Source organism: Actinoplanes sp. NBRC 101535 (assembly GCF_030269225.1).
GTDB classification, from domain to species: domain Bacteria; phylum Actinomycetota; class Actinomycetes; order Mycobacteriales; family Micromonosporaceae; genus Actinoplanes; species Actinoplanes rectilineatus.
The window spans coordinates 1,146,210-1,195,526 of record NZ_BSSY01000001.1; the positions used below are offsets into that span (position 1 = coordinate 1,146,210).

General features: G+C 70.3%; 53 protein-coding genes and 1 pseudogene (1 of these 54 cut by a window edge). 26 read left to right on the forward strand and 28 right to left on the reverse strand.

All coding sequences use genetic code 11. From position 1 onward, the window contains the following. On the reverse strand, positions 1–787 hold the 5' portion of the coding sequence (locus QSK32_RS04935) for a zinc-dependent alcohol dehydrogenase (RefSeq protein ID WP_045748220.1). The gene continues 188 nt to the left of window position 1, outside the view; the window shows 787 of its 975 coding nt (coding positions 1–787); it begins with the start codon at positions 785–787; its stop codon lies off the left edge, out of view. An 83-nt stretch (positions 788–870) separates the two neighbouring features. Between QSK32_RS04935 and QSK32_RS04940 the strand changes: the two genes are divergently transcribed. Then, a complete protein-coding gene (locus QSK32_RS04940) occupies positions 871–1,638 on the forward strand; it encodes a CDP-alcohol phosphatidyltransferase family protein (protein ID WP_211275636.1) in 768 nt (255 codons plus the stop codon). A 53-nt stretch (positions 1,639–1,691) separates the two neighbouring features. Here the strand turns inward: QSK32_RS04940 and QSK32_RS04945 are convergent, their stop codons facing one another. Together QSK32_RS04945 and QSK32_RS04950 are read right to left on the reverse strand one after the other, a co-directional pair. Further along, on the reverse strand, positions 1,692–2,291 hold the full coding sequence (locus tag QSK32_RS04945) for a hypothetical protein (RefSeq protein WP_045748219.1): 600 nt from the start codon (positions 2,289–2,291) through the stop codon (positions 1,692–1,694). Positions 2,292–2,451: 160 nt separating this feature from the next. After that, the gene (locus tag QSK32_RS04950) at positions 2,452–3,336 is read right to left on the reverse strand and encodes an ABC transporter substrate-binding protein (protein ID WP_285471303.1); all 885 of its coding nucleotides are present in this window, start codon (positions 3,334–3,336) and stop codon (positions 2,452–2,454) included. A gap of 266 nt (positions 3,337–3,602) precedes the next feature. Here QSK32_RS04950 and QSK32_RS04955 point away from each other — a divergent pair, with 266 nt between their 5' ends. Continuing rightward, positions 3,603–4,238 (forward strand): HAAS signaling domain-containing protein, encoded by a 636-nt coding sequence (locus QSK32_RS04955; protein ID WP_045748217.1) that lies wholly within the window; start codon positions 3,603–3,605, stop codon positions 4,236–4,238. Between the two features lie 717 nt (positions 4,239–4,955). On the opposite strand, the gene QSK32_RS04960 is transcribed toward QSK32_RS04955, so the two are convergent. The 3 genes from QSK32_RS04960 to QSK32_RS04970 all read right to left on the reverse strand — a co-directional run bounded on the left by QSK32_RS04960 (position 4,956) and on the right by QSK32_RS04970 (position 7,632). Further along, positions 4,956–5,888, reverse strand: a complete 933-nt coding sequence (locus QSK32_RS04960; RefSeq protein WP_285471304.1) for an endonuclease/exonuclease/phosphatase family protein — start codon at positions 5,886–5,888, stop codon at positions 4,956–4,958. A 171-nt stretch (positions 5,889–6,059) separates the two neighbouring features. After that, on the reverse strand, positions 6,060–6,974 hold the full coding sequence (locus tag QSK32_RS04965) for an alpha/beta fold hydrolase (protein WP_245674109.1): 915 nt from the start codon (positions 6,972–6,974) through the stop codon (positions 6,060–6,062). A 286-nt stretch (positions 6,975–7,260) separates the two neighbouring features. Further along, positions 7,261–7,632, reverse strand: a complete 372-nt coding sequence (locus QSK32_RS04970; RefSeq protein WP_045744770.1) for a hypothetical protein — start codon at positions 7,630–7,632, stop codon at positions 7,261–7,263. Positions 7,633–7,876: 244 nt separating this feature from the next. Here QSK32_RS04970 and QSK32_RS04975 point away from each other — a divergent pair, with 244 nt between their 5' ends. The 3 genes from QSK32_RS04975 (at position 7,877) to htpG (ending at position 10,540) form a co-directional block, all read left to right on the forward strand. Continuing rightward, entirely contained in the window at positions 7,877–8,089 is a 213-nt protein-coding gene (locus QSK32_RS04975; protein ID WP_245674110.1) for a hypothetical protein, read from the forward strand. 133 nt (positions 8,090–8,222) lie between these two features. Further along, positions 8,223–8,627, forward strand: a complete 405-nt coding sequence (locus tag QSK32_RS04980) for a PNPOx family protein (RefSeq protein ID WP_052720808.1) — start codon at positions 8,223–8,225, stop codon at positions 8,625–8,627. Positions 8,628–8,704: 77 nt separating this feature from the next. Beyond that, positions 8,705–10,540 (forward strand): molecular chaperone HtpG, encoded by a 1,836-nt coding sequence (htpG, locus tag QSK32_RS04985; RefSeq protein WP_502872504.1) that lies wholly within the window; start codon positions 8,705–8,707, stop codon positions 10,538–10,540. Between the two features lie 53 nt (positions 10,541–10,593). Here htpG and QSK32_RS04990 read toward each other — a convergent pair whose 3' ends face one another. The 9 genes from QSK32_RS04990 to QSK32_RS05030 all read right to left on the reverse strand — a co-directional run bounded on the left by QSK32_RS04990 (position 10,594) and on the right by QSK32_RS05030 (position 17,762). Next, the gene (locus QSK32_RS04990) at positions 10,594–10,812 is read right to left on the reverse strand and encodes a DUF397 domain-containing protein (protein ID WP_045744772.1); all 219 of its coding nucleotides are present in this window, start codon (positions 10,810–10,812) and stop codon (positions 10,594–10,596) included. Between the two features lie 10 nt (positions 10,813–10,822). Further along, a complete protein-coding gene (locus tag QSK32_RS04995) occupies positions 10,823–11,668 on the reverse strand; it encodes a helix-turn-helix domain-containing protein (protein WP_285471306.1) in 846 nt (281 codons plus the stop codon). 211 nt (positions 11,669–11,879) lie between these two features. After that, a complete protein-coding gene (locus QSK32_RS05000; protein ID WP_285471307.1) occupies positions 11,880–12,803 on the reverse strand; it encodes a PfkB family carbohydrate kinase in 924 nt (307 codons plus the stop codon). 1 nt (position 12,804) lies between these two features. Further along, positions 12,805–12,963, reverse strand: a complete 159-nt coding sequence (locus QSK32_RS05005; protein ID WP_169792489.1) for a hypothetical protein — start codon at positions 12,961–12,963, stop codon at positions 12,805–12,807. Between the two features lie 54 nt (positions 12,964–13,017). Next, positions 13,018–13,674 (reverse strand): hypothetical protein, encoded by a 657-nt coding sequence (locus QSK32_RS05010; RefSeq protein WP_285471308.1) that lies wholly within the window; start codon positions 13,672–13,674, stop codon positions 13,018–13,020. Between the two features lie 23 nt (positions 13,675–13,697). After that, positions 13,698–14,351, reverse strand: coding sequence for a hypothetical protein (locus QSK32_RS05015; protein ID WP_285471309.1), 654 nt, complete (start codon positions 14,349–14,351; stop codon positions 13,698–13,700). Positions 14,352–14,374: 23 nt separating this feature from the next. Then, positions 14,375–15,010, reverse strand: a complete 636-nt coding sequence (locus QSK32_RS05020; protein WP_285471310.1) for a hypothetical protein — start codon at positions 15,008–15,010, stop codon at positions 14,375–14,377. Positions 15,011–15,024: 14 nt separating this feature from the next. After that, positions 15,025–17,454 carry a DUF6571 family protein gene (locus QSK32_RS05025; protein WP_285471311.1) on the reverse strand — a complete coding sequence of 810 codons (2,430 nt, stop codon included), beginning with the start codon at positions 17,452–17,454 and terminating at the stop codon, positions 15,025–15,027. After that, positions 17,451–17,762: a type VII secretion target gene (locus QSK32_RS05030; protein ID WP_063775546.1), complete on the reverse strand. Its 312-nt coding sequence runs from the start codon at positions 17,760–17,762 to the stop codon at positions 17,451–17,453. The genes QSK32_RS05025 and QSK32_RS05030 overlap by 4 nt, the downstream gene beginning before the upstream one ends. A 125-nt stretch (positions 17,763–17,887) precedes the next feature. Here QSK32_RS05030 and QSK32_RS05035 point away from each other — a divergent pair, with 125 nt between their 5' ends. Together QSK32_RS05035 and QSK32_RS05040 are read left to right on the forward strand one after the other, a co-directional pair. Then, a complete protein-coding gene (locus QSK32_RS05035; RefSeq protein WP_285471312.1) occupies positions 17,888–19,369 on the forward strand; it encodes an MFS transporter in 1,482 nt (493 codons plus the stop codon). Further along, positions 19,366–19,974, forward strand: a complete 609-nt coding sequence (locus QSK32_RS05040; RefSeq protein ID WP_045744779.1) for an acyl-CoA-like ligand-binding transcription factor — start codon at positions 19,366–19,368, stop codon at positions 19,972–19,974. The genes QSK32_RS05035 and QSK32_RS05040 overlap by 4 nt, the downstream gene beginning before the upstream one ends. A gap of 66 nt (positions 19,975–20,040) precedes the next feature. Here the strand turns inward: QSK32_RS05040 and QSK32_RS05045 are convergent, their stop codons facing one another. Continuing rightward, positions 20,041–20,799, reverse strand: coding sequence for a hypothetical protein (locus tag QSK32_RS05045; protein ID WP_045744780.1), 759 nt, complete (start codon positions 20,797–20,799; stop codon positions 20,041–20,043). Positions 20,800–21,042: 243 nt separating this feature from the next. Here QSK32_RS05045 and QSK32_RS05050 point away from each other — a divergent pair, with 243 nt between their 5' ends. Genes QSK32_RS05050 through QSK32_RS05060 form a run of 3 tightly spaced genes read left to right on the forward strand, consistent with a single transcriptional unit; the run spans position 21,043 to position 24,591 of the window. After that, a complete protein-coding gene (locus QSK32_RS05050) occupies positions 21,043–22,575 on the forward strand; it encodes an alpha/beta hydrolase (RefSeq protein ID WP_285471344.1) in 1,533 nt (510 codons plus the stop codon). 3 nt (positions 22,576–22,578) lie between these two features. Beyond that, entirely contained in the window at positions 22,579–24,021 is a 1,443-nt protein-coding gene (locus QSK32_RS05055) for a GntP family permease (RefSeq protein ID WP_285471313.1), read from the forward strand. A gap of 48 nt (positions 24,022–24,069) precedes the next feature. Beyond that, a complete protein-coding gene (locus QSK32_RS05060; protein WP_285471314.1) occupies positions 24,070–24,591 on the forward strand; it encodes a hypothetical protein in 522 nt (173 codons plus the stop codon). 72 nt (positions 24,592–24,663) lie between these two features. Here QSK32_RS05060 and QSK32_RS05065 read toward each other — a convergent pair whose 3' ends face one another. Next, complete coding sequence (locus QSK32_RS05065; protein ID WP_052720812.1) at positions 24,664–25,038, reverse strand: DUF3618 domain-containing protein; 375 nt, start codon at positions 25,036–25,038, stop codon at positions 24,664–24,666. Between the two features lie 117 nt (positions 25,039–25,155). Between QSK32_RS05065 and QSK32_RS05070 the strand changes: the two genes are divergently transcribed. Genes QSK32_RS05070 through QSK32_RS05080 form a run of 3 tightly spaced genes read left to right on the forward strand, consistent with a single transcriptional unit; the run spans position 25,156 to position 27,645 of the window. Next, the gene (locus QSK32_RS05070) at positions 25,156–26,316 is read left to right on the forward strand and encodes a serine hydrolase domain-containing protein (RefSeq protein WP_285471315.1); all 1,161 of its coding nucleotides are present in this window, start codon (positions 25,156–25,158) and stop codon (positions 26,314–26,316) included. Positions 26,317–26,338: 22 nt separating this feature from the next. Beyond that, positions 26,339–26,968 carry a hypothetical protein gene (locus QSK32_RS05075; RefSeq protein WP_285471316.1) on the forward strand — a complete coding sequence of 210 codons (630 nt, stop codon included), beginning with the start codon at positions 26,339–26,341 and terminating at the stop codon, positions 26,966–26,968. Positions 26,969–26,982: 14 nt separating this feature from the next. Then, complete coding sequence (locus QSK32_RS05080; RefSeq protein ID WP_285471317.1) at positions 26,983–27,645, forward strand: tetratricopeptide repeat protein; 663 nt, start codon at positions 26,983–26,985, stop codon at positions 27,643–27,645. A 739-nt stretch (positions 27,646–28,384) separates the two neighbouring features. Here the strand turns inward: QSK32_RS05080 and QSK32_RS05085 are convergent. From QSK32_RS05085 to QSK32_RS05095, 3 genes are all read right to left on the reverse strand, one after another. Next, positions 28,385–28,729: a hypothetical protein gene (locus QSK32_RS05085; protein ID WP_285471318.1), complete on the reverse strand. Its 345-nt coding sequence runs from the start codon at positions 28,727–28,729 to the stop codon at positions 28,385–28,387. Positions 28,730–28,756: 27 nt separating this feature from the next. After that, positions 28,757–28,975 carry a hypothetical protein gene (locus tag QSK32_RS05090; protein ID WP_285471319.1) on the reverse strand — a complete coding sequence of 73 codons (219 nt, stop codon included), beginning with the start codon at positions 28,973–28,975 and terminating at the stop codon, positions 28,757–28,759. Between the two features lie 103 nt (positions 28,976–29,078). After that, entirely contained in the window at positions 29,079–30,410 is a 1,332-nt protein-coding gene (locus tag QSK32_RS05095) for an RHS repeat-associated core domain-containing protein (RefSeq protein WP_502872505.1), read from the reverse strand. 14 nt (positions 30,411–30,424) lie between these two features. Here QSK32_RS05095 and QSK32_RS05100 point away from each other — a divergent pair, with 14 nt between their 5' ends. Continuing rightward, positions 30,425–30,772 carry an NIDO-like domain-containing protein gene (locus QSK32_RS05100; RefSeq protein WP_502872506.1) on the forward strand — a complete coding sequence of 116 codons (348 nt, stop codon included), beginning with the start codon at positions 30,425–30,427 and terminating at the stop codon, positions 30,770–30,772. A 263-nt stretch (positions 30,773–31,035) separates the two neighbouring features. On the opposite strand, the gene QSK32_RS05105 is transcribed toward QSK32_RS05100, so the two are convergent. Both QSK32_RS05105 and QSK32_RS05110 read right to left on the reverse strand, forming a co-directional pair. After that, a complete protein-coding gene (locus tag QSK32_RS05105) occupies positions 31,036–31,467 on the reverse strand; it encodes a DUF7878 domain-containing protein (RefSeq protein ID WP_285471322.1) in 432 nt (143 codons plus the stop codon). A gap of 47 nt (positions 31,468–31,514) precedes the next feature. Continuing rightward, a complete protein-coding gene (locus QSK32_RS05110) occupies positions 31,515–32,123 on the reverse strand; it encodes a TetR/AcrR family transcriptional regulator (protein WP_285471323.1) in 609 nt (202 codons plus the stop codon). A 59-nt stretch (positions 32,124–32,182) separates the two neighbouring features. On the opposite strand from QSK32_RS05110, the gene QSK32_RS05115 reads away from it, so the two are divergent. Both QSK32_RS05115 and QSK32_RS05120 read left to right on the forward strand, forming a co-directional pair. Further along, the gene (locus tag QSK32_RS05115) at positions 32,183–32,881 is read left to right on the forward strand and encodes an alpha/beta fold hydrolase (protein ID WP_285471324.1); all 699 of its coding nucleotides are present in this window, start codon (positions 32,183–32,185) and stop codon (positions 32,879–32,881) included. A gap of 72 nt (positions 32,882–32,953) precedes the next feature. Beyond that, positions 32,954–33,307 (forward strand): trypsin-like serine protease, encoded by a 354-nt coding sequence (locus tag QSK32_RS05120; RefSeq protein ID WP_045744786.1) that lies wholly within the window; start codon positions 32,954–32,956, stop codon positions 33,305–33,307. A gap of 79 nt (positions 33,308–33,386) precedes the next feature. Here QSK32_RS05120 and QSK32_RS05125 read toward each other — a convergent pair whose 3' ends face one another. Further along, complete coding sequence (locus QSK32_RS05125; RefSeq protein ID WP_045744787.1) at positions 33,387–34,205, reverse strand: helix-turn-helix domain-containing protein; 819 nt, start codon at positions 34,203–34,205, stop codon at positions 33,387–33,389. A 126-nt stretch (positions 34,206–34,331) separates the two neighbouring features. On the opposite strand from QSK32_RS05125, the gene QSK32_RS05130 reads away from it, so the two are divergent. Further along, positions 34,332–34,628, forward strand: coding sequence for a hypothetical protein (locus tag QSK32_RS05130; protein ID WP_157411226.1), 297 nt, complete (start codon positions 34,332–34,334; stop codon positions 34,626–34,628). Positions 34,629–34,805: 177 nt separating this feature from the next. Further along, positions 34,806–35,303 carry a sigma-70 family RNA polymerase sigma factor gene (locus QSK32_RS05135; protein ID WP_045744789.1) on the forward strand — a complete coding sequence of 166 codons (498 nt, stop codon included), beginning with the start codon at positions 34,806–34,808 and terminating at the stop codon, positions 35,301–35,303. Here the strand turns inward: QSK32_RS05135 and QSK32_RS05140 are convergent. Continuing rightward, entirely contained in the window at positions 35,258–37,159 is a 1,902-nt protein-coding gene (locus QSK32_RS05140; RefSeq protein ID WP_052720814.1) for an AfsR/SARP family transcriptional regulator, read from the reverse strand. The genes QSK32_RS05135 and QSK32_RS05140 overlap by 46 nt on opposite strands. A gap of 217 nt (positions 37,160–37,376) precedes the next feature. Here QSK32_RS05140 and QSK32_RS05145 point away from each other — a divergent pair, with 217 nt between their 5' ends. The 4 genes from QSK32_RS05145 (at position 37,377) to QSK32_RS05160 (ending at position 39,993) form a co-directional block, all read left to right on the forward strand. Continuing rightward, positions 37,377–37,673, forward strand: a complete 297-nt coding sequence (locus QSK32_RS05145; protein WP_045744790.1) for a WXG100 family type VII secretion target — start codon at positions 37,377–37,379, stop codon at positions 37,671–37,673. Positions 37,674–37,752: 79 nt separating this feature from the next. After that, complete coding sequence (locus QSK32_RS05150) at positions 37,753–38,037, forward strand: hypothetical protein (protein WP_045744791.1); 285 nt, start codon at positions 37,753–37,755, stop codon at positions 38,035–38,037. Positions 38,038–38,078: 41 nt separating this feature from the next. Further along, positions 38,079–38,717: a hypothetical protein gene (locus QSK32_RS05155; protein ID WP_045744792.1), complete on the forward strand. Its 639-nt coding sequence runs from the start codon at positions 38,079–38,081 to the stop codon at positions 38,715–38,717. Next, complete coding sequence (locus QSK32_RS05160; RefSeq protein WP_045744793.1) at positions 38,710–39,993, forward strand: hypothetical protein; 1,284 nt, start codon at positions 38,710–38,712, stop codon at positions 39,991–39,993. Before QSK32_RS05155 ends, QSK32_RS05160 begins: the two co-directional genes overlap by 8 nt. Positions 39,994–40,000: 7 nt before the next feature. On the opposite strand, the gene QSK32_RS05165 is transcribed toward QSK32_RS05160, so the two are convergent. Then, positions 40,001–44,335 carry an FtsK/SpoIIIE domain-containing protein gene (locus QSK32_RS05165; protein WP_285471325.1) on the reverse strand — a complete coding sequence of 1,445 codons (4,335 nt, stop codon included), beginning with the start codon at positions 44,333–44,335 and terminating at the stop codon, positions 40,001–40,003. A gap of 112 nt (positions 44,336–44,447) precedes the next feature. Here QSK32_RS05165 and QSK32_RS05170 point away from each other — a divergent pair, with 112 nt between their 5' ends. After that, complete coding sequence (locus QSK32_RS05170; protein ID WP_285471326.1) at positions 44,448–45,380, forward strand: hypothetical protein; 933 nt, start codon at positions 44,448–44,450, stop codon at positions 45,378–45,380. After that, complete coding sequence (locus tag QSK32_RS05175; RefSeq protein WP_052720815.1) at positions 45,377–45,997, forward strand: hypothetical protein; 621 nt, start codon at positions 45,377–45,379, stop codon at positions 45,995–45,997. Before QSK32_RS05170 ends, QSK32_RS05175 begins: the two co-directional genes overlap by 4 nt. Before the next feature lie 9 nt (positions 45,998–46,006). On the opposite strand, the gene QSK32_RS05180 is transcribed toward QSK32_RS05175, so the two are convergent. Beyond that, complete coding sequence (locus tag QSK32_RS05180) at positions 46,007–46,504, reverse strand: sigma-70 family RNA polymerase sigma factor (protein WP_045744796.1); 498 nt, start codon at positions 46,502–46,504, stop codon at positions 46,007–46,009. A 227-nt stretch (positions 46,505–46,731) separates the two neighbouring features. On the opposite strand from QSK32_RS05180, the pseudogene QSK32_RS05185 reads away from it, so the two are divergent. Further along, positions 46,732–47,094: pseudogene (locus QSK32_RS05185) on the forward strand (sigma-70 family RNA polymerase sigma factor); the annotation flags it as partial. Positions 47,095–47,609: 515 nt separating this feature from the next. On the opposite strand, the gene QSK32_RS05190 reads toward QSK32_RS05185, so the two are convergent. After that, a complete protein-coding gene (locus QSK32_RS05190) occupies positions 47,610–47,855 on the reverse strand; it encodes an anthrone oxygenase family protein (RefSeq protein WP_285471345.1) in 246 nt (81 codons plus the stop codon). Between QSK32_RS05190 and QSK32_RS05195 the strand changes: the two genes are divergently transcribed. After that, positions 47,850–48,005: a hypothetical protein gene (locus QSK32_RS05195; protein ID WP_285471346.1), complete on the forward strand. Its 156-nt coding sequence runs from the start codon at positions 47,850–47,852 to the stop codon at positions 48,003–48,005. The genes QSK32_RS05190 and QSK32_RS05195 overlap by 6 nt on opposite strands. A 44-nt stretch (positions 48,006–48,049) precedes the next feature. Here QSK32_RS05195 and QSK32_RS05200 read toward each other — a convergent pair whose 3' ends face one another. Beyond that, complete coding sequence (locus QSK32_RS05200) at positions 48,050–48,820, reverse strand: LLM class F420-dependent oxidoreductase (RefSeq protein WP_045744798.1); 771 nt, start codon at positions 48,818–48,820, stop codon at positions 48,050–48,052. Positions 48,821–49,317: the final 497 nt, after the last annotated feature.

Consider the following 49,317-nt stretch of genomic DNA (forward strand, 5'->3'; position numbering starts at 1 on the left):
TGCCGCCGACCTGGCTGCTGCGGATGGTGAGCCGCTTCGAGTGGAAATTCTCGCCCAAAGGAAGACTTATCCGTTTATCGCCGAACCAGCTGAGTTCGACGACGGTGCCTTCGGTGCGCAGGATGTTCAATGCCGTGGTCAGACCCTGTTCGGTGGCGGAGGCGTGGATCACCAGGTCGCGGTCCACGGTCGCGTCCGCCGGCTGCCGGAACCGGATGTCCAGTGACTTGGCGAGATCCGCCCGAGTGGGGTCGATGTCGATCAGCTCGACGTCGGTGGCCGGGAGCCCGGCCAGGACCGCCGCGACCGACGCGCCGACCATGCCACCGCCGACCACGGTGATCCGGTCGCCGATCTGCGGATGCGCGTCCCACACCGCGTTCACCGCCGTCTCCACCGTGCCGGTCAGCACCGCCCGGGCCGCCGGCACACCCGCCGGCACCACCGTCACCGCACTCGCCGGCACCACGAACCGGGTCTGGTGCGGGAACAGGCTGAAAACGGTCCGGCCGACCAGCTCCGGCACCCCGGCCTCGACCACGCCGACGTTCAGGTAGCCGTACTTCACCGGGCCCGGGAAGTCACCCTCCTGGAACGGCGCCCGCATCACCGGCCACTGGCTCTGCGGCACCCGCCCCTGGAAGACGAGCGTCTCGGTGCCCCGGCTCACCCCCGAGTGGAGTGTGCGAACCACCACATCACCGTCACCCGGATCGGGCACGGAAGCCGTGCGTATCTCCCCCGATCCCGGGCAAGCCAACCAGAAGGCACGGGCAGTTTCTGACAACGGTGGACCTTTCTGTGAACCGAAAGCCCCCGCTGAGCGTGTCAATCGGGGACAGCAGCTAGACCCTACGTCCAGGAGGAACGGTGACCATCAGTACCGCCACGACCACGACGGGTCCGTCCCGGGCCCCGCTGGCCGGGTTCGGGGCTCAGCTCCTCCTCCTCGCCGTTCTGGCCGCGACCACCGGGCTCAGCGCGACGGGATGGGTGGCCGGGATGGTCTACGGCGCGGTCCTCTGCGGCCTGCTCGACGCGGCCATGCGCCGCGCCGGGGTCACGTGGATCGGCTGGGCGAACCTGGTCACCCTCAGCCGCGCGATCCTCGCCGGCGGCGTGACCGCCCTGATCTTCTCGTTCACCCACGCCCCCGCACTGCTCGTCGTGAGCATCGCCGCGGTGGCCCTGGCCATGGACGGCGTCGACGGCCAGGTGGCCCGCCGGACCGGCACGACCAGCGCCCTCGGCGCCCGGTTCGACATGGAGGTCGACGCCTTCCTGATCCTGGCCCTCAGCTTCGCCGCCGCCGCCGAATACGGCTGGTGGGCCCTGGCGATCGGCGCGTTCCGGTACGCGTTCGTCGCCGCGTCCTGGGCGATGCCGTGGCTCAACGCCCCGCTGCCGCCCAAGTTCGGCCGCAAGGTGGTCGCCGCCCAGCAGGGTGTGATGCTCGCCGTCGTGGTCAGCGGACTCCTGCCGACCTGGCTCGCCGTCGCCGCCCTGGTCGTCGCACTCGGATCGCTGACCTGGTCGTTCGGCCGCGACATCGGCTGGTTGTACCGCACGTCGCGAGCCCTCGAAGAAGCCCGCAGCCGCTGGTCGGCGCCGCGGGCCCACGCACTCGCCACGCGCTGAGAAGCCGCTCCACCGCATGCCCGGGCCGTCACGATCCGGGCATGCCCCGTCTCTCAGGCCCGGTGGGACAGCCGGTCGTGCCACTCCGCCGCCCGCACCTCACCCAGATCGGCCAGCCGTGCCAGGCTGCCCAGCGCGTTCTGCACCGAACCACGATCCAGCATCACCCGGATCGCCTTCTCCGCGGCGTTCCAGTCGAGCGTCCCCCCGCGCGCCGCCTGACCGATCAGGATCTCGATCGCCTCGTCCTCGTGACCGTTCTCGATCAACTGATCGGCGGCCCGCATCACCGCGAAGAAATCACTGCTGGCCGTACCGCCGAGCAGCCGGTCGGCCAGGCCCCGCCGGTGCAGCACGGTCGCCAGCGCCCCGGCCGTGCGCGGATCACCGGCGTGCTCCTCCAACTGCTGCACGGCGGTGCCGAACTGCGCCGCGGAGAGCTGGTCCAGCAGCAACAACGCGTTCCCGTCGCCGAGCCGGGCGGCCCGGTCGGCGGCCAGCGCCAGATCCCCGAACCGGCCGGTGGCACCGAGCAACCCGGCCAGCTCACCGACCACCGCCGCGTCGCCGTGCCGGTGCAGCCGATCCTGTAGAAACCGGACACGCCCCTCGTCGACGGGGTCGTCGCGCTTCTTCCGCCACTTGCCCAGCACCGGTACATCATCGCCGCGTTGGCGCAGGCGGGAGGCTTTTCCCCGGTCTTGCGCCGCGGCGGGGGCTGCTTTCCTGGGTAACCGCATCCCCGGCGGCTGCTTCCCCCGGCGGCTGCTTCCCCCGGTGGCTGCTTCCCGTGGTGGCTGCTTTCCGTAGTGGTCAGCGCACACGGGCGATCGAACCGGGCGGGGCCGGTGGAACGGCGTCCGGGTGCAGGATCGCGGCGATCGCCTCCACCCCGTCGACCAGACGTGGCCCCGGCCGGACCACCAGACCGTCACCGTCGACCGCCCACACCGCGGCGCCCGGGAAATGCGGCACCACCGCGGCGGCCTGCTCGACCGCGCCGTCCAGGTGGAAACCGCACGGCGTCACCAGCACCACATCCGGCCCGGGCGCGGCCAACTCCGCCCAGGAGGTCGCCGCCGACCGCCGGCCGCCCCGGTGCGCGACCGGCTCCCCACCGGCCGCCCGCACCATGTCCGGCACCCAGTGACCCGCACCGAACGGCGGATCCACCCACTCCACCACCGTCACCCTCGGCCGCGGGCGTCCGGCCACCCGCATGGCCACCGCAGCCAGCCGCCGCTCCAGCCGGGCGGTCAGCCTCCGGCCCTCCTCTGGTACGCCGGAAGCGCGGGCCACCTGCTCGAACGTGGCCAGCACCTCGGCGAGCGTGTAAGGATCCAGTGACAGCACGTCGGCCCGGCACCCCAGATGCGCCAGGGCCTCGTCCACGTGACCGGACGGCAGCGCACACACCCGGCACAGGTCCTGCGTGATGATCAGCTCGGGCGCCAGGGTGGCGAGGGCGTCCGCGTGCAGCGTGTACAGGTCGTCGCCGGCAGCCATCCGGGCCCGCACGTACCCGTCGATCTCGCCGGGCGTCATCCCCCGGGTGTCCCGGCCGCCGACGACCACGGTCTTGGTGGCGCGGGCCTCGGCCGGCTCGTCACACTCGAACGTGACCCCGACCAGGTCGTCACCCAGCCCCAGCGCGTAGACGATCTCGGTGGCCGACGGAAGCAGGGAGACCAGTCGCATCCCTCGATTCTGCTCGTCGCGTCTTCGACTCGTCTCCCGCTGCCCTGCTTCCCCCTCCGTCTCGGCGTCCCTCAGTCTCGGCGTGCCGTCTCCCGCAGCCCTGCTTCCTGTGCCCCGGCGTGCCGTCTCCCGCCGGGTCGTCGGCCGAAAGGTGGAGGCCCAGCCCGGCGATTCCGTCCCCGGTCCGATGTGATCAGGGGGTGGCGGGCGGAAGGCTGTCGGCAGCGCGGAGACACGCGGCCGATCAGCGGGGAGGGCCCACCACCATGCACACCGGAACGCAGGAGCACACCGACACGATCGTCCTGGACTACCTGGCGGCGCTCTGGGCCGCCGGCGAGGACCTGCCGCCGGCCGCCCGGGACGAGTTGATGAACACGGTCGCCCGCTACACGGCCGTCCGTCGCGACCTGTCCGGAGATGCGGGGCAACTACTGGCCCGGCTCGGACCGCCGGAGCAGCTCGTCGAGGCGGTACGGCGCGGAAATCTCCCCACCCACCTGCGGTTGCCGCCGTCCCTCGCCGCCGATGCCGTTGCGGCCGGCCTCACCAGCGGACCGGCGGGCGCGCCCCCGACGCCGGGACCGGTCGCCGGCGGCGAACCGATCGCGCTCACCCTGCTGCTGGCGATCACCTTCGTCCTGCCGGTGGTCAGCCCCACCGCCGCCATGCTGCTCATCGCCGGCTCCCCCCGGTGGACACCCGAGCAGAAGGCGGCCGGGTGGATGCTGACCACCGGCTCCAGCTTCGGCGCGATGCTCTTCGTGCTGTTGGTCGCCGGCGTACCCCTGTTCAGCGGCCTCGGCGTGTTCCTGATCTACCTGGCCGGTTGCGCGGGCTCGGTGGCCGCCGGCCTGATGCTGCTCACGTCGATGCGCCGTTCAGGTGCCCATCCGGCCTGACGAACCACTCGGCTGGTGCCGTCGTTACTGGTGCCGTCGTTACTGCTGCCGCTGTGCCGTGCGCGACGGCTCGCTGTGCCGCAATGCCGCTCAGCTCGAGTGCGTTGGTGGTCGGCCGGTGTCGTTGCTGCTCGCGTTGTCCGGCCCTCGTCGTCAGTCGCGTGGTGTGCAGACGGCTACCGCAGATGACGGCCGCGCCGCTCCTGCCGTCGTCTGCGGTTGAGTTTCGTCCCTTGGGCAGCCGTCGTCGGCGGCTCGATGGGCTCAGCCGTCGTCTGTGGTTGTTGTGGGTTTCTGGTTGAGCCGTGGTGGGCGGCTGGTCTTGTTCGGCCGTCGTCTGTGGTTGTTGTGGATCTCCGGTTGAGCCGTGGTCGACGGCGGGGCGTTCCGCAATGCCGTTCAGTCTCAGTTGATCGTGATTCTGACCAGGAGCTTCGTGTCGGCTGTCATCGCGTCAGCCGAGCGGCGTCTTCGGCCGCCTCGCACGTCAGTGCTTCTCGGCAACTCGTGGCCGCCACGAGCCGTTGCCACGATCGACAGCGGCCGGGTGGGCACTGATTCCGCTCGGCTTATGTTGATCTTGGCGGGGCCTGCTGAGGCCGGGAGTGGCTGGACTGCGCCGATGCGCGGGGTGACCGGAGGCGTTGTTCGGCGGGCACGTTGGTGGCCGTGACGAAGCCCCTGGTCAGGATCGTGATGCGGCGGTTCGTCGGCTGTTCAGGGCAGGGTCAGGGTGGCGGCTACGGGGCGGTGGTCACTACCGGTGGGCGGGAGTGACCACACGCGGGAGACGGACAGGGAACGGGCCATCACCTGGTCGATGCGGGCCATGGGGAGGGCGCCGGGCCAGCTGAAGGCGAAGTCGCGGGCTGTCACACCTACATGGGCGGTGACGGGGGACAGGCCGCGGTCGTCCAGGGTGCTGTTCAGGTCGCCTAACAGGATGATCCGGTCCAGGGGTTCCGCTGCCAGGGCCTGGCCCAGGCGGTGGGCGCTCTCGTCGCGGCGCTGGGAGGCGAAGCCGGTGAGGCCGATGCGTACCGAGGGGAGGTGCGCGACGTAGACGGCGATGTCGCCGTGCGGGGTTCGGGCGACGGCGCGCAGGCCACGGTTCCAGTCGGGGCCCACACCGGACGGGCGGATGTCCAGCAGGCGGGCCTCGGTCAGAGGGAATCGGGACCAGAGGGCGACCGTGCCCTGGACCGTGGAGAACGGATAATTCCTGGCGAAGACCGCCGCATAGGCGGGCAGGGCTTCCGGGACCATCTCCTCCAGCCCGATCAGGTCCGCGCCAGTGGCGGCCAGCTGCTGTGCGGTGCCGGCCGGATCGGGGTTCTCGTCGCTGACGTTGTGCTGTACGACGGTCAGGGCAGTGCCGCTGCCGGCAGGGTCTGACGGCGTCAGGTAGGGGGCGAAGATCCCCAGCCAGGCTGCCAGGGGGAGCAGGGCGGCCAGGAGCGCGGGGCGGGAACGGCCCCACCAGGCGAGCAGCAGCAGCGGGAGGACTCCCAGGGCCAGCCACGGGCGGAAGGCCTCGACCAGGCTGCCGAGCCGGCCGACGCTGTTGGGAACCAGGCTCGGAAACAGCAACACGAGGGTGAGGAGTGCCGCGAGGGGCACACCCAGCAGTAGTCCGGACCGTCGGCGCATCGACTGATCCTGGCACCCGCATGCCAGCGCCCTTCGGGTCGGCTCAGCGGGCGGTGCTGACGGCCGGGCTCAGCAGGTGGTGGCGACCGGGCTCAGCGGGCGGTGCTGACGACCGGACTCAGAGGTGGCGCATGACCAGCCGGGTTCCGGAGGGCGGTGCTGACGGCCGGGTCAGGGGGCGGTTCCCAGGATCTCGGTCAGGACGGTGTTCCACAGGGCCTGCGGGGGGACCTCGTGGCCCACGCCGTCCAGCCAGACCAGGCGGGCGCCGGGGATGGCGCGGGCCAACTCCTCGGGGTGTTGCGCGGGGAATCTGCGATCCAGGGTGCCGTGCAGGACGACGGTCGGCGCGGTGATGGTGCCCAGGCGGTCGCGGACCGGTAGGCAGTGGCCGGCCAGACGGTGGTTGGTGCGGGCGGCGGACAGGTCGGTGGAACGGTCGAAGACGCGTTCGGCCAGGCGGCGCAGGTAGGGCTCGTCGGGGGTGAACGGGCCGCCGCCGGCCCGGATCTCGGCGATCAGCTGGGTCACCGCGGAACGGCGGTCGGACCAGTCGACCTCGAGGTCGGTGGCGGTCGCGGTTCGGGTGGCGACACGAATGGTGCCGGTGCGGACCGGTGGAGCGAGGTCGGCGTCGCCGTCGGAGGAGACGGCGCCGTCGGAGACCGGGCCGTCGTCGGGGGCGGCTGCGGCGGCCGGCCCGGCCGTGGTCGCTATCAAGGACAGGGTGAGCACCCGGGTGGGGTGCTCGACGGCCATGCGCTGGGCCAGGGCACCGCCGAGGGAGAGGCCGACCAGGTGGGCGGCCCGGATGTGCAGGGCGTCGAGTACGCCCAGCGCGTCGTTCATCAGGTCGATGCCGGAGTAGGCCGGCCCGGCCGGGAACGAAGTGGAACGTCCGGTGTCCCGGTGGTCGTAGCGGATGACGAAACGTCCGCCGGCCGCGAGGCGGCGGCAGAACTCGTCGTCCCACCAGTCCATCGAGCTGGCTTCGCCGGCCAGGAGGAGCAGGGCGGGATCGGTAGCTTCGCCGAAGGTCTCCGTGCACAGTTCGATGCCGTTGACGGGCATCATCGTCTCGGTCACCACAGGATCATTGTGGCGAGCCTCACTGACAGCCACGTTAAATGGACATCACATCGGATGACCTGCTGCCTGAGAGAATGCTCGGTTCGGCCTCGCGCGGGGCAGTCCGAAGACAGGCGCGCGGGGCAGTCCGAAGACAGGCGCGCGGGGCCGTCCGAAGGCAGACGCGCGGCTGTCTGGGGACAGACGCGCGGACTTGTCCGGGGACGGGAGACGCGGTGTCCCGGCGGCCGGGGGCCACCGGGACTCGGTGCGGGCGCGGCGGGCAGCGGCCGCCACACGTCGGTCAGTGGCGGGCCTCGGCGGGGACCGCGGCGGCGGCCCGGGCCTGGTTGCGGACCACGCGCAGGGACACGCCGGTCAGGGTGAGCGCGACGGCGAAGAGAGCCAGGTGCAGGGCCGGGTCGATGATCGGCACGAAGGCGATCACCGCGACCGGGATCTGCACCACGGCGATGAGCGCGGCGAGCAGCCGGCGGCGGCCACCGCTCCACAGCATGGCGGTCCACACCGGTGAGGTGACGATCAGGAGCGTCAGTCCGTCCAGCACGGCGTGCAGTGCCGGGTTGTGCACCCGGTTGTGCGCGAAGGCCTGGGCGGGGGTGGCGATCCAGAGGCCGGCGAGGGTCAGGGCGAGTACGAGAGCGGCGCGACGCATGGGGTCCTCCAGCGTGATCAGACCGTTGCTCCGAGTAATCAACGTACCGAGCCCGCCGGGGACGCGTAAAGGGTCACGCCGATTCATTCGCCTCCGTGCCAATGTCACTCAGTGTAAATGAAGCTGGCCGAAAGGATGGTTGGCTACGCCTGGTGACCATCGCTAGCCTGCTGGAGTGCGTTTGTTGGAGAGTGTCATGGCTGCCACGATCACTGTGAGTGCAACAGGAGCTGGTTACGTTGCGTTGAAACCCGAGGAGTTGACCGCCAAGGCGCAGGTTGTCGCGGACCAGGCGACGTGCCGGACCGTGGACACGGCGATCCTCGGGTACCTCGTGCTCAACGACGTCGAGCCGACCTCGGTCGACGACCTGAAAGGCCTGGTCAGCGGGGACATCTCGCGGTACAGCATCGTGAACGGGGTGGCCGCCGGCCCGGGCTGCGCGACACGGGGCTGATAGGGGAAGGGGCGTGACCACTCACGCGGGCCGCGCGGGCCGGGGAGCGTCAGCGACACCGGGCCGCGCCCTCGGCGGGAGCGACGGTCGGCACCCACCACCCCGCTGCGACAGCGGTTTTAAGCTCTTGACCGTGAATCTGTGGTTCGGGCTGCTGAACCGGACTCTGAACCCGGCCGTCCTTCGCCTGATCAACCGGGGGAGAGGGCCGTTTTCACTGGTCAGGCACGTGGGGCGGCGTAGTGGGAAGTCCTACGAGACGCCGTTGTGGCTGATCGCGCTCGATGGTGGGTTCCTGGCGGAGCTGACCTACGGGCCGTCCGCGGACTGGCATCGCAACGTGGTGGCGGCCGGTGGGCGCTGTCAGGTCGTGCACCGGGGCACCACCCACGAGATCGACCGCATCGATCCGTATGATCCGGGTAGGGCCCTGCGGGTATTCGGCCGCCCGGCCGCGCTCGTCCTACGTCTGACCGGGCGCCGGGATTTCCGTTTTCTCCGTGTCACCCGTGTGAAACCGCAGGTGGAGGATGAGTGAACGGCCTCTGGGGCGGATGGCCCGGGCGGACGTCATACCATCGGGGCGACCACCGGACATGACGGAAACGGGTGATGATGGAGACGTTGGAGTTCCAGGCCGAGGCGCGCCAGCTGCTGCAGCTGATGGTCCATTCGATCTACTCGAACAAGGACATCTTCCTGCGCGAGCTGATCTCGAACGCGTCCGACGCCCTGGACAAGCTGCGCCTGGCGAAGCTGCAGGACGGCCTCGAGGCGGACATCTCCGACCTGCACATCGAGATCGAGGCGGATCCCGAGGCGCGAACCCTGACGGTGCGCGACAACGGCATCGGCATGAACCGTGACGAGGTCATCGACCTGATCGGCACGATCGCCAAATCCGGCACCGCGGAGCTGCTGTCCAAGCTCAAGGAGGCCAAGGAGAGCCCGGAGCTGATCGGCCAGTTCGGCGTCGGCTTCTACTCGACGTTCATGGTCGCCGACAAGGTCACACTGGTGACCCACAAGGCGGGCACCGAGGGCCACGGCACGCGCTGGGAGTCGGACGGCGGGGGCACCTACACCATCGAGGATGCCGAGGACGCCCCGGTCGGCACCACGATCACGCTGCACCTGCGGCCGAAGGACGAGGACGACGCGCTCTTCGACTACGCCGAGGACTGGAAGATCCGGGAGATCGTCAAGCGGTACTCGGACTTCATCTCCTTCCCGATCCGCAAGGGCGAGGAGACGCTGAACTCGCAGAAGGCGCTCTGGGCGCGTCCGCGCAGCGAGGTGACCGAGGAGGAGTACCACCAGTTCTACCGGCACATCAGCCACGACTGGTCGGACCCGCTCGAGATCATCAACATGAAGGCGGAGGGCACCTTCGAATACGAGGCCCTGCTCTTCATCCCGTCGCGGGCCCCGCACGACCTGTTCCAGCGGGACGCCCGCCGCGGCCTCCAGCTGTACGTCAAGCGCGTCTTCATCATGGACGACAGCAAGGAGTTGATCCCCGACTACCTGCGCTTCGTCAAGGGTGTCGTGGACGCGGCCGACCTGTCGCTGAACATCTCCCGGGAGATCCTGCAGCAGGACCGGCACATCCAGATGATCCGGCGCCGCCTGGTCAAGAAGGTCCTGTCCACCATCAAGGACCTGATGAGCAGCAACCCGGAGAAGTACGCGACGTTCTGGCGCGAGTTCGGCCGGGCCGTCAAGGAGGGCCTGCTCAGCGAGCCGGACAACCACAAGCCGATCCTGGAGATCTCGTCGTTCTCCTCGACCGCCGGCACCGAGCCGACGACGCTCGCCGCCTACGTGGAGCGGATGAAGGACGGCCAGGACGAGATCTACTACCTGACCGGGGAGACCCGCTCGCAGGTGGAGAACTCGCCGCACATGGAGGCGTTCCAGGCGCAGGGCTACGAGGTGCTGATCCTCACCGATCCGGTCGACGAGATCTGGGCCGACGCTGTACCTGAGTTCGACGGCAAGAAGCTGCGCTCGATCGCCCGCGGCTCGGTCGACCTGAAGAAGGACGACGCGGAGCCGGAGAAGGAGCCGGAGGGTGACTTCGCGCCGCTGCTCGGCTTCCTCAAGGAGAAGCTCGACGAGCAGGTCAAGGAGGTGCGCCTGTCGCACCGTCTGACCACCTCGGCGGCCTGCCTGGTCAGCGACGCCGACGACATCACCCCGGCACTGGAGAAGATGTACCGGGCGATGGGCCAGGACGGCCCGCGGGTCAAGCGGATCCTCGAGCTGAACCCGAACCACCCGCTGGTCAGCGGCCTGCGGTCGGCGCACGAGGGCAACGCCGACGAGGCGTCACTGCCGGACACCGCCGAGCTGTTGTACGGCACGGCGCTGCTGGCCGAGGGCGGCGACCTGGAGGACCCGGCCCGGTTCGCCAAGCTGCTCGCGGACCGGCTGGCGAAGACGGTCTGATCAAAAGAGGCCGGCGCCCCTTTTACAGGGGCGCCGGCCTCTTTTCAAAGATGTCAGCGCAGGAAGTCGTCGAACTCCCCGCGCTTGACACCGTCCACGAAGGCGTCGAACTCGGCCGTCGTGTAGACGACCATGTCACCGTCGGGCCGCCGCGAGTTCCGGACGGCGATGGTGTCCTGGTCCACCTTGGCGATCTCGACACAGTTGAGGCTGGCGCTCTTGGTCGCGACACGCCAGGTCAGTTCTTCGCGGCTGAAGTCCGCACGAGTCATGGGTGATCGTCTAGCTTTCTCGGGAACGGAGAGCGGCGTCGACGAGTTGCAGCGACTCGGCCTCGTCCGCCGCCGACTCCGATAGATGGGCGAAAATGGTCCGGCAGCGGTTCACGTCCTCCGTCTTGCTCTCGGAGACGGCGCCGAGTGTCGTCTCCGCGTGGACCCGATCGCTGATGAGATCGTCTGCGAATTCTAATATCGAGAATCCCCCGACGAGGGCCGAAGCGGCACTCGCCACGACGGGCAGGATCTGCAGGACCACATTCGGCAGTTCGGCGCATTCGCGCAGGTGGATCAGCTGGTCCCGGGAGGTGGCGGCGTCGCCGACGCGGGCCGCGAGGACGGCTTCGCCGAGCACCACGTGCAGGGTGACCGGGTCCTCGGAGAACAGGATCCGCTGCCGCATCATCCGGAAGTCCACCGCCTCCTCGAGCTCCCGGCGGCCCAGGCCGGGTTCGACGTCGGCGAGCAGCGCCCGGGCGTACGCCCGGGTCTGCAGCAGACCGGGCACCAGCGCCAGCTCGTAGTTGCGGATCGTGGTGGCGCCCGCCTCGAACCCGACGTAGTCCGAGGGGGTGTTCCACTTCGACCACCAGCCCTCCTCGTGCGCCGCGCGGGCCAGGTTCTTCAGGCTCTCCGCGGCCGCCGGGCCGAGGTGGTAGTGGTCGCAGAGGGCGCCGATGTAGACCAGGATCGGCCGCCGCTGCCCGTTCTCCAGGCGGCTCATCACCGACGGGTTGACGCCGAGGGCCCTGGCGACGTCCGCCGCTTTCAGGCCGGCGGCCTCCCGGTGGCGGCGCAACTCGTCACCCAACTGGCGGCGGAGCAGCACGGGGCTGGTCCGGCGTGTCACGGGCACCTCCAAGGTCGTGGATCCACGATAGGGCCGCGAGGGGACCGGCCGCGACTGTCGGCACCGGCAGACTGTCAAGTTCCTGCTGGCAATTGCCAACGGCGGTCGGGGCGCAGAGACTGGGGTGGCGTCACTCGCGGCAACGGGTGTCGCACACACGGAGACGCCTTCGGGGAGGCAGCCGAAGGCGTCTCGTTTGTGCGTGTCGTGGTCAGGACGAGCCCGGGGCGGGCCGTGCGGCTCGGGGGAGCGCGGCCAGCCAGGCGCGCGGCCCGGCATGCCGGACGCGGATGCCGGCGGTGCGCACGGCGTACCCCGCAGCGGTCCTGACCTCATGGTTCTGCGCGAGGAAGACGGCGAGCGCGCCGTGGAAGGCGTCGCCCGCGCCCGAGGTGTCCACCGCCGTGACGGGCGGCACCGCGATCTCCTCCGAGGTGCCCGACAGCCGGTCGAACCAGGTCACCGGTGCCGGTCCGTGGGTGACCAGAACGTGCGGGGCGCCGATCGCGGTCGCGGTCGCGGCGTCGCCGGCGGCGGTGGCGTCGGTGCCGCCGGTAGCTTCAGGGGCTTCCCTGGCTTCTCTGGCTTCAGGGTGGCGGAAATCGGCCGAGCAGGCGACGACCTCGGCGAGCGGGAAGAGTTCGGCGAAGACCGGGCGCCAGCTGCCGGCGTCGATCAGCAGGCGGCGCGCGTTCCGCGCCGCGGCCATCGCCAGCAGGGGATGATGTCCGTCGGCAAGCGTCAGGTCCGCGTCCGGAAGATCCTTGTCGGGTACGCGGAAAGCCTGGTCCCCGGCATTGCGGCTGACGATCGACCGCTGACCGGTCCCGGACAGCACCGTGACCGCGGAGACCGGCGGCGGCTCCGCTGAACCGGCCGCCGCATCGATCAGGGTGACGCCGTGCGCCGCCAGATCGGACCGGATCAGGGCGCCGAGGGGGTGGTCACCGACCGCGCTGAGCAGGGTAACCTCGGCGCCGAGCGCGGCCGCGGTGACCGCCGCGTTGGCCGCCGGACCGCCCGCGGCGACCTCGACGGTGTCAGACTGGACCTTCTCGTCGGCGCCGGGCAGCCGCGTCACCCGCTGGATGAGGTCGACGGTCGCCAGGCCGACGCAGAGCAGCCGGACCGGCATGTCAGCGCCGGAACAGCTCGGTGAAGAACGTGCCGATGTTGCTGAATATCCCCACGATGCCGTCGAAGATGCCGCGGAACACGTCGGCGGCCGGCCCCGGGTTCGTGCCGATCCAGAACACGAGCAGGAACAGCAGGATCCAGCCGAGCACCTTCTTCATCCGCAAGATCGTGTCACAGTCGCACCACTCTATGCACCCGGCCCGCCTTACCTGTCAGGGTTTGTCGTGTTTAGCCCACTTCGTGCACTCGGCGCCGTACTTCGTCCGGCGATCCACGTCGGGGTCGAGCCTCTGGGCGGTGAGCCAATGCCCCTCACCGTCGGCGGATGTGATGTTCTCCATCACGTACGACTGAACGGATCCTCGAGCCTCGCGGACCTTGGCGTCCTTGCTCTGGGCGGTGTGCCAGTAGCCGAGGTCGGCGCAGAACGTGACGGTGGCATGGTCCGTACCGGTCTGTTCGACGCCCATGACCTTGGCCCAGATCGGACCGGTGTAAGGGTTGTCGGACACCGTCGTGGCGTACGGGGCCAGAGACCTGTCGTAGTACTCGTCGGTGTAGAAATATCGTCCGACGGCGATGATCGGGCTCCAGTCGGTGGCCTGGCTCAACCAGTATTCGTAGGCGAGACTGCGCCGGGCCGCGAGGACCTCGTCGGTGTCCGGCGCTCCGGTCAGTTCCCAGGTGATCGGGAGACGCTCGGTGCCGTCCATCGGAACCTGCTGGTACGCCTCCTCGAAGGTCAGGGGCGGCGTGGCCGGGCTCGCCACTGGCTCGGTGGTGGGCTGACTGTCATCGGTGCAGCCTGCGATCGTGAGGGCGACCGCCACGGCGAGGAGTGTGGTGGCCGGCCCTTGCGGCTTGCTCACTGCTTACCTTTCTCAGCGTGCCGTCAAGACTTGTGTCGAGCCCACGCGGTGCACGCCTTGCCGTACTTCGCCTCGCGGCCGGTGTCCGGATTACTCCGCGTTTCGGCGAGCCAGTGACGTTCACCGTCGCCGGATGCGACGTTCGTCATCGTGTACGACTGAACGCTGGCCCGCTTGTCGCGAACCGTGAAATCCGTGTCCTCGGATTCGTGCAGGTAGCCGTCGTCGGTACAGAACACGACCGTCGCCTGGTCCGTGCCGGTCTGCTCGACACCCATGACCCTGATCCACACCGGGCCCACGTAGGGATTGTCGCTCGTCGTGCTCGCGAACGGCGCCAGGAACCGGTCGTAATGGCTGTCGCCGTAGAAGTAGTTCCCGAGCGTGACGATCGGGCCCCAATCAGTCGCCTGGCTGAGCCAGTACTCGTAGGCGAGACTGCGGCGGGCGGCGAGGACCTCGTCGGTGTCCGGTGCTCCGGTCAGTTCCCAGGTGATCGGGAGACGCTCGGTGCCGTCCATCGGAACCTGCTGGTACGCCTCCTCGAAGGTCAGGGGCGGCGTGGCCGGGCTCGCCACTGGCTCGGTGGTGGGCTGACTGTCATCGGTGCAGCCTGCGATCGTGAGGGCGACCGCCACGGCGAGGAGTGTGGTGGCCGGCCCTTGCGGCTTGCTCACTGCTTACCTTTCTCAGCGTGCCGTCAAGGCTTGTGTCGAGCCCACGCGGTGCACGCCTTGCCATACTTCGCCTCGCGGTCGGCGTCGGGGTCGAGCACGCGGTCGGCGAGCCAGTGACGCTCACCGTCGCCGGATTCGACGTTCTCCATCACGTAGGACTGGATGGTTCCCCGCTTCTCGCGGACGGTGAAATCGGTGTCCTTGGTGTCGTGCCAGTAGCCGAGGTCGGTGCAGAACGTGACGGTTGCCTGATCCGTGCTGCTCTGTTCGACACCCATGACCTTGCTCCAGACCGGCCCGGTCCTCGGGTTGTCGCTCGTTGTCGTCGCGAACGGCGCCAGGAACTTCTCATAGTGCCGGTCGGTGTAGAAGTACCGTCCGATGGCGATGACCGGAGCCCATTCGGTGGACTGACCGATCCAATACTCATAGGCGAGACTGCGGCGGGCGGCGAGGACCACCGCGGTGTCCGGTGCTCCGGCCAGGTCCCAGGTGATCGGGAGACGCTCGGTGCCGTCCATCGGCAGCTTCTGGTAGGCCTCCTCAAAGGTCAGAGACGGCGTGGCGGCATTATCTGGTGCAGATGATGGCGTCGGAGTCGACGGGTCCTCGTTTGTGCAGCTTGCCGTAGTGAACCCCGCCGTCAGGACGGTGAGCATGACAGCCAGGGTCCTCAATCCGCGTTCTTCTCTTTTTGCGGTTTGAAGAGATCGTTCGCCCACTCGTAGCCCTCCTGATAAGAACCCCCGGCAGCAGTGGCGGCGCTGCCGACCGTGCTCTGGCCTATGTCGGCCTTATAGCGTTGCCAGAGCCGATAATCATCGCTGGTCCACTCGCTCACCGGTTTCGGCGCCCCGTCTACGGTGAGGTTTTCCGGCAGCTTGAGTGTGCCGCTGTTGTAGAGGGCCTGCTCGGTCAGGGCGACCGCAGTGTTGCGCCCGGCGCCCAAGGCCGTGGCGACCTCGTTGGTGGCCTGGTAGCGGTTGTCTACCTTGGCCTGCTCCTCGAGCTGTGACACCACGTCGCCGACGTATTCGCCGGCCAGGTCGCCGACGAGCGGGACGGGAATCCTCTCGGTAGCCTTGCCGACAATCTGGTCACTCAGGAAGCCGACCACCTTGTATGTCTTCTCGACATCCGAGTTGAAATCGGCGTCTATCTGCTCACTGGTCCTGTGGTGGACCTGGGTCGCGCCGAAGTCGAGGGCGCCCACCACGCTGCCGTAGTCGTGCGAGACGACGTCCATCGAGCGCAGATGCCCGTTCATGTCGTCCGTCGGATTCCGCCGGCCGGAGAGGATGTCGTCGTATGAGCCCGCCGTGTACACGGCCTCGGCGGTGGCGACGGTGTTGTGTGCGGTCTCGTCCTTGCCGATCTCGGCGAGGAAACGCACCAGGTGATTGCGATCGACGACGACGTCCTCGCCGGGCACTGCCGCGTTTCCCTCGGTGATGTTGAGGTTGACGTCGCGGATGTACGCCGCCGTGATGTTGGCCATCGAGTCGCGGAGCTGTGGCTTGATCAGGTCCTTGGCCGCGAAGTCCTCGGTCTTGCCGTTGCCGGGCTTCTCGCCGTTCTCGTAGCCGCGGGCCTCCTCGTCGACGTTGAGTTCGAAGATGATCGACTCGACGAGGCGGCGGGAATCCGGGCCGGGCTGGTCGGTGGTGGCGTGTTCTAGCGCTTCGCCGAACTTGTCGAGGGCGTCGTTCTGGTAGCCGTCCTGGTTCTTCATCGCCTCGACCGTCCAGGCCATCCCGCCGGGGACGTCCCGGGTCGTCTCCCAGTTGCGGTCGGTGAGGAGATAGTCGAGGCGGGGCAGCCGGCCGCGGCCGTCGTCGGGCTGGTCGGGGGCGTAGTCGACGGTGCCGGTGAGCAGGTCCCGAGTGCCCTCGCCGTTGCGGGACAGGGCCTCCATCAGGGTGTTCACCGGGTCGTACCCGGCCGGCGTGGTGTTGTCGTCGTGGCCCTGGGTCCAGTCGAGGCGGATGTCGTCCTTGCGGGACGCGGTCCACATGTCGCTGTTCTCGCCGGTCTGCATCTCGAAGTCGATCATGTCGCCGCCGACGGTGGACAGGAACTTGGCGTCGTAGTCGCCGCTGTGCAGCATCGGGCCGAGTAGCTGGTAGCCGTAGACGTCCGTGCTCCGGAACTGGTTGAGCGGGTTTCCGATGGTCATCTGGCTGCGCCCGGCGGCTGTCAGGTCGCTGATCCACTGGTTGGACAGCTCGTACTCGCCGGGCGTGTACTCCTCGCCGCGGGGGCCGGACGGGTGGCCGGTCCGCGTGGTCGCGGTGCTCAGCATCTGCCCGAGGCCGTTCTGCAGGTCCTTGACCAGGTCGGCCTGGTAGCGGTCGAACAGGAAGGCGCCGGTGTCGTCGCCGGGGCGGTCGAGTTGGTAGGTGGCGAACGTGCCGTTGAGCTGCAGCAGCCCTTCCGGCCCGAGGCTGTTGAGCAGGGTGTACGCGAACTCCCGGTCCTTGCCGTACAGCTGGATCAGGTTGCGCAGCTCTTCGAGTTCGGCGTTGGTGGGATCGTGCGCCGGGTCCTTGAGCGTGTTGATCAGGTCCTGGGCGCGCTTGATCGTGCCGGGCGGGGTGGAGCCGAATCCGGTTCCGGCCGACGGCAGGTTGTTCCTGATGGTGGTGGCGGTCGCGTCGTCCTGGGCTTTCGCGTATTCGACCACCGAGTGCAGGTCGCTGCTCAGCGTGCCGCTCTTGTCGACGGTGCCGATCGGGTTGTCGGGTGCGGTGACGGCCCCGGTGGCCGTGTTCACGGTGTAGCCGGCCTGCTTCGCGGACGCGATGATGCCGTCGGCCTGCGATTGCAGGCTCTTCATGGCGTACGCGTGCTGGTCGAAGGCGTCGGCCATGCTCTTGGCCGGCTGGTGGGAGTTGTCCACCTCGGCCCGCAGCCGTGCGGCCTTCGCCAGCGCCTCGGTGGACCCGTCGCCCCGGGGCCAGGCCGTGCTCAGGTTGCGGGTGCCGCTGATCAGCTGGTCCGTGGTGTCGTCGATGTCCCGGGCGAGCCGCTTCCACGCTTCGGCCGTGGTGTGCCAGGGCGCCGCGTCGAAGTCGAGCAGATCCTGCAACGTCAGGGAGCTCATCGGCCGGCCCCGGTCGTGCTGCGCAGGTCCTGGGCGTTCGTCTCGTCGGCGTCCTCGTAGTCGTTCGCCGCCGTGGTCAGGCCGGTGCCGAAGGTGTCGACCTCGCCGGTGATGCGGCGCAGCATGGTGAGCCATGCCGTTTCGGCCTCCGCCGCGGCGGCGCCGGCGGTGGACGCCGTCCCCTGACCGGGTTTCAGGTCGGTGCCGGCGGCCTTCACGGCATCACGCAGCGTGGTGGCCGCGCCGGTCACGTCTTTGCCGACGTTGCGCAACGCGGGTGCGTCGATCTCCAAATCCCCAGCTGGCACCGGTTCTCCCTCCCCCAAGGCGAACCGACACCGTACAAGGTGAAGATCGGAGAGAGGAAGGGAGCGCCGGGCTTGCCTCGATCATAAACTGGAAGTTGCTAGCTTTTGAGAGTTACTGTCAAAACATGGTTGCTTCCACTTCACGCTGGTACGCGCTGGCCGCCCTCTCGCTGTGCGCCATCGCCATCGGGCTGGACAGCACGGTGCTCAGCGTCGCGCTGCCGACCCTCGCCGCCGACCTCGGCGCCTCCACCGACGACCTCCAGTGGTTCACCACCTCCTACCTGCTCGTCCTCGCGGCCGGCCTGCTGCCCGGCGGGATGCTCGGCGACCGGTTCGGCCGCAAACGGTTCCTGCTCGGCGCGATGCTGCTGTTCGGCGGAGCGTCGGCGGCCTGCGCGTACGCGGCCACCACCGGCCAGCTGATCGCCGCCCGCGCGCTGCTCGGCCTCGCCTCGGCGGTGATCATGCCGCTGACCAGCGCGGTGGTGACCGTGCTGTTCGACGCCGGCGAGCGCCCCCGCGCCCTGTCGATCTGGGTCACCGCGAACGCGCTGGGCATCCCGCTCGGCCCGCTGCTCGGCGGCTGGCTGCTCGACCACTTCTGGTGGGGCTCGGTCTTCCTGATCAACCTGCCGCTCGTGGTGGTCGGCGTGATCGCCGTCGTGGCCTGGGTGCCCGAGTCGCACGGCGACCGCGGGCGGCGCTTCGACCTGCCCGGCGTGGTGCTCTCCACGACCGGGTTGGCCGGGGTCACGTACGGGATCATCGAGGCCGGCACCCGCGGCTGGACCGACCCGCGGTCGTTGCTCACCGTCACCGGCGGGCTCCTGGCATTCGCCGTCTTCGTGGGGTGGCAGCGCCGGGCGGCCGCCCCGCTGATCGACGTCGCGCTGTTCCGGTCCCGGGGGTTCACCGGCGGATCGGTGCTCGCCACGATCGCCGCCTTCGCCCTGTTCGGGCTGCTGTTCGCGTTGCCGCAGCTGTTCCAGGCGGTCGGCGGGCAGGACGCGTTCGGCACGGGCCTGCGGCTGCTACCGGTGATCGGCGGCCTGATGGCCGGGGCGCGGCTGTCCGACCGGCTGACCACCAGGTTCGGCCCGCGAGCCGTCATCGCCTCCGGGCTGGGGCTGATGGCGGCCTCGCTGATCGCCGGGGCGTTCCTGCCGTACGCGCTCGTGGCCGTCTGGGTCGCCACCACCGGGGCGGGCCTGGGACTCACCATGCCGCCCTCGATGAACGCCGCCCTCGGGGCCCTCGCCGTCGAACGCAGCGGTGTCGGATCGGCGCTGATCCAGACGATGCGGCAGGTCGGGAGCGCGGTCGGGGTCGCGGTGCTGGGCGCCGTGCTGAACGCGGGCTACCGGGACCGGCTGCCCGTGGCTGCGGGGGAGGAGGTCCGCGACAGCGCGGCGTCCGGGGTCGCGGTCGCCCAGCGGCTGCACGATCCGGGGCTGCTGGATGCGGTGCGGACCGCGTTCGTGCACGGCATGGACCGTTCGCTGCTGGTGTCCGGCGCGGTGGCCGCCACCGGCGTGGTCCTCGCGCTGCTGCTGATGCCGCGTGCCGGGAGGCCGGCGCCGGAGCTGGCAGAATCGGGGGTATGAGTGGCACCCCGGCCGGTGGCCTGCGCGAACGCAAGAAGGCCCGCACCCGGGCCGCCATCCGCGAGCACGCGATGCGGCTCTTCGAGCAGCAGGGGTACGCGGAGACCACCGTGGACCAGATCGCCGAGGCGGCCGAGGTCTCGCCGAGCACGTTCTTCCGGTACTTCCCGGCGAAGGAGGACCTGATCCTCGTCGACGACCTGGACGCCCAGCTGATCAGCGCGGTCCGGGCACAGCCGGCCGGCGTCCCGCCGATCGAGGCACTGCTGCACGGTATGCGCGCCATGCTGCGGGACCTGCCGCCGGAGGCGTGGGCGTACGAACGCCGCCGCCAGCGGATCCTCGCCGCGGTGCCGGAACTGCGGGCCCGGATGATGCATCAGATGACCACGGCGATCGACATGATCGCCGTGGTCGTCGCGGAACGCGCCGGCCTGCCCGCCGACGACTTCTCGGCCCGGGTGGCAGCCGGCGCGATGGTCGGCGCGATGCTGGCGATCCTGCCGCCGGGCGGCCTGGCGATCGCGGAGAGCGACTGGCCGGCCGGCATGGATCAGGCGGCGCGGGCCCTCGAACTGCTGCAGAAGGGCCTGCCCCTGGGGTGAGCTCCGTCGTTCCCGTCGTCGTAGGAGTTCGACGCGGCGGTGGCAGCGTTCACAATGAGAAGGGGGTCACCGGGTGCAGTCGACCGAGAGGGCCTTGGAGAGTTTGCCGTTGGAGCCCCAGACGCAGGTGTGGGTGGCGCGGGCCGCGGTCAGGTGGAACGGCTGGCCGTCCGGGCCGCGGACGGCGGTGGTGCCGTCCTTGCCGTCGTGGGTCCAGTCGACCTCGATCTGCCAGTAGATGTCGTACTTGGTGGTCGAGGCGAGCACCAGGAACTCGGCGGTGTCGGTGGAGACCTGCAGCGGCAGCCGGCGCGACGAGCTGTTGTTGTAGGCCGTCATCTTGGGCTTGGGCTGGTCGAGGTCGGCCTCCAGGTGCGGGCCGGGGCTGGGTGCGTTGCAGTCGATGGCGGCCTCGGTGGTGGCCTGGATCGGGGCGGTCTTGTCGCCGACCGGGACGGCGCGGACGGCCTTGATGGTGGTCGCCGACCCGTTCCCGGTGATCTTGACCTCGACCTGCATGGAGGTCTGCTGCACGGCGCCGGCGCCGCGGGCCCAGCCGGACAGGTCGTTGCCGGCCAGCGGGTCGGGGATCTGCCGCGGGTCCAGGTCGACGGTCCAGGCGTCGGTGCAGCGGCTCGCCTTGAGGCGGGTGGCGATGACCACCGGCTCGTCGGCCTCGGGCAGCGTCTGGGCCTGGGAACCCGATCCGTCGCTGCCGCCGGAGGTGCCCGCGCAGGCGGCGGGGCCAACAGCGATCATGGCGGTCGCGGCAACGCCGAGGAAGGCGTTGCGGGCGGTGGAGCGGGGTTCCGAGATCCGGATCACCGGTGATCCTCTCGCTACAGGGAGAAACGGGCCGCGATTAGCGTGGCCATCTGAGACGGCCCTCACATCATCTTGATCGTCATCTCATCGGCCGAAACGGTCGCAGAAATATGGCCACTCGGCTCTGGACTTCCCGCGCCGTGCCGCGTTTTCCATCGATTCTGGACGAAGTGGGCCATCCATGATTGCATCGGCGTACGTGAATTCTCGTCGCCGCCGCCCGCCGGAGTCCCCGAGGTGCCCATGCGCAAGGCCGTACCCCTGATCCTCGGTCTTCTCGCCCTGCTCGCGCCGACCGCCCTGACCGGGCCCGCGCGCGCCGGGATCCCGGCGCCCGAACCCGCCGCGACCGGCATCGCCTGGGGACCCTGCGGCCCCGACGAGCAGGCGCCGGCCCGGGTGCTCTGCGGCGCGCTCACCGTGCCGGTGGACCACGCGGCCCCGGCGGGCGAGACCCTCACCCTGGCCCTGGCGAAACGGCCGGCCACCGACCCGGCCCGGCGGATCGGCACCCTGATGTTCAACCCGGGCGGTCCCGGCGGATCCGGGGTGAACTTCATCTACCACGCCGAGACCGGCTTCTCGGCCGACCTGCTCGCCCGCTTCGACATCGTCAGCTACGACCCGCGTGGACAGGCCCGCAGCCGGCCGGTCCTCTGCGACTCCACACAGGTCGACGCCCAGTCGGCACTGCTCTACCCGGACAGTCCCGCCGAATACGCCGCGCTGCGCACCGCCAACCGGGCCCTCGCCGAAGGATGCCTCACCCTGACCGGCCCGCTGCTCGGGCACGTCGACACCGCCCACGTCGCCCGCGACGTCGACGCCATCCGGGCCGCCCTCGGCGAAGAGAAGATCAGCCTGTTCGGCGTCTCCTACGGGACGATGATCAGCCAGCAGTACGCGGAACTGTTCCCGCACCGGATCCGGGCCCTCGCCATGGACTCGTCGATGGACCACGCCCAGGGCATCGCCGGATACCAGGGCTGGGAGAGCGTGGCGATGGAGGAGTCGTTCGGCCAGTTCGCCGCCTGGTGCTCCCGGACCGTGGCCTGCGCCCTGCACGGCGCGTCCGTCCTGGACTACTTCGACGCGCTGTACGCCGACGCCGACGCCGGAGACCTGGTGGTGGACGGCGCCCCGGTCACCCCGGAAGTCCTCGTCGACGCGGTCTTCGGCTACCTGTACGGCCCGTCGCTCTGGTTCGAACTGGCCGACCTGCTGCTCTACATCGGCGGCGACGGCCTCGCCCCGCACGGCGCCCAGCTGCCCCGCGGCGAACCGGTCCGCAACGGGTACCTGCCGGTGATGTGCTCCGACTACCACTACGACCTCTACACGTACCCGGCGGTGGCGATCCTGGAGAAGGCCCAGAACGCACTGGCCCGGCACACCCGCCTCAACCCGCTGGCCTGGACCGACCTGACCGGCTGCCAGAACTGGCCGTACCCGGTGACCAACCCGCCGCACCGGCTGCGGGCGTCACCCGCCCTGCCCCCGATCCTGATCAGCAACAGCCGGTACGACGTGGCCACCCCGTACCAGTGGGCGCTCGGACTCGCGGGACAACTGCCCAGCTCCCGGGTCCTGACCTACGACGGGGTGGGCCACGGGACGTACTGGCTCAGCGACTGCGCCCGGCAGACGATCGACGACTACCTGCTCGCCGGAGTGCTCCCGGAGGCCGGCGCGCACTGCCCGGCGGTCTTCCCGTCGACGCCGCTCGACAAGCAACAGTCCACCCTGACCAGCCCGCTGCCACCCTACGGACGGTGACCCGTGGAACCCATCACCGACGCCGGGACGGCGCAGCTCACCCTCGCGGCGGTGCTGGGCATCACCGCGGTCGTCCTGCTCATCGCCGCCGCCAAATGGCACCCGTTCCTGGCCCTGATCGCCGGCGCCGGGGTGCTCGGACTGACGGCCGGCGCCGCACCCGGCGACACCGTCGACTCGTTCACCACGGGACTCGGCACGACAGCCGGCAACGTGGGCGTCCTCATCGCCCTCGGCTCGATGATCGGCGCGCTGCTCGCCGAGACCGGCGGCGCCGACGGCATCGTGAACCGGATCGTCACCGGCGTCTCCGGGGCCGCCCTGCCGTGGGCGATGGCGGGCGTGGCATCCCTGATCGGGCTGCCGCTGTTCTTCGAGGTGGGCGTGGTGCTGCTGGTGCCGATCGTGCTGCTGGTGGCACGGCGTACCGACGTGGGCCTGCTCCGCCTGGGGATCCCGGCGCTGGCCGGGCTGTCGGTGCTGCACGGGCTGGTGCCGCCGCACCCGGGGCCGCTGGTGGCGATCTCCAGCCTGAACGCGGACCTGGGCCTGACCCTGCTGCTCGGGCTGGTCTGCGCGATCCCGACGGTGATCATCGCGGGGCCGGTGTACGGGAACTTCATCGCCGCGCGGGTGCCGGTGCCGGTCCCGCCGGCCGCCTCGTCCCCGGACCGCCCGGACTCCGGTCCCGCCGGCGGTCAGGACCTCGTCGACCGGGACGACCTCGGCAACCCCGGAGCGCCCGGTGACCTCGTCGACCCGCAGGTCGGCCGGCGGCGCAACCCGGGCTTCTGGGCGGCCGTGCTGACCGTTCTGCTGCCGGTGGCCCTGATGCTCGCCCGCGGCATCGCCGAACTCGCCCTCCCCGACGGCAACAGCGTCCGAGCCGCCCTCGAAGTCGTCGGCGAACCGGTGGTGGCCCTGCTCGCCGGGGTGTTCGTCGCCATGTGGTCGCTGGGCCGCCGCGCCGGCTTCGACCGGCGGGAGACCTCCGCGGTGATCGGCGGCTCGCTGCCCCCGATCGCCGGGATCCTGCTCATCGTGGCGGCCGGCGGCGGCTTCAAACAGGTCCTCGTCGACGCCGGCGTCGGCACCGTGATCGCCGACGCGGCCCAGGACGCGAACATCAACGCCCTGGTCCTCGGCTTTCTGGTGGCGGTCGGCATCCGCGTCGCCACCGGCTCGGCGACCGTCGCCACGATCACCGCCGCGGGCATCGTGGCCCCGCTCGCCGCCACCCTCGACCGCCCCGAGGTGTCCCTGCTCGCGTTGGCGATCGGGGCCGGCTCACTGTTCTTCTCACACGTGAACGACGCCGGGTTCTGGCTGGTCAAGGAGTATTTCGGGATGACCGTGGGGCAGACCATCAAAACCTGGTCGGTGATGGAGACCATCATCTCGGTCGTCGGTTTCGCCTGCGTGATGCTCCTGAGCCTGATCGTCTGAGGTCCCCGGCGAGCCCGTTCCCAGGTTCGTCGGCTACCTTGCGTCACCGTGAAGCGTTCCCGGATTCTGCCTGCCGTCCTGCTCTGCGCCAGCCTGGCGAGCCTCGCCGCCTGCGGTGACGACGCCGACGTGGCCGCCACGCCCCCGTCGTCGGCGGCAGCCTCGACCGCCGCGGGCTCATCGACCGCCGCGGGCTCATCGGCGGCCGCCGGCGATGACGCGGCGGCCTCCGGGCCGGTCGACGACGCGGCCCTCTGCAAGAAGGTGAGCGAGGCCGGTTCGACCATGAAGGGCGGCATCACCGACGCGGCCCAGCCCGACGGGGGCGTCAAGGCGGCCGACGCGAAGAAGGCGTTCACCGGCTTCCACACCACGATGACCGGCGTGCTGGCCACCGCCCTCGCCCCGGACAGCGAGGTGGCCACCGCCGTCCGCGCGATCACCGACGAGGTCGGCAAGGCCGCCGCCACCGACAACCCGATCGGCACCGCCGCCGACGCGGACTTCGCGGGCCTGAGCACCGCCCTGACCGCGGCCTGCAAGACCGTCAACGTCACGGTCACCTTCTAGGGGTACGCGTGAGACCACGTCCCGATGGTGGGACGTGGTCTCACGCGTACCCGCGAAGAGGTCGCTCTCTGATCAGCGGAAGCGGTCGAACCAGGCGGCGGGGCCGGAGGAGGCCCGGCGGGCTGCGGCGCGGCGCTGCTGGATGAGGACGGCGGCGGCGCCGAGGACCGCGGCGACGGCGGCCACCGGGAGGGCCTTGCGGACCGTGGGGCGGCGGGTCGCGACAGCAAGCCGTTCCCGGGTGGAACCGGCCACGCGGGCGGTCGTCGTGCCGGCCGCGGCGAGCGTCTGCTTGGCCTGGGCGACGGTCTCGCCCGCGGCCTGCTTCGCCCGGCCGGTGATGTCGGTCTTGGCGGCCAGCGCCTCGACCGTGTCACCGAGGTCGGCACGGGTCCGCTTGATCTCGTCGGTGAGTTGTTCCTGGCCTGTCGGAATGCTGGTTGCCATGGGTTCTCTGTGCCCCGTCCGTGAGCAGGCGAAACAGTTGGTGGTGGGGTTAACCCCACCCGGCATCCGGGTGGTGGCGGCAATGTTGTGAAACGTCATCGTTGGCACGCTCGTGCCATGACATCGACCATGCAGAACACGTCGAGGCGGGTCACCGCGCTCACCCTCACCGCCGCACTGACCCTGGCCGGGGTGGGCGCGACCGGCGTCGCGGCCCAGGCCGGCGGCACCACGATCCAGGACGCCGCCCAGCGTGTGGTCGCCGCCGGAGCCCCCGGATATCTCGCGCGGGTCGACGACGGGCGGCGCGTCGAGACCGCTGCCGCCGGGGTCGCCGACCGCGCCACCGGGCGGCGCCTCGGCGCGGACGACCAGTTCGAGATCGGCAGCAACACCAAGATGTTCACCGCCACCCTGGTCCTGCAGCTGGTCGACCGGGGGCGGGTCCGGCTGGACGCGCCGGTCGAACGGTACCTGCCCGGGGTCGTGCCGAACGGCGCGCACATCACGGTACGGATGCTGCTCAACCACACCAGCGGGCTGTTCAACTACACCGAGGACGAGGAGTTCATCCCGTCGGTGCTGGCGAACCCGGGATACGCCCACACCGAGCGGGAACTGCTCGACGTGGCGTTCGCGCACGAGCCGGTGTTCGCGCCGGGGAGCAGCTGGTCGTACTCGAACACCAACTACATCGTGGCCGGGATGCTCGTCGAGAAGGCGACCGGCGAACGACTGCCCGACCTGGTCCGGGACCGGATCACCCGGCCGCTGGGGCTGACCCGCACCTACCTCGCCGACCCGCGGGCGACCCGCACCGGCCGCGGCTACACGGTCGCCTTCGCCTCGGGGACACCGTCCTACACCGACACCAGCGGCGGGGCGGTCGGCGCGTGGGGCGGCGCGGCCGGCGGGATCATCTCCACCGCTTCGGACATGTCCCGGTTCGTCGAAGCGCTGCTGACCGCCCGGCTGTTCTCCGCCGAGCAGCTCCGGCAGATGAAGACGACGGTGGCGCTGCCGGCCGGCGGGTCGTTCACCGGCGGGTACGGCCTGGGCCTGATCCGCGTCGACTACCCCTGCGGGACGGTGTGGGGCCACGACGGCGGCACCCTGGGCCACCAGAGCTGGGCGGTGGGCACCGCCGACGGCAGGCGCAGCGCGATCAGCGACTTCACGACCGCCCTGATCGACATGACGCCGAACCCGGGCGCGGTACGCCTGACCGAGACCGCCGAGGAGACCAGCAAGGTGGTCATCTGCCGGGCGCTGGGCTGATCGATACCGATAGCCTCGGGCGGTGAATCGACGGGGATGGCTTCTGGTCGTGGCCGCCGCGGCGGCGCTGGCGCTGGTGTCGCTGGCCTCGAACGTGACGACCACGAGCCAGCTGGAAGGCAAGGCGGACACCCTTCTCGCCGTACGCTTCACCGCCAGCAGACTGGTGAACGCGGGGGCGGTCTGGGCCGGGCTGGCGGTGCTGGCCGGATGGCTGGTCCGCCGTCCGGTCCCGGCGTTCGCCGCCGGGATCGTGGCCCTGCTGACCGCGTGTGCCGTGCACTACGGCACGGGGCTGCTCGTGGGGATGTTCGACGCGGCCGTGTGGTCGGACAACCGGATCTGGCTGCTGGCCGCGGCCGTGGTCGGCGGTCCGCTCGGCCTGGTGGGGGCGGTCGCCCGGCGACCGGGCCGGTGGGGGCTCGCGGCCCGGCTGATCGTCCCGGCCGGCGCCGTCCTCGAACCGTTCGTCATCGGACAGTTCACCGCACCCGCGATCCTGCCCTGGCCGACCCGGGTGTCCGGCTTCGTCAGCGGTGCGATGCTGCTGACACTGGGACTGCTGGGCTGCCTGCGCGTGCTCGTCGTGCTGGTCGTGCGCAAAAGGCAGCCCTCCGGCGCTGAGCTCCGCCGCTCGTCGACAGTGAGTTGATCTACGGTGGACGGATGAGTTCCGATCCCTTCGCCGATGCGGTCCGTGCCGCCTTCCGCCGCGGTGACAACAACGCGGTGCTCGCGATGGCCGGCACCGAGGTGGACCGGGCCCGCGCGGCGGGGGAGCCGGCCGGCGAGGTGGAGGGCCTCTACGCCCAGTCCCGGGTGGCTCTCCGCGGCGGCGACCTGCCCGGCGCGGAGACGCTCGCCGGGCAGGCCCTGGACGTCGCGATCCGGTCCGGGGATCATGCGCTCGAGGAGCGGCCCCGGCACGTGCTGGCCGCGGTCGCCCGCCTGAACGGTGACTATCCGCTGGCCAAGGAGCGTTACCTGGCCAGCATCGCCCTGAACAGGGCGCTGGGCCGCTCCCTCGACGCGGAACTGCACAACCTGGCGTTCACCGAACTGCACCTGGGCAACCTGTCTGAAGCCCGCGAGCTGTTCCGGGCCGTGCGCGACCAGGACGGCTCCCTCGTTCCGTACCTCTGCGTGGCCGCCGCGGCCGTCGCCTCCGCGGAAGGCGACCACGCGCGGGCCGCCCGCATGCTGGGTCTGGCCACGGCAGCCTTCGCCGCCATCGGGCAGGTCCCCGATCCGGACGACGCCCTGGAACTGTCCTCCGCTCGTACCCTGGCTGAAGAGGTCTTGGGCGTGGCCCGTTTTGCCGAGGAGTAGGCCGTGGGTGCGACCTGACCCCCGCCGAAGACCGAGATCGACGGGCCGTGCGGATGACGACGGGATCGCGCGGAGCGTCCAGGCGTCCCCGGGGTGATGCCTGACCGGACTTGCCGGGGCCGCGCCTGATTCCTTTGATCGGGGCTCCGGTAGCGGTGTCCCCTGCCGACGTCATGTTGGCGTGGTCTCGCCGGGCGGTGAATTCGCGGAGTTCGGTGAAGTCGAGAGGTGGGGGCGACGGTGCCGACGGCGAAGAGGCGGGTGTCCAAAAATCAGCGCGACGCCAGCTTCCCGTACCGCTGCATCGATGCCAGCGATCTCTTCGAAGATCTTGAGGCGGGGCGTCTTTATATCGCGCTACAGGATCAAGAACGCGGCCCAACCGTAGGCCCTGAGCGTGTGAATGCGCTCAGGGCCTACGGCCCCGCGCACGCCCAGTTAGGTGCGGCCGCTACAGCGAGCTACGGCTGCGGCGACCCCTTTCATTGCCATCCCCAGTGCAGAGGCTGCGGCTGCGGCAGCCTGCGACCTGCGCGGCCATCGGTACCATACCGCGTTCGATACGGCGGCGAACGAAGCACGGGAATTAATCGATGAACTTTGATATTTATGGCTAAATGGCGGCAATTATGACAGCAGTCGGCAAGTATGCTGTTGCCGCAGGCGCGCGAGAACGGAAAGGTCTATTTCGGGATTTTGGCCTATCTGCAGATTGTGACTACTTGCAAGCAGTGAACGCCTAATTGGTATCCTCTATTTGGTCAGCCCGACTCTGCAGTTCAAATGCATGCGCATCCCAATCGGGTCCGAATGATAGAAGATCAGCCGCCGCCTCACGCAGGATGGCCACGTCGGTGGGGCGCTGAAGGCATGCCAGCCTAAAGGCCAGGTTCCGGGCCCACGGCGGCATTGCTATCCAGTCCTCAGCAGCGATTTCACGTAGAACGGACAAAATTTCATCAGCTGAAGCAAAGGTGACTCGCTCGGCAAACGTCCGCATTGCATCGACCTTGTCGTTCCGGTCGTCCTCTTGGTTGGCCGCAATCAGCTTCCTGGCAGCTAAATCGAGTTCATGAATCGGCATCGCCTTATTTCACTCCCAACTGTGATTTCAGTAGGTTGGAACATTGAATGCGCCGTCGCGCGTATTGGTCACACGGTACCCGATCTTGGCGCCACCTACATTGATATACCTTTCGAGGATGCCCTTGAAGCCCGACGTGCCTGGAACTGGAACCTGGCCTCCGCTCGCCCTGAAAGCATTGACGTCGCGAGCAATCGCAGTCTCGACCTGATCTGCCGTCAGTGTTGTGGTCCGAAGATCATTCATCCCACTAGGACCTTCATGAGCGCGGTTAAACCCATGTCCAGTATTGAATCTCCAGGTTTCACCATCGATTTCGGCGGTACGCCGAAGGTCAACTCCCGAACCCTTAAGCGAAATTTACGCATCCACCGGTGTTATGGGCAAGGACCGGCGTGATTCCGGCAAGCACATAGTAGGTGTGTAGGCCGGCGATGGTGAGGTTGTACGCATCGCCGTAGTGATGTGTATCTATGTCTAAATAGTCGACGGCGACCAGCCCGGACGGGGTGTGGACCCGGTCGCCTTCGTCGAGTTCTTGGGCGTCTTGCCACCGGTGGTGGGTTTGGTTCCAGAACTGGTGGTCTTCGGTGGTGGTGATGGTCTCGCCATCGATTGTTAGTTCGTAGAGGTCGTCTTCATGAATCCAGATGGCTTCGATCTGGCGCGGGCCTTGTTCGCCGGTTACAGGATTGGTGGCGAGGACTTCGTCAGCGACTTCGAGTTCGTCGAATCTCTTGCTGGTGCCGTCGGCGAGCAAAACGCGGGTGTCGGCGCTGAAGCTCCGGAAGTAGCAAGAATCCGCGCGTTCTTTGTCCTGGATTATTTTGTTGGCGGCTCGGACATGGTGTGTGGCGCGGATGTCGCCGTCGCCGCAGACGCCGACTTCGACGCACATTGCGACGGTGCGGTCCCATTGGGTCAGTGCGGTGTATTGGGCGCTGCACTGGACGTATTCGAGGCCGCATGCCATCTGGATCATGTCGAAGACGTCGGATTCGCAGGTATAGTCGCACATCGCCACCTGGTAGTCGGCCCGGGCACGGTCGACTCCGGCAGCGAGGGCGTCGATGTCGGGGCCTTTGGCGCGGGGGACGATGCCGTTGATCGTTCGGCGGCCGTTGAAGTCGGTGCTGACGGTGGTGCCGTTCGGCAGGGAGTAGCTGGTGCCGCCGCCGGTGTAGACGTTGCCGTGGTTCTTTTTGCCGCCTGTGGGGTGGCCGGCGTATTTGCCGGGGTCGACGATGTTGCCGGTTTCGGGGACGAAGCGGACGCCGTTGCCTGAGCCGTCGCCGGTGTCGCCGAGCAGGCCGGTGGGGTCGCTCATGGTGATGGGCGTGTTGTTGGCGTACGCGTAGCCGTTCCACTGCTGCGGGTCGGCCATGTCCTGGATCGGGTCCACCGAGATGAACCGCCCCAGGGTCGGGTCGTATTCGCGAGCACCCAGGTGGATCAGGCCGGTGTTGTCGATGACACCACCGACGAAACCCCGGTTGTTGGGCCAGGCTCCGGCAGAGGTGGCGCCCCGCTCGGTGCCGTACGGCGTCTGTCGCCGGACGGTCGATTCCTGGGTGGTGGCGTCGATGGCCACCGAAGCGGTGCCCTGGTGGTCCGGGGACAGCCAGGTCAGGCCGTCGGCCGCACGAGACGGCGATCGTCGGCACGGACGGCACGCTCGGATTCTCCAACGCCGTCCTGCAGCCGTTCCACGGTGACTGGGAGATCGACGGTCAGGCCGAGGTGCGCAGGTCGGTCCGGGGTTCCGCGCCGAACCGGCAGGTCGTCGTCGAGTGGCACAACGTGCGCCACCATGACGATCCGAACACCCGGCTCACCTTCCAGGTGATCGTCGACGAAGCCGGCGGGTTCAGCTACCTCTACCCGAACACGGACACGTCGTTCGTCCGCAGCGGTGGGGTATCTGCCATCGGGCTGCGGACCAAGGACGGAGCGTTCGGTCCTGCAGTACTCCGACCGCTTGACCGCTCTCCGTCCCGGGTTCGGGCTAAGGATTCTGCCTACAAGCTGATCGCTGATTCCTGAGGCGGGGTGAGGACCGGGTTTCCGGTCCTCGCCCCGCTTTCTGTTACCGCCCTGCCCAAGAACGTTCAGAGCGTTGGGCGACACACCGTCAGGGCTGATGGCCGGGTGGTGGCGGATCCGGTACGCATGCGGCACAGCTCAGTGACCAGGAAGTTCTAACGCTGCTGTGCCCTCACTCGCCGAGGCACCTGCTCACCGATCAGATTGCGTCGGTCCATGGTCGTTTCTCGCATCCGCCGGCGGGGATACGGTCCGGCAGTTCGTCACCGGTTCAACGAAGGAGCAGTGTCGAAAATCGAACGCGAGTCGATGCCGATCGACCGAATCCCTGCGCTCACCTCGCGATTGAAGTCATCGATGACTTCGGCCAGGTCGGCCCACGGCAGAGGGCCGGTGCTTCGCTCGGGATCGAAGACCGATCTCACAGACCAGCCGCCCGTATCTCGGTAAACGGTAATGGCGCCGGCCTCGTCGAAAGACATCGAATCGAAGACGAAGTCGTCGTCGGGCTCGCCACCCGAGGACTTCCACATCGTGAGGTCACGAGCGAGCTCCGCCACCGGGAACATCGCCTCCGCGTAGACGACGCCGGCATCGTCCGCGACCTCGAAATCAGCCTCGATATTCACCAGAAGGTCTGCGAGAGAGGTGTGTCGCGACTCCTCCACATTGACTCCCGTGAACGAGAACTTCACCCAGCTCTCCCGGTGGTGATGGGAAATGCCGCCCGGTCGCCGTGGCGTCATGCGGTGGTGCGGAGCAGGGCACCACGGAGCTGGTCGTGGAGGAAGGCCTCGGCGTCGTCGAGTGGCCAGCCGTTGGTGTCGGTCAGCGCGAAGTAGGACGCGTTGTCCAGGTAGAACCAGATGATGTCGGCGGCCCGGTCGACGGTCAGGCCGTCGTGCAGGGCGCCCAGGTCGTGCAGGCGCCCGGCGGCCCGGCGGAATCCCTCGCGGCGGCTCTCGGCGGCCAGGCGCAGGGCGTCGGCGACGGCCGGGTCCTGGGAGGCGGTCTCGGCGACGACGCGCATCACGTCGTGCCAGTCGGCGAACTTCAGGCGCGTCTGGTGGGTCAGGTAGCGCACCAGGCCGGCGGCGTCCGGTGCGTCGGCCAGCCGTTGCTTGATCTCCTCGGTCTCCGGGCTGGTGGTGGCTGACGCGATCACGGTACGCAACAGGCCCTGCTTGCCGCCGGCCACGGCGTAGACCGTCGCCGGGGCGACCCGGGCCTGCCTGGCGATCATGTCGACCGTGGTCGTCTTGAAGCCCTGCCTGCTGAACAGGTCGTGGGCGGCCTGCTCGATGGCCCTCTTGGTTGCGGCCGCGTACTCGGCACGCCTGGTCGTCGTCACCCGCACATAGTAGGGCTCCGTTTGTCAGAGTCTAACTCTGATGAATAGAGTGTTGCTCCATGAACTACGTCTTCATCCCCGGCGCGTGGCACGGCGGCTGGTCCTGGACGCCCGTGGCGCACCGGGTCCGGGCCGCCGGGCATTGCGCGTACACGCTGACCATGCCCGGCCTCACCCTCGGCGACAGCCCGCGTGACCTGCGGCTCGCCGACGCGACCGACCACCTGATCCACGAGATCGAGAGCCGTGACCTGACCGACGTGGTGCTCGTCGGGCACAGCTGGGCGGGCTTCCCGATCACCGCCGCGGCACCCCGGCTGACCGCCCGCCTTCGCGAGATCGTCTTCTTCAGCGCCTTCGTGCCGCTGCGCGGGCAGTCGATGCTCGCGGCCTTCGGCCCGGAGGCTGAAGCGTTCTACCTGTCCGTCATCGAGGCCGACCCCGACCACGGCATCGGCCTCGACTACGAGACGTTCCGGGGCACACTCATGCCGGACGGCCCCGACGAGGCCGCCCGGATCGTCTTCGAACAGCTGATTCCGCAGCCCGGCGGCTACATGAGCGAGGCCCTCGACGTCGACGGGGTGGCCACCCTCGGCGTGCCGGTCCGCTACCTGCTCGCCGAGAACGACACCGGCCTCGCCGCCCCCGGCCCGGAACTCGCGGCCCGCGCCGGCGTCGAGCCGATCATGGTGCCGGGCGGTCACGAGGCCCTGCTCACCCACCCCGACGAGATCGCCAAAGCCCTGCTGGGTTGAGGTGGCACAAATTCGGACGCTGGTGCGTCAACGAGATTACGCATCGCGACTGAGCCCCGTGACCTGGGGACGATGACGGTGGCCGGCTGGGGGAAGCAGCAGTGGGGCGGGGAGCAGGAGCGCTTCCTGCGTAAGGTCGAACTGCCGTTCAAGCCGGACGCGGAGTACTTCGACGACCCGTGGTGGGAGGAGAACCCGGCCTACCCGCGCGCGACGATCTGCGGCCGGGCCGTGGACCAGAAGAGCCACTGCGGCGGGGATTCGGGCGGGCCGGCGCTGCACCGGCTGCCGGACGGCATCGTGAGCGCCGGCGGCGACTGCGAGTGGGACAACGGCGAGGAGGCGACCCCGGTCTACACGGACGTCGCCTACTTCAGCACCGACATCCAGCAGGCCGTCGACATGCTGCTCGCCGACGCCACCTGACCGTGGGATAGCCGATGGTCCCGCCCGTCCCGGATGCGGGGGCATCCCGGACGGGCGGGGGCTCGACGCCCCGGAGGCATCAGGGGACGAGGTTCCGCAGCCGGTCGTCGGAGGCGGAGCCCGCTTCTGCTGTGTACGCGACGATGGTGAGCCCGGGATCCTGGGTGATCTCCAGGGCCTCGTAGGGGAGGACGAGTTCGCCGACGGCGGCGTGGTGGAACACCTTCGTGCCGGTGCGGTGGAAGCGGACGTCGTGGCGGGCCCACCGGTCCCGGAAGTCGGCGCTGTGCTCGACGAGTTCGGTGATCAGGCTGGTGAGGTCGGTGTTGTCGGGGAACAGGCCGGTGGCTGAGCGCAGGACGGTGACAGCCTCGTCGGTGGCGGCGTTCCAGTCCTGGTGGAAGTGGCGTGCGCGGGGGTCGAGGAACGCATAGCGGGCCAGGTTCGGTTGGTCGCTGTGGTCGAACGCCTCGGTGAACAGGGCTCGCCCCAGGTCGTTCGTGGCCAGGATCTGCATCCAGGGGGTGAAGACGGCGACGGCTGAGCCGGTCATCGTGTCCAGGAGCCGTTGCACGCCGGGGCGTACGGTCCGGGACGGGTGGTCGCCTGGTCCGGAGCTGGTGGCTCTGGCCAAATGGTGCAGGTGCTCGCGTTCTGCGTCGTCCAGTTGCAGCGCCTGGCTGACGGCGTCGAGCACCTGCTCGGAGACGCCGCGGAGGTGTCCCCGCTCGATCTGGTTGTAGTAGTCGACGCTGACACCCGCGAGCAGGGCGACCTCTTCACGCCGGAGGCCGGCGACCCTTCGCCGGCCTCCGTAGGTGGGCAGGCCCGCCCGGTCGGGGGTGATGCGGGCACGCCGGGAGGTGAGGAAGGCGCGGATGTCGTTCTGGTGGTTCACGTTCGGGGCTCCGGCGGCTGGGGTGTACTGGCAGTACAGGGAAGAGCGGCACCTCGTCGGCGCGACGGCTCCTGGTGTGAGGTGGACACCAGGCCACAGGGCGTGGCCGGCAAGGAGGATCACATCATGGACCAGACCGCTGTCGCCGCTTTTGTTCAGGCACACCTCGACGCTCTCCAGCGGGGCGACATCGACGTGGTGACGGAGGACTTCGCGGCGCCGCTGCGCCCGCACCTGCCGGGCATCGTGGCGTCGTTGCCGATGCCGTTCGCGTCCGCCGAGAACGTGAGCATCGAGGTGGAACCGGAACAGGCCGTCGTCGTCAACCGGCTCACCGGCGAGAACGGCGTCGTGATCACCATGCGCTCCGTCTGGACCGAGGTCGGCGGGCGCCCGCGGATCATCGACGGCGCTCCGGTGTAAACCGGACACCCGGGGCGGCCGGTGGTGAATCGGCGTACGGGTGACCGTTCCCCGCCGGTGACGGGCGGTCGGCGGTGGGCGGCACTTTCGCGGCACTTGCTCGTCAGTTCGGCGGCACAAGGGCTCCGTAATTTTCGTACGGCGACCGCCTGCCGCACGGGAATCGGGGATGCCCGCATGAGCTGTGACCGGATCGATGCCCTGCACGCCGACCACTACGCCAGCCTGCTGCGGTTCCTGATCAGGCTGACCCACGGTGAGCAGCAGACCGCCGAGGACCTGGCCCAGGAGACGATGCTGCGGGCGTGGCGGCACGCCGACCGGCTGCCGGACGACTTCGGCGGGGAGCGGCGCTGGCTGTTCGCGGTGGCCCGGAACCTGGTCATCGACCTGTTCCGGACCCGGCGCAGCCGTCCGGCGGAGACCCCGGTGCTCGACCTGGGCTGGGTTCCGGCCAGCGGGGACAGCAGCGAGGCCGCGATCGCCGTCCAGTCGGTGCTGACCGCGTTCACCCGGCTGACCGACGCCCAGCGCGACGTCCTGACCGATCTTCATCTGCGCGGCGAGGAGGCGGGCGTGGTCGCCGCTCGGTTGCGGGTTCCCGTCGGGACAGTGAAGTCCCGGGCACATTACGCCCTGCGAGCCCTGCGCGACGCGATGGACGTGACCGAATGACCGTCACCCAGGACCAGATCGTCACTCAGGACCGGATCAACCCCGTGGGCCGGGCCGTGTTCGTCGGCCAGTTCTTCGGCGTACGCGCGAACCAGGTCGTGCAGGGCATAACGGTGCAGTCCCCGACGGGTCAGCAGTCCGGTGCCGGCCAGCTCGCCGAGCCGGGCGACGGTGGCGGACCGGGCGGCACCGGGCACGCTTGACGGGTCGATCTCCGCGCCGGAGCGGCTCAGCCGGCGGAACAGCCGGGCCGTCTCCGGGCGCAGCCGCCGGTACGACCGGTCGAAGACGGCCCGCAGGTCGATGCCCGGGTCGGCGCCGGCGAACGCGTCCAGTCCTGGCTCCCGGCATAGCGCGTCCGCCATCTCCGGCAGCCGGACCGGGCCGAGTGCCGGGCGCCCGGCGGCGACCACGGCCAGGGCCAGCGGCAACCGGCCGGTCCGGGCCAGGACCGACGCCACCGCGTCGCGTCCGGCCCGGTCGTCCGGCGGCGGTACACCGAGCCGGGTCAGTAGTTGCCCGGCGGCGTCGGTCGGCGGCGGCACGTCGACGGTGACCAGCAGCGCCCCGTCGACGGCGGCGAGCGCGTCCAGGCCGCCCCGGCCGGTGACCAGCACCAGGCTGCCCGGCGCGGCCGGGATCAGCGGCCGGACCTGGGCGGCGTCCCGGGCGTCGTCGAGCAGGATGAGCAGGCGGCGTCCCGCGGTCACCGTGCGGAACAACGCGACCTGACCGGCCACATCCGGCCCGCCGGGCGCGCTGATCCCGGCGCCCAGTGAGGTGAGCAGGGCGGTCAGCGCGTCGGCGGGGTCGCGCGGCTCGCCGTCCGCGGAGCCGTGCAGGTCGAGGAAGAGCTGGCCGTCGGGGAACCGGGACGTCACCTCGTGGGCCCAGCGTACGGCGAGCGCGGTCTTGCCGACGCCGGGCAGCCCGTCGAGGGCCAGCACGACGGCACCGGTCGTGTGCTCGGCGCCCTCCTCCAGCCGGCGTGTCAGCAGTGCCCGCTCGGCGCGCCGTCCGACGAACAGCGCGGACCCCGGCGGCAACTGGGCCGGGACGGGCGGCTGCACACCCGTACCCGCCAAAGGCGCAGGCCTGCGCAGAATGGTCTCCACCGCCGCGGTGAGCTCCCGGCCGGGCGGAACGCCCAGGTCGGCGGCGATGCGCTCGCGGACGTGGTGGAACCGCTCGATCGCCTCGGCGGCCCGGCCGACCGCCGCGAGGGTCAGCAGCAGCCGGGCGAGCAACGGCTCGTCGAGCGGGTCGACATCCACGGCGGCGGTCAGCGCGGGCAGCAGCGCCTCGGCGTCGCCGTGGTCGCCGTGCCCGAGGGTGGCGTCGGCGGCGGCCACCGCCACCGACGAGCGTTCCCGGTTGACCGAGACGATCAGCGGATGGCTCTCGGCGCCGAGGCCGTCGGCGAAGCGGCCGGTCCAGAGAGCGAGCGCCTCCCGGTACGCCGGGATCGCCTCGCCCGGACGGCCGCCGCGGAGTCCGTCCGCGGCGGTGGCGGCGCGCTCCCGGAACAGGGACAGGTCGGCCGACGCGGCGGGCAGGGCCAGCCGGTAGCCGCCGGGGCGCCGCAGCAGCCACTGGCCTTCGGCGCGGCGGGCGAGTCCCGGTTCGAGGGCGCGGCGGATCGCGCCGATGTGCCGGTGCAGCACGTTGACGGCGCTGGGTGGCAGGCCGTCGGTCCAGAGGAGACCGGTCAGCTCGGACACCGGCACCGGGTGACCGCCCCGGGCCAGCAGCAGCGCCGTGACCAGCCGGGGCTGGCGGGCGCCGAGGTCGACCTCACGGCCGTCCCGCCAGGCGCGCAGGCCGCCCAGGGCCGTGAACCACACCGGGGCTGCCATGCCCTCACTCTCCTCGGTCCAATGCCCACAGTGATGATGGTGCAACACTGTGCAAGCACGGACCAATCTCCTCGTCTGCCGGGCTTCCGACACATTCGTCCGCATGGCACCGGTACGAGGGATCCGCGGGCCGCCCGAGAACGCGATCGGCAGCCGGGCCGTAGTCCGAGGTAGGACGGCATGTTCGCCGTCGTTCCCCGCGACGAAAGGACGATCCATGCCCGGTCAGATGACCCTCGACCCGGAGGCCGTACAGGCGTTCGCCCAGTACCTGCTCCAGCAGCGGGAGACGCTGCAGAGCGCCCTCCAGGAGGCGGACACCCGGATGGCCGAGACGATCGAGGCCTCGTACAACACTCCCGGTTCGGAGTCGAAGTTCAAGCCGTTCTGGGAGGAGTACATCAGCGGCACCAAACAGGCGATCGACGGCATCGAGGGCGTCAGCCAGTTCCTCGAGCAGACCCTGCAGAGGTTCGTCGAGACCGACGACGCGACCGCCGGCTCGATCGGCTGAGCCACGCCCCTCGGATCGCCGGGCCGCCCGTGCACGTACGGGCGGCCCGGCGATCCGGGTGCGCAGGACGAGGGGGGACATGGCCAGGATCCGCATTCCCGGTGACGAGCTCACCGAGATCATCACGGTGCTCACCCGGATCCGGGACCGGCTGGACCGGGTCGCCAACCTGGACTCGGTCGGTACCGAGGACGACGTCGGCGACCGGAACCTGATCGACGGCGTCCGTGACTTCGACGGCGCCTGGCGCAGCGGTCACCGCCGGGTGCAGGAGAACACCGACACGTTCCGCGAGATGGTCGACGGCATCCTCGAGAACTTCCGCAAGGCGGACGAGGAGACGACCGCGGCGCTCGACGAGTGAGACGAGAGACGACAGAGACGACAGAGAGGAGGCAGCGGGACATGTCGCAACGCACCGCCGAGGCGTACCGCTTCTCGATCGCCTATCCCACGTCGTGGTGGAAGGTCGATCTGCACCCCAGGGTCCGCGACGCCGAGATCCGCCGACGGCTCGTCGAGGGCCTGAGCGACCGGGAACGCACCGAGCGGGCCGAGCTGATCCGGGACGCGGTCCGCGCCGCGCGTACGTGGGCCGCCGCCTGCTACGAACAGGGCGCGCTGCAGTTCCACGGGTTCTTCGACATCATCGACGGCGTACCACTGACCGCCGTCACCATGATCCTGCGATACGTCCTGCCCGAGGGTGAGGAACTGGACCTGTCCGACCTGATGGTCGGGTTCGCGCTCCGCAACGCCGAACTGGTCCTCGGCAAGGGCACCGCGGCGAACCGCACCGAGCTGCTGGACCTGCCGCACGCCGGGCCGGCCGGCCGGTTCACCTCGATCGAGGAGGTCGAACTCCAGGACCTGCCACCACGACGGTTCTCGGTGATGAGCACCCTGGTCCCGCTCGCCGGCACCCGCGAGGTCCTGATCGTCACCAGCCTGACCCCCAATCTCGAGTACGCCGAGCACTTCCTGCTGCTGTTCGAACAGATCGCGGACACCCTCACCCTGGAGAGGGTGACCGTGGATGCCTAGACCCGACCCCGGTGTCTGGGCGGTCGTCGACCTCGGTGACGACCCGACACCCGGCGACCCGGACATCCTCGACCGGCTCGCGGCCGAGTACACCGCGATCGCCGACGACGCCGAGTCCGCGGCGTCGCTGATCGGCCGGCTGCAGTCCGCCGACCTCGGCGAGGGCCGGTCTCTGGACAAGCTGCGCGAGAAACTCGACGAACTGCCGGAGCAGATCGGCAAGCTACGGGACTCCTACCGGGACGCCGCCGAGGCGATCACCGGGTACGCGCCGCGGCTGCGGACCCATCAGGACGCCGCCGAACGGGCCCGGCTGCTGGCCGAGGAGGCGCAGAGCCGGCTGGACGCGGCGACCGCCGAGCTGGACGTCCTGAACGCCTCGTTCGCCGCCGCCTCGCAGGATCCGGCCGACACCTCCGTCGACCGGATCGGCGCCGACCGCGACGCCGCCCGCAACCGCAGCGACGCGGCGTCCACCGACCTCACCGTGGCGAAGCGGCTTGCGGCGGACGCCCAGGAGCTGCGGGTCTCGGATGCCTCCACGGCGGTCACCACCCTGGCCGAGGCGGAGGCCAACGCGGTCCGGGAGAAGAGCTTCTTCGAGAAGTTCGCCTCGCTGATCGGCCTCATCGTGGGCGTCATCGGCTTCGTCGCCGGCATCATCGCCCTCTTCGTCACCGGGCCGATCGGTTTCCTGCTCACCGCGATCAGCATCGCGGCCGGTATCGCCGGGCTCGGCATAACCGGCGCCTCCGGGGCGATCAGCGGTTTCGACGGGATGAACATCGCGGAGCTGGTCCTCGGGGCCGTCGCGACCCTGCTCGGCGTGGGTGCTCTGGTGGCCGCCCTCAAGACCTCGTTCGGCCTCGGGCGCGGGGTCTCGCACGTGATCAAGACGTTCAACAAGCCGACGCTGGCGAAGCCACCGCCGCGGATCAGCGTCTCTCTGCCGGAGGACATCCCGCTGGCCCCGGTGCCGGCCGCCCGGCCACCGGCCGGCGGTGCCGGTGGCGGACTCGCGCCACCGGCACCGGCCATCCGGCCGCTCGGCGGGGTGCTCGGCGGGCCGTCGGCCGGTCATCTGAACGAGTCGATCCTGGGCGCCATCAAACGCATGATGATCACCAATCCGTTCACGGTCGCCGAGATCCGCGGCAAGCCGTTCACCTTCGGTGCCAACCTGTTCGGCATCAGCAGCGGCATCATCGGGGTCACCTTCGGCGGCGTCGGTGTCGCCAAGGCCGAGGCCGCCGAGGACGCGGAGGACGAGACCTGACCGGTGGTCAGGACCCCTCGGGGATCTGGATCGTGGTCAGCCGTCCGCTGCCGTCGCTCAGGAAGGCCCGGCCGGCTCTGCTCCCACCGAGCCGGCTGCGCGGCACCTTGCCGCCGATCAGCTCGCCGTCACCGGGCGCCTGCGGGCTGATCAGCAGGCCCTGCCGGGTGCGCCGCAGCTCCGGGATCCAGCCGGAGAACCCGGACAGCAGGCGGTCGGTCTGCCCGGCCACGATCAGGGCGCGCCCGTTCTCCGCGCCGGTCCGGGCGATCTCGGTGAAGATCGCGTCGGAGGCCGACTTGGCCAGGTTGTCGGCGTCGTCGATCACCAGCACGACCGGTTCGGCCGTGCCGGTGAGGATCTCGGTGAGCCGGGCCTTCGGCACGTCGTCGCCGGTGAACACCTCGAGCACCCCGGCCCGGCCGGCCAGGTCGCGCAGCGGTGACCGGCGCGGGGCGGCGACCACCAGCGACGTGCCCGCCTCCAGCAGGGACAGCGCCATGGTCAGCAGCGCGGTGCTGCGGCCGGACCGGGGCGGCCCGCCGATCAGGAAGCCCGGGTTCACCGCCAGGTCCGGGCCCTTGCCGGTCAGTTCGTCGCCGCCGACGCCGGCGAGCGCCCACAGCGGGCCGGGCCGGGGCACCGGAACGTACTTGGCCGCCTCGGACCGGGTGAGCCGGTCGGGCAGCTGATCGACCCGGAACGGGCGGGACCCGGCGGGCAGGCCGGCGTCGCGGGCGGTGCTCTCGGCCGCGATCGCCTGCAGGGCCGCGACCTGCGCCTGACCGCTCGCCGCACCGGGCAGCAGGGCGATCTGAACCTCGGACTTGTCGCCGGCCCGGATGGCCCGGCCGGGTGGGATCTCGTCCGGGACCGACCGCTGGGGTACGCCGATCATCATGTACTCGGACTTGTCGTTGAGCTTGAGCACCAGTTTGTCCTCGGTGGTCGCGGTGAGCCGGGTGGAGAACATCGACCGGTCGCCCGCAATGATCATGTGGACGCCGACGCTGGCGCCCTCGCGCAACAGGGCGAGGATGCCGCTGAGCAGGGCGCCGCCGTCGTACTCGGTGAGGGTCCTGTCGAAGACCTCCCACCTGTCGAAGAGCACCACCACGTGCGGCGGCCGGTCCTGCGCGGGCATGGCCCGGCGCAGTTCGGGCAGGTCGGCCGCGCCGCCGCGGGCCAGCAGCTCCTGGCGCCGGGCCACCTCGCCGGTGAGCCGGGTGATCAGCCGGGCCATCCGGTCCGGCTGGGTACGCTGCACCACGGCCCCGGTGTGCGGCAGTGCTTCGAGCGCCAGCAGCGCCCCGTTGCCGCAGTCGATGCCGTACAGGTGCACGTCGCCGGCACGGTAGGTCCGGGCGATCACCCCGGCGACGGTCCGCAGCACCTGCGACCGGCCGGACCGCGGTGAGCCGATCACGTGCAGGTGGCCCAGCGTGGCGAAGTCGAGTGTCAGCGGCAGCCGGGTCTGTTCGGCGGGCAGGTCGGCCAGGCCGAAGCCTGCGGGCGGAAGATCGTAGCCGTGCGACGGGAGCACCGGCAGCTCGTCCAGCCCGACGATCTCACCCAGCGCGGGCAGCCACGGGCTGTGCTGTTCATCGATGCCGAGAGCGCTGGTGGCCCCGCGGATCGCCGTGACCAGGTCGGCCAGGTCGGTGACGATCTCGGCGGACGGTGTGGCCGGCGCGACCGGCCGGGGTCGCGGCGGCGCCGGTTCGCCGAGGGTCTGCCAGAGCGCCGGGCGGATCCAGGGTTCCTCGGTGACGGCCTGGACCGTGCCGGGACGCCGCCCACCGACCCGGGCCGCCTGGAACGGGATCAGCGTGTTCTGACCCAGCCGCACGTACGCGCGTCCCGGCGCGCTCTTCGGGATGGACGCCGCCTCCGGTGAGTTGATCACGTCGGTGCTCTCGCTCTTGTCGGTCATCCGCAGCGCGATCCGCAGGTTGGTGTTGGCCCGGATCTCCGGTGAGACCACACCACCGGGACGCTGGGTGGCCAGGATCAGGTGGATGCCGAGCGACCGGCCCCGCTGGGCGATGTTCACCAGGCCCTTGACGAAGTCGGGCAGTTCCCGGGCGAGCGACGCGAACTCGTCGATCACGATCAGCAGCCGGGGGAGCGGGACCAGTCCCGGAGTCCGGTCGGCCAGGTCGATGTGGTCCTCGATGTCCTTGGCACCGGCCGCCGCCAGGATGTGTTCCCGCCGCCTCAGCTCGGCGCCGAGCGACACCAGGGCCCGTTCGACGAGGTGGGTGTCCAGGTCGGTGACCATGCCGACGGTGTGCGGCAGGGCGACGCACTCCTTGAACGCCGAACCACCCTTGTAGTCGACCAGCACGAACGTCATGGCGTCCGGCCGGTTCCCGGCGGCCAGCGACGCCACCAGCGTCTGCAACAGCTCGGACTTGCCCGCACCGGTGGTGCCGGCGACCAGCCCGTGCGGGCCGTCCCGGCGGATGTCCAGGGCGAACGCGCCGTCCAGGGAGATTCCCATGATCGCCGAGGTGGTACGCCCACCGGCCCGCCAGCGTGCGGCCACCGCCTCGGCCGCCGGGCGGTCCATCGAGATCACGTCGAGCAGGCGTACCGAGGCGGGCAGCACCGAGTCGACCACGTCGCCGCCGCCCGGGTCACGCAACGCACCCAGGACACGGCCGATCGCACCGGTCCACTCGGGTTCCACCGCGTCCACGCGTACCGAAGGAAGAGACCTCTCACCGGACCGCCCCACCGTGACCCGGCCGTCGCGCTGCTCGGCGACCACCGCCAGGCACTCCTCGGGCAGCAGCCGTTCCTCGGCGTCCAGACAGATCGAGTGCACCCCGACCGCCGGGCCGTCCCGCAGGATCCGCACCACCCCGGGCAGGGACCGCAGCCGCCGGGCCCCGTCGAAGACCACCAGGACGGTGTCCGCCCAGGTCGTGGACCCGGCCGCGACCCGAGCCTCGATCAACATGCTCAGTTCGGCGACCCGGGCGGCGACGGTCTCGGTGCCCGTGCCGATCGTGGCGGCGATGTCCTGGCCCGGTTCCGGGCGTACGTGCGGCAGCCAGCGCACCCACGACCAGACCCGCTCACCGGCCTGGCCGGTCAGCACGTAGAGCTTGAGATCACGGGGGCTGTGCAGCACCACGGCCTGGCCGATCACCGACCGGGTCACCGCGGCGGCGGCCGGGCCCGCCCCGGCGATGCCGAGCACCCGCATCCGGCGCAGATCCACGGTGACCGGCACGTCGTAGGCGTCCTCGGTGAGCCGCCGCTCGTGCCGGTCGGCCGTCGGATCCTCGAGCAGGACCGCGGACGGCTGATCGGCCGTGCCGACCCGCAGCGTGAGGAAGTCGTCGTCGGTACGCCGCCGCTCCCACAACCGGCGGCGCGGGCCGATCGCGGTGAGCAGCAGCGCGGCCGGATCCGGGAAGGCGTCCCGGCGGGCCCGCCGCTCGGCGACCACGGCGTCGCGGGCCGCCGCGGTGATCCGGTCCCGGTCCGCCTCGTATCGCCGGACCCGTTCCCGGTGACTGATCTTGCCGCTGCGCTTGGAACTCAGATAGTTCCCGATGATCACCAGCGGCGAGAGCAGACCGAACAGCAGCGCGGAGAGCCGGTTGAAGATGAACACCCCGGCGACCGCGAAGACCAGGGGCGCGACAGCCGCGATGTACGGCAACGGGCGCCGCTCCGGATCGCCGGGCGGCACCGGCAGGGCGAACTCGGTCGGCGACGTCGGCGGGACCAGCCGGGGCGGACGGTTGTAGTCCAGGCCGCCGCCGTCGTCCGACGGTTGCAGGGCGGCGTCCGGCTGCTCGGGCCGGGCCGGTTCCAGCAGCGCACCGCCGATCTCCAGACAGGCGCCGACCGGCCAGGGTGCCGGACCGGTCAGCTCCTGGCGGTCCAGGCGTACCGCCGACGGCGGCCCGGACGGCGGGGTCAGCAGGCAGCGCCCGCCGGGCTCGACCCGCAGGCGCAGGGCCCGGCCGCCCGGCGGGAACCGGCCGATGAGCACACCCCCACCGGACGTCACGCTCACGTGGTAGTCACCGATGTCCAGCCGGCGGACGGCGCCCGCGCCCACCCCGGACACCGTACGGATCTCGACCACCCCGCGTGGCTCGGCCGTGGTGGCGGTGGTGCCGGGCGCGGTCCCCACCACGGCGGCATCACGCAGCGGGGACTCGTGCAGGGTCACCCCCGGCGGGACCGGGACACCGTCCACATAGAGGACGGGTACGCCGAGCGCCGCCGCGATCGTCGCGGCACTGGTCTCCGGGTCGGCGTCGAGGTGCAGGTCGCGGGTGTCGCCGGCGTCGTCGACGACGGTGAACATCAGTCGCATGTCTTGTTCTACGGCGGGGGCCGGAAACCCGTTCTTCTCCCGGAGAACCCGATCGGCCCGGCCTCCGTAGTCGGATACGAGGGCTCATCCGTTCCGGTCGTCAGGAGAATCCATGACCGCACCCGTCATCGCCGCGGTGGTAATCGCCGTGCTGCTGCTGATCGCCATCGTGCTGCTGGTGATCGAGCTGCGGCGTACGCCGGGCGGCGGCCGGGCACGGGCGAGCGCCGGCCCGGCGGTGACCGGTGCGGTGGCGCTGGACGAGGTCGACCGCGCGCTGCGGGTCCTGGTCACCGCCTGCGACCGGGCCGGACGTGACTTCCCCGACGTGTATGCGGTCGAGTGCGCCGCCGACCGGGTCACACTGCGGCTGGCCGCGTACGAGCCGGAAGCACCACCGCCGTGGGAGGGCGACGGCGACGGCACCGCGTGGACGCTGCCCCGGGCCGGACGGCAGACCGGCGGACAGATCCCGGCCGACTCCCACCCCTACCCGCTGGTGGTCTCGCTCGGCCTGCACGAGGACCGCCGGGTGCTGGTCAACCTGGCCCGCGCGGCCGGACCGGTCTCGCTGGCCGGCCCGGCCCCGCAGGTCGGCCGGCTGACGCTGCGGCTGCTGACCGAACTGCTCACCGGCCCGGTCGGCCGGGACGCCGAGATCACCCTGACCGGTGACGTCGCCGCCGGGTTCCGCGCCCATCTGGCGGGCGCCCGCCCGGAACGGCTGCGGCTGGCCGCCACCCTCGCCGAGGCACAGCGCGGCGGCCGGGAACAACCCGCCGCCCGGACCGGGGCCACCCAGATCTTCCAACTGCTCGACGACGGGCGGGCCGCCGCCGAACCCGACCAGCCACGGCGGCTCGCGGTGATCGGCGCGGACCAGTTCCGGGCCGAGTCGTCCGGGCAGACCGTCCCGGCCGGCGGCGCGGTGCTGGTGCTCGGCGAGGTCGACCATGCGGCGTGGCGTCTCGAGGTCCGCGCGGACGGCGGCCTGGACACCGGGGCGCTCGGGCTGCCCGTCGACTCCACCGGGGGAATCCGATGACCCGCCGCACCGTCCTGATCGGCCTGATCGGTGTGCTGTCGGTGGCCCTGATCGCCGTACTGGGCGTGATCTTTCTTCCCTCGTTCTCTTCTCCTTCCTCTTCTCCTCCCGCCTCTTCTCCTCCGGCCTCTTCCGCGGCGCCGGCTCCTCCGGAACAGGCCCGGTTCATCGGGGAGACCGAGGACAGCGGGTTCACCGTGGCCGTCCACGTCTGGGAGAACAGCGCGATCGCCCACCTCACCGACGGCCGCAGCCGCGAGGCGTGGATGACCGGCGTCTCCGGCGGCGACCGCCTGCTGCTCACCGGGGACGACGGCGCGGTGCTGGACGCGCGGGTGAGCAACGGCGCACTGGCCGGCGCCGCCCGGGTCGGCGGGAAGCAGGTCACGTTCGCACTGCCGCCCGCGTCCGCGCCCGCCGGGATCTACCGGGCCGCCGGGGAGGTGAACGGCAAGAAGGTACGGGCCGACGTGATCGTCCTGCCGGACCGGCGATCGGCGGGCATCGGCTGGGTCGACGGGCAGCCGAGCAGCCTGCCGGACGACCTGACCGGCCAGGTCGTCGAGGTGAACGGCGGCGAGCTGCGGCTGACGGCGATCCGGCCCGGCGATGTCTGACCCGGCCGGTCACCCGTCGATGGTCAGCACCGCGCGCAGCGCCCGTAGCGCCTTGCTGCTGCGGGACTTCACCGTGCCGGTGGGGATGTGCAGCTCGGCCGCGGTCTCCTCGACACTGAGATCGAGGAGGTACCGGTAGACGAGCACATCACGATGCTGCGGCTCCAAAGTCAGCAGGGCCTCCCGGACGATCTGGCGGTCCAGGGTGTGGTCGGTGCCGTCCGGAACCGGCCGGGTGAGCATGTCGTCCTCCTCGATCTCGGCCGGACGGGCCCGCCGGGCCCGGTGCCCGTCGATCGCCAGGCGGCGCACCACGGTGAACAGCCACGGCCGGAGCTCCGCGGGTGCGGTGTCCAGCCGTTTCGCGTGCCGCCAGGCGCGGACCAGGGTCTCCTGGACGATGTCCTCGGCCGCGTACGAGTCGCCGAGTGTCAGGGTTCGGGCGAAACGGAACAGTGCCAGGCCGTGCCGATCGTGGATCTCGCTGGTGAAAGCGTGGTCGATCATCCTCGGAACTCCCGTCCGGCCGGAACGCGGACCGGCCGCCGTCCACACGGGCCGGCGCGGGATCCGGTTCGACGCCGGGCCCGATCGTGGGATGAAATCCGGGGGAATACGTCACACCCGGTGAACTCCCGTGCCGTCCATCCGTCCTCGATGGCATGTCCCGCGGGATGGGTACGGTCGCCGACGAGGCGACGATCGGGCTGGTGTGGAGGGAACACCGGCGAGCGATGCTGGCGTACGCCACCGAGCTGACCGGTGACCCGGCCCTCGCCGAGGACACCGTCCAGGAGGCGCTGCTACGCGCCTGGCAGCACCCGGACGTGCTGGTCAACGGGCGCGGATCGGTGCGCGGCTGGCTGCTGACCGTGGTCCGCCACCTGGTCGTCGACCAGGTCCGGGCCCGCAACGCGCGGCCACCGGAGACCCTGGGCGCGCCGGAGAGCACGATGCGGACCGGTGATCACGCGAGCCGGGTGGTCGACAGAATGGTGGTGGCCGAGGCGCTCCGCGAACTGCCACCCGCCCACCGGACCGTGCTGGAACGCCTTCACCTGCACGGCGAGACGGTCGCCCAGACCGCCGCGGCGCTCGGGATCCCGCCGGGAACGGTCAAGTCCCGCGGCCACTACGCCCTGCGTACCCTGCGGGCGTCCCTCGGTGGCCGTCCGGATCGTGACGAGCCGGGCACGGCTCTCCGGGACGGCGGTGGCCTCCCCTGCCCGGCCCCGGCGCAGGGGGTCGGCCCGCCCCAGACCCGGCCTGCCCCGGTCATCCGCGTCTTTCCCCCGCCCGTAGTCGCCGATCAGGCCACTGTCCGGGACGAGGACGATCGCCGTCCTCCGGCCGGACCGGATCCGCAGGGCGCCCCCGGTTCGCAGCTCGGCGACCCGAACCACGATCGGCGGGGTCACCGGGCAGGTCCGAAGGATCAGGCCGCGGCACGACAGCGCCTCGACCGGGGTACGCCGCGATGTCTTCACCGGTGTCGTGAAGCCGACCGCACCCCTCTCCGTCGAAATCGATCTCTGCCGGATCTCGTTCTCGCCCCGCGGCCGAGTGGTCCGGTCGAGAGGCCGGAATCCGGGAATCGCCCAGGGCAATCTGGTCATGCGGCGCTGTCGCGGGCTTCCGTGGTCGCGGGAACGGCGCCCCGCACGCTCACGGTCACCAGCAGCAGGACGATGAACGCGCCGATGGCGGCGGCGGTGCGTACCTCGTGGAAAACCTGCCGGCGTTGCAGGCGCTCGGCCCAGTCGGCCGGTGGATCCGTGGCGGACCAGCCACGGATCTCACTGTTGATCGGCACGTTGCCCCAGCGCGTGACCAGGAACGGCTCCTGCACTTGGTGCACAAGGACACCGGCTACCTGCTCACACCCCTCGGCCGGGAGACGGCGGCCGTCGGGCGCCAACTCCACGCGTGGGGCCGGTGGATGCCCGATCAGACGGGCACCGACTTCGACCGGCCGATGGAGGCGCCGCCGGAGCCACGCGTCACGTGATCGCGGACGACGGCCGTCGCCTCACCGTCGTCCGCGCCGACCGTTCAGGCGTTGAGCTTGTCGCGCCAGGTGATGAATTCGCGGAGTTCGGTGAGGTCGGGGGTGGGGCCGCCGGTGCTGACGGTGAAGAGGCGGGCGCCGAGGGCGTACATCTCGTCGCGTGACTCCGGCTTGCCGACGACGGAGACTTCGATCTCGGACGGGTCGCGGCCCAGATCGGAGCAGTGGCCGTGCAGCACGCCGAGTTTGTGTTTGAGGGTTTCGACGTCGGCGAAGCTGTGCCAGATGTTGGCGTGTTTGGCGACGAGGCGCAGTGTCTTCTTCTCGCCGCCTCCGCCGATGAGGACCGGGATGTCGCGGGTGGGCGGCGGGTTCAGCTTCTTCCAGCGGGATTCGATGCGCGGCAGTGAGACGGCGAGGTCGTCGAGGCGGCTGCCGGCGGTGCCGAACTCGTAGCCGTATTCGGTGTAGTCGCGTTCGAACCAGCCGGAGCCGATGCCGAGGATGAGGCGCCCGTCGGAGATGTGGTCGACGGTGCGGGCCATGTCGGCCAGGAGTTCCGGGTTGCGGTAGCTGTTGCAGGAGACCAGGGCGCCGATCTCCACCCGTGACGTCGACTCGGCCCAGGCGGCGAGCATCGTCCAGCACTCGAAGTGCAGGCCGTCGGCTTCCCCGTACAGCGGATAGAAGTGGTCCCAGTTGAACAGCACATCGACGCCGAGGTCCTCGGCCTCGGACGCGGTGCGACGGATGGTCGCGTAGTCCATGTGCTGCGGCTGCAGCTGCAGCCCGATCCGAACCTGCCTATCGATCATATGGCCGAGCCTACGTCCCGGTACGGTCCCGTTGCGGCCCGATCGTTGCGAACCTGCCGGTTCAACCCCGCGGGTGGCGTGATCGCCGGGGCTTCGGGGGCTGAGATGCCTTGGGTAGCGGTGGGTCGGCACCCCGAACGATGATGCTGCCGGGACCGATGCGGACGTCGCCGTACAGCATCGTCGTCCTGCCGACGAGGTGTTCGTTCACACCCGTGGCGGTGTGGTGAATTCGGGCGTGCTGAGCGCCCGAAATCACCACAGAGGCAGACCCTGACTGCGAAACGTGTCTAGACGCAACGCCGTTCAGTTAGGCGTTGGTGTGGCTGGTCAAGGGGTGTGTTGATCGGGGAGTAAGAAGCGGAGTTCCGGTATCAAGGTTTGTCACTCCAAGACAACCCAGAACCAGGAACTCCGCTTGACTGATCAGATTGCCATAACCCGTACCGTCTCGGTAGCTGCCGGGCCGTTCGCGCCGGGTCACCTCGGTGAGCTGA

Coding starts and splice junctions, on each gene's coding strand:
- QSK32_RS05160 (WP_045744793.1), top strand. CDS start 38,710: ATGCCTAGACCCGACCCCGGTGTCTGGGCGGTCGTCGACCTCGGTGAC.
- htpG (WP_502872504.1), top strand. CDS start 8,705: ATGGAGACGTTGGAGTTCCAGGCCGAGGCGCGCCAGCTGCTGCAGCTG.
- QSK32_RS05130 (WP_157411226.1), top strand. CDS start 34,332: ATGGACCAGACCGCTGTCGCCGCTTTTGTTCAGGCACACCTCGACGCT.
- QSK32_RS05150 (WP_045744791.1), top strand. CDS start 37,753: ATGGCCAGGATCCGCATTCCCGGTGACGAGCTCACCGAGATCATCACG.
- QSK32_RS05165 (WP_285471325.1), bottom strand. CDS start 44,335: ATGCGACTGATGTTCACCGTCGTCGACGACGCCGGCGACACCCGCGAC.
- QSK32_RS05120 (WP_045744786.1), top strand. CDS start 32,954: ATGACGGTGGCCGGCTGGGGGAAGCAGCAGTGGGGCGGGGAGCAGGAG.
- QSK32_RS05065 (WP_052720812.1), bottom strand. CDS start 25,038: ATGGCAACCAGCATTCCGACAGGCCAGGAACAACTCACCGACGAGATC.
- QSK32_RS05085 (WP_285471318.1), bottom strand. CDS start 28,729: ATGCCGATTCATGAACTCGATTTAGCTGCCAGGAAGCTGATTGCGGCC.
- QSK32_RS05155 (WP_045744792.1), top strand. CDS start 38,079: ATGTCGCAACGCACCGCCGAGGCGTACCGCTTCTCGATCGCCTATCCC.
- QSK32_RS05115 (WP_285471324.1), top strand. CDS start 32,183: ATGAACTACGTCTTCATCCCCGGCGCGTGGCACGGCGGCTGGTCCTGG.
- QSK32_RS05145 (WP_045744790.1), top strand. CDS start 37,377: ATGCCCGGTCAGATGACCCTCGACCCGGAGGCCGTACAGGCGTTCGCC.
- QSK32_RS05140 (WP_052720814.1), bottom strand. CDS start 37,159: ATGGCAGCCCCGGTGTGGTTCACGGCCCTGGGCGGCCTGCGCGCCTGG.
- QSK32_RS05200 (WP_045744798.1), bottom strand. CDS start 48,820: ATGATCGATAGGCAGGTTCGGATCGGGCTGCAGCTGCAGCCGCAGCAC.
- QSK32_RS05090 (WP_285471319.1), bottom strand. CDS start 28,975: ATGAATGATCTTCGGACCACAACACTGACGGCAGATCAGGTCGAGACT.
- QSK32_RS05070 (WP_285471315.1), top strand. CDS start 25,156: ATGACATCGACCATGCAGAACACGTCGAGGCGGGTCACCGCGCTCACC.
- QSK32_RS05175 (WP_052720815.1), top strand. CDS start 45,377: ATGACCCGCCGCACCGTCCTGATCGGCCTGATCGGTGTGCTGTCGGTG.
- QSK32_RS04960 (WP_285471304.1), bottom strand. CDS start 5,888: ATGCGCCGACGGTCCGGACTACTGCTGGGTGTGCCCCTCGCGGCACTC.
- QSK32_RS04950 (WP_285471303.1), bottom strand. CDS start 3,336: ATGCGACTGGTCTCCCTGCTTCCGTCGGCCACCGAGATCGTCTACGCG.
- QSK32_RS04990 (WP_045744772.1), bottom strand. CDS start 10,812: ATGACTCGTGCGGACTTCAGCCGCGAAGAACTGACCTGGCGTGTCGCG.
- QSK32_RS05000 (WP_285471307.1), bottom strand. CDS start 12,803: ATGCCGGTCCGGCTGCTCTGCGTCGGCCTGGCGACCGTCGACCTCATC.
- QSK32_RS05025 (WP_285471311.1), bottom strand. CDS start 17,454: ATGAGCTCCCTGACGTTGCAGGATCTGCTCGACTTCGACGCGGCGCCC.
- QSK32_RS05050 (WP_285471344.1), top strand. CDS start 21,043: ATGCGCAAGGCCGTACCCCTGATCCTCGGTCTTCTCGCCCTGCTCGCG.
- QSK32_RS05005 (WP_169792489.1), bottom strand. CDS start 12,963: ATGAAGAAGGTGCTCGGCTGGATCCTGCTGTTCCTGCTCGTGTTCTGG.
- QSK32_RS04955 (WP_045748217.1), top strand. CDS start 3,603: ATGCACACCGGAACGCAGGAGCACACCGACACGATCGTCCTGGACTAC.
- QSK32_RS05080 (WP_285471317.1), top strand. CDS start 26,983: ATGAGTTCCGATCCCTTCGCCGATGCGGTCCGTGCCGCCTTCCGCCGC.
- QSK32_RS05170 (WP_285471326.1), top strand. CDS start 44,448: ATGACCGCACCCGTCATCGCCGCGGTGGTAATCGCCGTGCTGCTGCTG.
- QSK32_RS05020 (WP_285471310.1), bottom strand. CDS start 15,010: ATGCTCACCGTCCTGACGGCGGGGTTCACTACGGCAAGCTGCACAAAC.
- QSK32_RS05040 (WP_045744779.1), top strand. CDS start 19,366: ATGAGTGGCACCCCGGCCGGTGGCCTGCGCGAACGCAAGAAGGCCCGC.
- QSK32_RS05035 (WP_285471312.1), top strand. CDS start 17,888: ATGGTTGCTTCCACTTCACGCTGGTACGCGCTGGCCGCCCTCTCGCTG.
- QSK32_RS05135 (WP_045744789.1), top strand. CDS start 34,806: ATGAGCTGTGACCGGATCGATGCCCTGCACGCCGACCACTACGCCAGC.
- QSK32_RS05180 (WP_045744796.1), bottom strand. CDS start 46,504: ATGATCGACCACGCTTTCACCAGCGAGATCCACGATCGGCACGGCCTG.
- QSK32_RS04970 (WP_045744770.1), bottom strand. CDS start 7,632: ATGCGTCGCGCCGCTCTCGTACTCGCCCTGACCCTCGCCGGCCTCTGG.